At 55.2% G+C, this 57,671-nt stretch carries 51 protein-coding genes and 3 pseudogenes (2 of these 54 running past the window's edge); 27 read left to right on the top strand and 27 right to left on the bottom strand.

The genetic code is table 11. The features are described 5' to 3' along the window. The 6 genes from B9N88_RS03155 to B9N88_RS03180 all read right to left on the bottom strand — a co-directional run. Nucleotides 1-112, bottom strand: partial view of an aldehyde dehydrogenase family protein gene (locus tag B9N88_RS03155; protein ID WP_027603263.1) — the beginning only. The gene continues 1,355 nt to the left of window position 1, outside the view; the window shows 112 of its 1,467 coding nt (coding positions 1-112); it begins with the start codon at nt 110-112; its stop codon lies beyond the left edge, outside the window. A gap of 63 nt (nt 113-175) precedes the next feature. Then, entirely contained in the window at nt 176-1,042 is an 867-nt protein-coding gene (locus B9N88_RS03160) for a SphA family protein (RefSeq protein ID WP_218188740.1), read from the bottom strand. A gap of 373 nt (nt 1,043-1,415) precedes the next feature. Further along, complete coding sequence (locus B9N88_RS03165; protein ID WP_027603265.1) at nt 1,416-2,774, bottom strand: FAD-binding protein; 1,359 nt, start codon at nt 2,772-2,774, stop codon at nt 1,416-1,418. 226 nt (nt 2,775-3,000) lie between these two features. After that, nucleotides 3,001-3,768, bottom strand: coding sequence for a helix-turn-helix transcriptional regulator (locus B9N88_RS03170; protein WP_027603266.1), 768 nt, complete (start codon nt 3,766-3,768; stop codon nt 3,001-3,003). 177 nt (nt 3,769-3,945) lie between these two features. Continuing rightward, complete coding sequence (locus tag B9N88_RS03175) at nt 3,946-5,436, bottom strand: carotenoid oxygenase family protein (protein ID WP_027603267.1); 1,491 nt, start codon at nt 5,434-5,436, stop codon at nt 3,946-3,948. Nucleotides 5,437-6,002: 566 nt separating this feature from the next. Next, on the bottom strand, nt 6,003-6,605 hold the full coding sequence (locus B9N88_RS03180) for a helix-turn-helix domain-containing protein (RefSeq protein WP_027603268.1): 603 nt from the start codon (nt 6,603-6,605) through the stop codon (nt 6,003-6,005). Between the two features lie 168 nt (nt 6,606-6,773). On the opposite strand from B9N88_RS03180, the gene B9N88_RS03185 reads away from it, so the two are divergent. Both B9N88_RS03185 and B9N88_RS32820 read left to right on the top strand, forming a co-directional pair. Next, nucleotides 6,774-7,469, top strand: a complete 696-nt coding sequence (locus B9N88_RS03185) for a B3/B4 domain-containing protein (RefSeq protein WP_027603269.1) — start codon at nt 6,774-6,776, stop codon at nt 7,467-7,469. 27 nt (nt 7,470-7,496) lie between these two features. Beyond that, the gene (locus tag B9N88_RS32820) at nt 7,497-7,886 is read left to right on the top strand and encodes a dihydrodipicolinate synthase family protein (protein WP_256221042.1); all 390 of its coding nucleotides are present in this window, start codon (nt 7,497-7,499) and stop codon (nt 7,884-7,886) included. Nucleotides 7,887-8,239: 353 nt separating this feature from the next. Here the strand turns inward: B9N88_RS32820 and B9N88_RS03195 are convergent, their stop codons facing one another. Then, nucleotides 8,240-8,728 (bottom strand): DinB family protein, encoded by a 489-nt coding sequence (locus B9N88_RS03195; RefSeq protein WP_027603270.1) that lies wholly within the window; start codon nt 8,726-8,728, stop codon nt 8,240-8,242. A 235-nt stretch (nt 8,729-8,963) separates the two neighbouring features. Here B9N88_RS03195 and B9N88_RS03200 point away from each other — a divergent pair, with 235 nt between their 5' ends. From B9N88_RS03200 to B9N88_RS03255, 12 genes are all read left to right on the top strand, one after another. After that, complete coding sequence (locus B9N88_RS03200; protein ID WP_027603271.1) at nt 8,964-10,325, top strand: pyridoxal-phosphate dependent enzyme; 1,362 nt, start codon at nt 8,964-8,966, stop codon at nt 10,323-10,325. A gap of 14 nt (nt 10,326-10,339) precedes the next feature. Further along, nucleotides 10,340-10,777, top strand: a complete 438-nt coding sequence (locus B9N88_RS03205; protein ID WP_027603272.1) for an Lrp/AsnC family transcriptional regulator — start codon at nt 10,340-10,342, stop codon at nt 10,775-10,777. Between the two features lie 128 nt (nt 10,778-10,905). Next, nucleotides 10,906-11,955 carry a homoserine dehydrogenase gene (locus B9N88_RS03210; protein WP_027603273.1) on the top strand — a complete coding sequence of 350 codons (1,050 nt, stop codon included), beginning with the start codon at nt 10,906-10,908 and terminating at the stop codon, nt 11,953-11,955. 2 nt (nt 11,956-11,957) lie between these two features. After that, nucleotides 11,958-13,376, top strand: a complete 1,419-nt coding sequence (locus B9N88_RS03215) for an aldehyde dehydrogenase family protein (protein ID WP_027603274.1) — start codon at nt 11,958-11,960, stop codon at nt 13,374-13,376. Between the two features lie 51 nt (nt 13,377-13,427). Beyond that, on the top strand, nt 13,428-14,630 hold the full coding sequence (locus B9N88_RS03220) for a trans-sulfuration enzyme family protein (protein WP_027603275.1): 1,203 nt from the start codon (nt 13,428-13,430) through the stop codon (nt 14,628-14,630). A gap of 136 nt (nt 14,631-14,766) precedes the next feature. Continuing rightward, a complete protein-coding gene (locus B9N88_RS03225; protein ID WP_027603276.1) occupies nt 14,767-15,084 on the top strand; it encodes a DMT family transporter in 318 nt (105 codons plus the stop codon). A 174-nt stretch (nt 15,085-15,258) separates the two neighbouring features. Then, nucleotides 15,259-16,041, top strand: coding sequence for a transporter substrate-binding domain-containing protein (locus tag B9N88_RS03230; RefSeq protein ID WP_027603277.1), 783 nt, complete (start codon nt 15,259-15,261; stop codon nt 16,039-16,041). Between the two features lie 52 nt (nt 16,042-16,093). Then, nucleotides 16,094-16,822 carry an ABC transporter permease gene (locus B9N88_RS03235; RefSeq protein ID WP_027603278.1) on the top strand — a complete coding sequence of 243 codons (729 nt, stop codon included), beginning with the start codon at nt 16,094-16,096 and terminating at the stop codon, nt 16,820-16,822. After that, complete coding sequence (locus tag B9N88_RS03240) at nt 16,819-17,529, top strand: ABC transporter permease (RefSeq protein WP_007896174.1); 711 nt, start codon at nt 16,819-16,821, stop codon at nt 17,527-17,529. The genes B9N88_RS03235 and B9N88_RS03240 overlap by 4 nt, the downstream gene beginning before the upstream one ends. A 52-nt stretch (nt 17,530-17,581) precedes the next feature. Continuing rightward, nucleotides 17,582-18,343 carry an ABC transporter ATP-binding protein gene (locus tag B9N88_RS03245; protein WP_027603279.1) on the top strand — a complete coding sequence of 254 codons (762 nt, stop codon included), beginning with the start codon at nt 17,582-17,584 and terminating at the stop codon, nt 18,341-18,343. A 13-nt stretch (nt 18,344-18,356) separates the two neighbouring features. After that, nucleotides 18,357-18,860, top strand: a complete 504-nt coding sequence (locus tag B9N88_RS03250; RefSeq protein WP_027603280.1) for an Lrp/AsnC family transcriptional regulator — start codon at nt 18,357-18,359, stop codon at nt 18,858-18,860. A gap of 35 nt (nt 18,861-18,895) precedes the next feature. Continuing rightward, nucleotides 18,896-20,785, top strand: a complete 1,890-nt coding sequence (locus B9N88_RS03255; RefSeq protein ID WP_027603281.1) for a methyl-accepting chemotaxis protein — start codon at nt 18,896-18,898, stop codon at nt 20,783-20,785. Nucleotides 20,786-20,791: 6 nt separating this feature from the next. Here the strand turns inward: B9N88_RS03255 and B9N88_RS33140 are convergent, their stop codons facing one another. The 7 genes from B9N88_RS33140 to B9N88_RS03290 form a co-directional block, all read right to left on the bottom strand. Next, complete coding sequence (locus tag B9N88_RS33140) at nt 20,792-21,226, bottom strand: GlxA family transcriptional regulator (protein WP_371263342.1); 435 nt, start codon at nt 21,224-21,226, stop codon at nt 20,792-20,794. Between the two features lie 85 nt (nt 21,227-21,311). After that, a complete protein-coding gene (locus tag B9N88_RS03265; protein ID WP_027603282.1) occupies nt 21,312-22,799 on the bottom strand; it encodes an aldehyde dehydrogenase family protein in 1,488 nt (495 codons plus the stop codon). Between the two features lie 587 nt (nt 22,800-23,386). Continuing rightward, complete coding sequence (hpaR, locus tag B9N88_RS03270; protein ID WP_027603283.1) at nt 23,387-23,809, bottom strand: homoprotocatechuate degradation operon regulator HpaR; 423 nt, start codon at nt 23,807-23,809, stop codon at nt 23,387-23,389. A gap of 176 nt (nt 23,810-23,985) precedes the next feature. Continuing rightward, complete coding sequence (locus B9N88_RS03275) at nt 23,986-24,807, bottom strand: DODA-type extradiol aromatic ring-opening family dioxygenase (RefSeq protein ID WP_081744350.1); 822 nt, start codon at nt 24,805-24,807, stop codon at nt 23,986-23,988. A 2-nt stretch (nt 24,808-24,809) separates the two neighbouring features. Continuing rightward, nucleotides 24,810-25,112, bottom strand: coding sequence for a hypothetical protein (locus B9N88_RS03280; protein WP_027603284.1), 303 nt, complete (start codon nt 25,110-25,112; stop codon nt 24,810-24,812). Nucleotides 25,113-25,120: 8 nt separating this feature from the next. Then, nucleotides 25,121-25,522, bottom strand: coding sequence for a 5-carboxymethyl-2-hydroxymuconate Delta-isomerase (locus B9N88_RS03285; protein WP_027603285.1), 402 nt, complete (start codon nt 25,520-25,522; stop codon nt 25,121-25,123). A 32-nt stretch (nt 25,523-25,554) separates the two neighbouring features. Further along, a complete protein-coding gene (locus B9N88_RS03290) occupies nt 25,555-26,310 on the bottom strand; it encodes an alpha/beta fold hydrolase (RefSeq protein ID WP_051429277.1) in 756 nt (251 codons plus the stop codon). Nucleotides 26,311-26,995: 685 nt separating this feature from the next. On the opposite strand from B9N88_RS03290, the gene B9N88_RS03295 reads away from it, so the two are divergent. Beyond that, the gene (locus B9N88_RS03295) at nt 26,996-28,048 is read left to right on the top strand and encodes an aldehyde dehydrogenase family protein (RefSeq protein ID WP_081744351.1); all 1,053 of its coding nucleotides are present in this window, start codon (nt 26,996-26,998) and stop codon (nt 28,046-28,048) included. 14 nt (nt 28,049-28,062) lie between these two features. Next, nucleotides 28,063-29,586: a class I adenylate-forming enzyme family protein gene (locus B9N88_RS03300; protein ID WP_027603286.1), complete on the top strand. Its 1,524-nt coding sequence runs from the start codon at nt 28,063-28,065 to the stop codon at nt 29,584-29,586. Nucleotides 29,587-30,637: 1,051 nt separating this feature from the next. Here B9N88_RS03300 and B9N88_RS03305 read toward each other — a convergent pair. The 4 genes from B9N88_RS03305 to B9N88_RS03320 form a co-directional block, all read right to left on the bottom strand. Then, on the bottom strand, nt 30,638-31,606 hold the full coding sequence (locus B9N88_RS03305) for an NAD(P)-dependent oxidoreductase (protein WP_027603287.1): 969 nt from the start codon (nt 31,604-31,606) through the stop codon (nt 30,638-30,640). 10 nt (nt 31,607-31,616) lie between these two features. Beyond that, nucleotides 31,617-33,008: an NAD(P)/FAD-dependent oxidoreductase gene (locus tag B9N88_RS03310; protein WP_027603288.1), complete on the bottom strand. Its 1,392-nt coding sequence runs from the start codon at nt 33,006-33,008 to the stop codon at nt 31,617-31,619. Nucleotides 33,009-33,179: 171 nt separating this feature from the next. Beyond that, a complete protein-coding gene (locus B9N88_RS03315; RefSeq protein WP_027603289.1) occupies nt 33,180-33,521 on the bottom strand; it encodes a RidA family protein in 342 nt (113 codons plus the stop codon). Between the two features lie 10 nt (nt 33,522-33,531). Next, entirely contained in the window at nt 33,532-33,882 is a 351-nt protein-coding gene (locus B9N88_RS03320; RefSeq protein ID WP_027603290.1) for a cupin domain-containing protein, read from the bottom strand. A 238-nt stretch (nt 33,883-34,120) separates the two neighbouring features. Between B9N88_RS03320 and B9N88_RS03325 the strand changes: the two genes are divergently transcribed. The 8 genes and pseudogenes from B9N88_RS03325 to B9N88_RS32555 all read left to right on the top strand — a co-directional run bounded on the left by B9N88_RS03325 (nt 34,121) and on the right by B9N88_RS32555 (nt 42,347). Continuing rightward, nucleotides 34,121-35,038 carry a quaternary amine ABC transporter ATP-binding protein gene (locus tag B9N88_RS03325; protein WP_081744352.1) on the top strand — a complete coding sequence of 306 codons (918 nt, stop codon included), beginning with the start codon at nt 34,121-34,123 and terminating at the stop codon, nt 35,036-35,038. Nucleotides 35,039-35,065: 27 nt separating this feature from the next. Then, a complete protein-coding gene (proW, locus tag B9N88_RS03330) occupies nt 35,066-36,016 on the top strand; it encodes a glycine betaine/L-proline ABC transporter permease ProW (protein WP_027603291.1) in 951 nt (316 codons plus the stop codon). Between the two features lie 55 nt (nt 36,017-36,071). Next, nucleotides 36,072-37,100 (top strand): glycine betaine/L-proline ABC transporter substrate-binding protein ProX, encoded by a 1,029-nt coding sequence (proX, locus tag B9N88_RS03335; RefSeq protein ID WP_027603292.1) that lies wholly within the window; start codon nt 36,072-36,074, stop codon nt 37,098-37,100. 92 nt (nt 37,101-37,192) lie between these two features. After that, complete coding sequence (dddP, locus tag B9N88_RS03340) at nt 37,193-38,533, top strand: dimethylsulfonioproprionate lyase DddP (RefSeq protein ID WP_043293223.1); 1,341 nt, start codon at nt 37,193-37,195, stop codon at nt 38,531-38,533. Nucleotides 38,534-38,562: 29 nt separating this feature from the next. Next, entirely contained in the window at nt 38,563-39,759 is a 1,197-nt protein-coding gene (gene fdhA, locus B9N88_RS03345; RefSeq protein WP_027603294.1) for a formaldehyde dehydrogenase, glutathione-independent, read from the top strand. A gap of 490 nt (nt 39,760-40,249) precedes the next feature. After that, a complete protein-coding gene (locus B9N88_RS03350; protein ID WP_027603295.1) occupies nt 40,250-41,275 on the top strand; it encodes an ABC transporter substrate-binding protein in 1,026 nt (341 codons plus the stop codon). A gap of 104 nt (nt 41,276-41,379) precedes the next feature. Continuing rightward, nucleotides 41,380-41,613, top strand: a pseudogene (locus tag B9N88_RS32225) (hypothetical protein); the annotation flags it as partial. 500 nt (nt 41,614-42,113) lie between these two features. Next, nucleotides 42,114-42,347 (top strand): hypothetical protein, encoded by a 234-nt coding sequence (locus B9N88_RS32555; RefSeq protein ID WP_027603297.1) that lies wholly within the window; start codon nt 42,114-42,116, stop codon nt 42,345-42,347. Between the two features lie 224 nt (nt 42,348-42,571). Here the strand turns inward: B9N88_RS32555 and B9N88_RS03365 are convergent, their stop codons facing one another. The 5 genes from B9N88_RS03365 to B9N88_RS03385 all read right to left on the bottom strand — a co-directional run bounded on the left by B9N88_RS03365 (nt 42,572) and on the right by B9N88_RS03385 (nt 49,290). Then, on the bottom strand, nt 42,572-44,200 hold the full coding sequence (locus B9N88_RS03365) for a BCCT family transporter (RefSeq protein WP_027603298.1): 1,629 nt from the start codon (nt 44,198-44,200) through the stop codon (nt 42,572-42,574). Nucleotides 44,201-44,270: 70 nt separating this feature from the next. Next, nucleotides 44,271-45,398, bottom strand: coding sequence for an FAD-binding oxidoreductase (locus B9N88_RS03370; protein ID WP_027603299.1), 1,128 nt, complete (start codon nt 45,396-45,398; stop codon nt 44,271-44,273). A 5-nt stretch (nt 45,399-45,403) separates the two neighbouring features. Further along, on the bottom strand, nt 45,404-46,660 hold the full coding sequence (locus B9N88_RS03375; RefSeq protein ID WP_027603300.1) for an aromatic ring-hydroxylating oxygenase subunit alpha: 1,257 nt from the start codon (nt 46,658-46,660) through the stop codon (nt 45,404-45,406). A gap of 131 nt (nt 46,661-46,791) precedes the next feature. Continuing rightward, nucleotides 46,792-47,730, bottom strand: a complete 939-nt coding sequence (locus tag B9N88_RS03380; protein WP_027603301.1) for a LysR substrate-binding domain-containing protein — start codon at nt 47,728-47,730, stop codon at nt 46,792-46,794. Nucleotides 47,731-47,838: 108 nt separating this feature from the next. Continuing rightward, entirely contained in the window at nt 47,839-49,290 is a 1,452-nt protein-coding gene (locus B9N88_RS03385) for an aldehyde dehydrogenase family protein (RefSeq protein WP_027603302.1), read from the bottom strand. A 218-nt stretch (nt 49,291-49,508) separates the two neighbouring features. Between B9N88_RS03385 and B9N88_RS03390 the strand changes: the two genes are divergently transcribed. Further along, nucleotides 49,509-50,534, top strand: a complete 1,026-nt coding sequence (locus B9N88_RS03390; protein WP_043293225.1) for a GlxA family transcriptional regulator — start codon at nt 49,509-49,511, stop codon at nt 50,532-50,534. Here the strand turns inward: B9N88_RS03390 and B9N88_RS03395 are convergent. The 3 genes and pseudogenes from B9N88_RS03395 to B9N88_RS33145 form a co-directional block, all read right to left on the bottom strand. Further along, the gene (locus B9N88_RS03395; RefSeq protein WP_027603303.1) at nt 50,531-51,313 is read right to left on the bottom strand and encodes an NAD(P)-binding domain-containing protein; all 783 of its coding nucleotides are present in this window, start codon (nt 51,311-51,313) and stop codon (nt 50,531-50,533) included. The two genes, B9N88_RS03390 and B9N88_RS03395, sit on opposite strands and share 4 nt — an antisense overlap. A 10-nt stretch (nt 51,314-51,323) precedes the next feature. Next, nucleotides 51,324-52,643: an NAD(P)/FAD-dependent oxidoreductase gene (locus B9N88_RS03400; RefSeq protein ID WP_027603304.1), complete on the bottom strand. Its 1,320-nt coding sequence runs from the start codon at nt 52,641-52,643 to the stop codon at nt 51,324-51,326. Between the two features lie 110 nt (nt 52,644-52,753). Continuing rightward, a pseudogene (locus B9N88_RS33145) lies at nt 52,754-53,037 on the bottom strand (hypothetical protein); the annotation flags it as partial. Between the two features lie 186 nt (nt 53,038-53,223). On the opposite strand from B9N88_RS33145, the pseudogene dapE reads away from it, so the two are divergent. Next, nucleotides 53,224-54,073: pseudogene (gene dapE, locus B9N88_RS03410) on the top strand (succinyl-diaminopimelate desuccinylase); the annotation flags it as partial. 42 nt (nt 54,074-54,115) lie between these two features. Here the strand turns inward: dapE and B9N88_RS03415 are convergent. Beyond that, on the bottom strand, nt 54,116-55,018 hold the full coding sequence (locus B9N88_RS03415; protein WP_027603308.1) for a LysR substrate-binding domain-containing protein: 903 nt from the start codon (nt 55,016-55,018) through the stop codon (nt 54,116-54,118). 157 nt (nt 55,019-55,175) lie between these two features. On the opposite strand from B9N88_RS03415, the gene B9N88_RS03420 reads away from it, so the two are divergent. Further along, nucleotides 55,176-57,671, top strand: partial view of a D-2-hydroxyglutarate dehydrogenase YdiJ gene (locus tag B9N88_RS03420; RefSeq protein WP_027603309.1) — the 5' portion only. 534 nt of this gene lie beyond the right edge of the window; only the first 2,496 of its 3,030 coding nucleotides appear in the window; the start codon lies at nt 55,176-55,178; its stop codon lies off the right edge, out of view.

Here is a 57,671-nt window from a genome sequence, read left to right on the forward strand (position 1 = left end):
ACAGCAGTTGCTGGTCGAACGGATCAGTGACACTCAGGATGTTTTTGGCCGAGCCTTCGCGCCATTTACCTGCAATGGGTTGCAGATGGAATTCTGAGTATGCTTGGGGCATGGTACTTTCCTTGCGTGAGTGCAGTGGATAATTTTCAAGTTTCAAACAAGCTGGTCATAGGGTTCAGAATGGCACGCTGAATTTCATCAACGTCTTGTCGCCCCCGAAACGATTTCTAACTTGGTACTCATGGTTCCACTGCAGGCTTACGGAAACTCCCGACTTTGCCTGGTAAGTCACGCTCGGGCCTATAGCGAATACTTGTCCCCTGCGTCCTTCGGAAGTGAATGGGGTGGCGGGCATTGCTGATCCATCGATCTCGTCGTTGTTAATTTGCTTCACCCAATAGCCTGAAATACCGACCCCCATGGGACCGAAGCGCTTTCCAATCAGGTAGTCGATATGAATCTCGTCACCTGATCGGTAGTCGACTGACTGAGTTTCGGGAGCGGGCTTGTAATCGTGATTCGTGGCATTCAAAAAGTAAGCAAATCTGGTGGAAAACTCCCACCCGGTATCACTCAGGTAGGTATAAGCGAGAGACGGCTCTACGCTCCAGTATCCAGTTCCTGCGCTTTCTTGTGGGCGGCCTGCTCTGTAATAACCCGTAGGGAGGTTTATACCCAGCCCGGCTGTCCAACTTGAGTTGTTGTGGTGCCAGCTATTAGCCAGTCCCAGGGTCAAATCAGCGAAGCGGGTTCCAGACACTTTTCCTTCAGGAGATTCAGACGCCATGTGCACCGTAGGTTGAATAATATGCCACGCGAACTTTCCACCGAGAATTTCCACATTTGTAACATGCGCTATTCGGAAGGCATTGAACCAGGCGTGGATGGAGCTTGGAGCCTTTCTTCCGTCACCATCACGCAAATCGGCGGAGTAGTACCCCAGATAATCGATAAAATAAACTCCTGGAGGCGGCATTACACCTGCCATCCACGTTTCTGAACCGTAAGGATACCAATCCGCGCCTTCCTTCGCTTGGACCATTATTGGACACATTGCTATTGCAGTAAGAGCCAATAGGAAGCAAACTTTATTTTTTATTCTACTCATTATTATTGTTCTCTTATTATTAGAAGGTGCGCGCGGTATGTCAGCCCCAACTATCGGTGGTTAGGATTGACAGTTCTCGCTTATTCGTTGAATGTTGGGCTGTTTACAATTACCAACGGAGATCAGAATAGGCATGTGACGGGATTGCATCTGTCATCAGCTCTGATGACATGTCATCACACAAGGGGGCAGGTGACCCCGATTTATTTTGTAAGCCAGGAACAATGCAGATTTCAGCTGTGGAAATCCGGAAGAGCTGCAGGTGCCTATTTGATAACAGTATGCAACTCCTCTCGTGCGTCATCTTTCAGAAGACTCTACGCGCCTTGTCCAGAGTGCCTAGTGGGTCATATTTGTGTTTTGCAGCCTCAAAAGCCGGCCAAACATCTCCGAAATGCGCTACCCATTCGCTCTTGGAGTAATCAACGGCACAAACCGGATCTACAGCTCCGTGAGGGTGAGCGGCGGCTGATTGCTCAAACAACTCGCGGTTCTGCTCGAGTGTTTCAGCAATCTGCACATGATCCGCAGCGTCGACACATAGAAAATTGGCCACGAGGAATAGCCACTCTGTAGCCGGTACCCTCGGCAATGGCGTACGCGAGACCGCAGTCGGCACAGGATAGGTCAAGATCAGATCGAATGGGCCGGACTTTGACGCATCCATACTGTTGACCAGTTGGCCAATGAGAGCGGTACTCAAGTTTTGAGAAGTCATAGTTGACCACCAAGGATGAGCATGCGGCTTTTCGGTTGGTTGGCATGGAAGCGTCTTAAGGTCGCCCAAGCGGGTGGTGAATTCAGCGTAGGTCGAGTCAATCCGGGTGATTGCGTCCACCGCACCATGTAAGCCGCACAGCACAAACGCTTCGTCAGGCTCATCCGTGTCATAGAAAATCGAAATCTCCATCAGGTTTTCCCATTTGCCTCGCGGTGCAACGATCAGCCCCTCTGCAGCATCAACACGTCGTTCTTTCACCAGTTTGAGCAGGTCCTCTTGCATGACTGCAAGTTCGGAGTAGGGGATTTGAAGGCGACGAACCCGCTTGGGCGCTGCGATTAAGCGAAGAGTGACACGCGTCATAACGCCGACAAGTCCCATGCCACCCAAGACAGAATAGAAAAGGTCAGCTTCTTTTTCTGGGGAGCAATGGTGGAGGGCGCCATCTGTAGTTATGACCTCAAGTTCTAGCACGTTGTCGACCTGGAGGCCCTGCCGGAAGGATGTTGCGCCCATGCCGCCCCAAGAAAGCGTTCCTCCAACGCTCAGGTCTACGAAGTCCGTTAGCACGGGAGGGGTCAGCCCATGCGCAATTGTCGCTTCAAGTACAGAGGTCCAAGTCGCGCCCGCATCGACAACGCACCGGTCTTGTTCGACCGTATGGACTTTATTGAATCCCGACATGTCAATTAGCACACCGCCAGGGCCCACGACGGCTTGTCCGTAGACTGATCGTCCCAACCCCCTGATCGTGACCGATAGTCCCAGCTGTCCAGCCGCTGTCAGTACAGTTGCGATGTCTTGTCCAGACTGCGGCCGCAGTACCGCACAGGGGATTTCTGAGAGGATATTGCCAAGGTCTGTGGCCATCTGCTGTCGGGTTTCTAAATCTGTACACAGTCGGCCTTCTAGATCAGGCAAATGTACAGCTATCGTGTCGTTCATAATTGAGACTCTCTGAAAGTGATAGGCAAGGGAGGTGCCTTCAAAGAGTAAGGAGAACGGACGATCATTTATGTAATCAGCTCAGATGGCATGGATCATTCAGCGAGCGCTGTGTATATATTGCCTGACTATTTGAGTTGAGTAGTTCGACTGCGCAATGCGTCGATCACCTAGATCCTACCTGTCAAGCCCGCAAAGTCGGCTGTGTGGAGGGTATCCATTGTCACTAGATGAGATGACCAAGCAGTTGCGCAGCGCTATTGATGCCGAGCCGCTCGTAGGCGCGCCGACGATAGGTCAGAACGGTTGCTGGAGTGATGTTGAAGTGCATGGCGATCTCCCGCGAATTCCTTCCGAGCATTGTGAATGCACACACGCTGCGCTCGCGGGGCGTCAGGGTTGGGAAATGTTCGGCCAGTTTTGTCTCCAAGCGTGCGGCAGAGTTCAGTCCTGGATTTTGTAGTTCCCAATCAGGTAGCTGAAAGTGGCGTCGTGCAACAGGAAAAGCTGCGACGGAGAATCGCATCAGCTCGGAGAGCGTGCGATCGTCAGGCGTCTCACAGGTAAGAAAGAAATTGATCATCGACCACCCATTCGGGTTGGTGCGCACGAATGACACTCGTGAACGAAATCCGGGCTCATCAAAATGGTGCCAACGCAGCCAGGTGTCTTGGATTCGTGAGGCCTGATCAACCCTGACGAGCATCAATCCGGGTGAGTGTTGGGTGCGTAGCTCCTGAATCAGCGGATCTTGTTTATGGTGATGCAGAGCATAGCTTTTGGCGCGCTGTAAGCTATCCGCCCTTCGGCCATAAGAGCCAAACGGATTGAGCGATGTATCGACTAAGTAGCCGGAAATTTCTTCCACCGGAACAAGCACATTCACTGCGCTCAACATCGCAAAATCCATGTTCGGTGTGCCGATGCTGTCGATGAGATGCGCAAGCCATCCCATCTCCACACTGGCTATGTCAGGAACTGTGACCCATACCATCATCGTCTCCCGGCGCCATTTAATTATACTTATTTGGCTTTCTTGCTGAGTCTAGCCTTATCTTGGGCTGTAATGACTGGATTTCTAAGCTAGTGTCACTGACAAAATGACCACCCCGGGTATCGAGGTGGTCATGAGAGAGGGAGTCGCGCCCCAGCGGCCATGGCTAAAAATTGGTCAAGCGTGTGCCGTGCGCTTGGCAACTGCAACGTCGATTTCTTCGGACGTCACCCAGTTTCCGTGAAATGCGGGCCGGAAGTGGAACGGTACGTGAACCGTCGCAATTGGTCCCTGAGCGATGTTCATCGCTTCGAATACCATGTAGGCATTACCTTGTCCCTCGATCCGGAAAACTGGGGCGATGATAAAACCATCCCCCTCGGCGCACCCCGGCTGGCGCGGTACGAACAGCGGCTCACCCAATGCCCAGCGATCGTCCGTCCAATAGGTATCCAACTCGCCCGTCAGTTCATCGCGTCGTTCGATGCCATTGAAGCTCACAACCGACAACAGGTGTGGAACCGAAGGGCGACGGAAATCCTTGCGCAGCCACCAAACATAGCGGTGCCGAACCGTTTCGAAACGAGCGTCAATGCGCGGAAATTCAATGAACAGATCGTCATCGATCAGATTCGTTTCCTCGATCCGGTCGTCAGTATCGCTCATGTCCATCGACCAGTTGACGATCTTAATGGTGCCGTTTTTCCACTCTTTGGGCGGCTCTGCAGCATCGGCTGGAGGGAACATCGGTGGCGATTCCGGGGAGGCCATGGCTGCTTGCAATATGATTCGCCCGTTTTCCTCCCAGGCATTGACGAAATGCATCGCAAAGCGCGCAGGCCCTTTGAACCAACGCGCTTCGCCGCTTCCGTCGCGCGGTAATACGCCTATGTAGCTAGGTTTGGTGCTGTCCCACATATAATACGGTGCACCCTTTTTTACCCTTTCCGGAAATGTCACGGCGGGCGAAACCGGGAAGAGTGCATAATGCTCGGTTGCAAACCAATCATGCATCAGACAAGGGTAGGGGGCTTTGAACCAGGTTTCCCGTGGTACTTGGCCATCGGCATTCACTGGCAGGAAAACCACGTCGTTGCTTCCTATTCCCTTGGCTTGATACCCGAACATCAGCAACTCGCCCGTTCGTGCGTCGGGATGTGGGTGAGCGGTGACCACTGGGCTGGTAATTGTACCTTCGGCATTCCACTTTCCGATGGTCTTTAGCGTCAGTGGATCAATTTCAATTGGAAGCGCGTCTTCCTTGAGTGCCAATAGACGGTTAGCGTGGAACACGACATTGGTATTGGCTGTGCCGCGATCCACACCCGCAACGCTGGGGTCATCGGTGTAAGGGTTACGATAGGCGCCGAACAATGATCGACCGGCTTTTTCCTCAGCTAGGAAGCGGTCAGTGCGTACGTATCGGCTGCGGAAACTGGCACGCCCGTTTTGGATACGTAGCATGGTGATCATTCCGTCACCATGCACGATTGTGTCATCGCCAAGCATCGGTGGAAATCGATTGTCTGGCCCAGCACGGTACAGGGCACCGTTCAACTGCGGAGGTAATTCGCCTTCTATCTCTAGATCGAGGATGTCGGCCTCAACACGCGAAGGGCTCATGACTCCGGAGAAGACAGGCGAGTTCTTTGGGAAACCGTGGCTCATGTCAGCTATTCCTGCAATGGTTTATTTTATTTTGTAGGCTGGCCAGGAACAGCGTACAGGTCGAATGATGTAACCCTCTGTCATCAGCTCCGATGACAGAGGGTGTGCCATTAACCTGTAGGTTTTTGAGCTGCGGGCTGATTCTGAAGCTCAGGAATATCAGCGAGAGTTTGCGTTGGTCGGTGTGGCTACGTTAGCCGGATGCTTCTAATAGTCCATGACGGGACGGTATGTGGCTGATGGATACGGCGCTGTCGCCGATGCCAATCTCGTCAACCTGCGTCGGTCCCGCAGATCAGACGCAAGGGCTTGCGCCTCGATCTATCCTGTTGCATTGACATCGCCCAGGTGGCGTTCTGCTAATGCAGGAACTGTTGCTGGAGATTCTATCGCTAGGGCATTTCCGTGAACTTTACAGTGCGCCTAGCCGCGAGCTGGAAACGTTATGCACCTGGCCTTGTTGAGCCGGGCGAGCCTCCATGGAGGCTGAGGTGCGAGCTTTCCTCGCACTTTGCCAGAGCGCCCATCAATAGAATACTCACCAGTGCTGACGAGTTTGAGCTCGTTTACTGGTGTATTTCAGTGACCGACATGGTGAAGATCAGCTTGGACCTACCCGCATTGGCGTAGGAGTGCGCAACATCTGTTTTTGCCACAGCAGAGCAGCCTGCCGGGATGACTAATTCTGTTTCCCCGACCACACATTTCAGCGTCCCTTTCTCCACATGAAACAATTCAAGCGTGCCCTGAGGATGTCCTTGGGATGAGAAGGACTCACCCGGAAACATTTCCCAGCGCCATAGTTCAATCATATTGGGTCCAGTCGTTCCTGCAAGCAGCCGAGCGGTCCCACCCAGATCGCCGGTCCAGAGCGTAGGGATCTCCTGACTGTCGATAATGTGGGCGGCAGGGGCGTCTGTGACATTGACGATGTCTGCAACAGAAAGCCCCAACGCTGCAGCGATTTTGCACAGGATGCCAATGCTCGGGTTAGCCGTACATTTCTCAATTTCGACGACCATGCCTTTACTCACCCCTGAGCGACGAGATAGCTCATCCAACGTGATTTTTTGATTCTTTCGTGCCTGTTTGAGTGTACGCGCAACGGCTAGGCTCACAGTCTGAGCATCGGCGCCGGGCATGGTCGATATACTGTTGTTTAGGGTCATTATTGATGGTCATGAGAGAAAGTTGAAAGGATTCTCGACGCTTGCTGCTGGTGTCGTCAATCTGCTCGATAGCTCGATAGCTGGATCTGACTGGCAGGGTCGATATATTGACTTTTTTGAGCGCCGATGACTAGCATGAAACGACATGTAGATCACTGGAGATTTTTGATGCTGTCCGTATTGCCGTTAATTGACCAATCTGTTGCAGATTTGGCACCGGGCTTCCGGGCGCTGAGTATCGTTGTGAAGGCCGCCCCCCTCACCAACCTTGGTGTCGCTCAAGCAGCCCTGGACCGCGCTTGCCAGGCAGCGTTGTCAAGCGGACCCACATGGGGAGACGCGCATCTGGCAGCATGGGCAGAGACCTTCCGAAAGTTTGGGGCCAAGCCACAACGCACGCCTTGCTCAGCTGAGGCATTGCGCAAGCGTGTTCTACGAGACGGCAGCGTACCGAGCCTGGATCCCATCGTTGACCTCTACAATGCCATCAGTATTGAGTATGCGATCCCTGTAGGCGGGGAAAATATAGACGCCTATGTGGGCACGCCGCGGCTCGTCGTCGCAGACGGTACCGAGCCTTTTGACACCATGAAAGAAGGCGTTCCAGCTCACGAGTATCCAGACGCCGGCGAAGTGGTATGGCGGGACGATAAAGGCGTGACATGTCGCCGTTGGAATTGGCGGCAAGGTGTCAGAACCCGACTGGGTGCTGATGCAAAACACATGTGGTTCATTCTGGAAAGTTTGCCAGCGATGCCTCTTGAAGCGCTGACAGAAGCAGGCGACAAGCTTATCGAAGGCCTGCAACTGATGATGCCAGGTGTTCAAATTGAAAGCGCACTGATTGGTCCTGGATCTAATTGATCCAAAGACGACACCCTGGAGTCATGAATGATATTTACCGGCCTTGGCGCATTTCCCTTGACGCCTATGAATGAGCAGGGTGTGGATGAAAACGCCTTTACTCGTCTTGTTGAGCAACTGGCAGCCGCCAATGTCGACTCCATCGGTGCACTCGGTTCTACTGGAAGCTATGCGTATCTTTCTCGGGCTGAGCGCACTCGCGTTGCGCAGTTGGCGGTAGAGGCTGCGGGTGATGTGCCTGTTATGGTCAGCATTGGATCGCTACGCACGCGTGACGTGCTATTGCTCGCCGAGGACGCGCAAAAGGTGGGAGCCAAAGCTCTGTTGCTACCACCGGTTTCCTATCAGAGGCTATGTGCGGAAGATGTATTTTCGTTGTATGAAGCGGTCTCGGCTAACGTTTCCGTTCCACTATGAGTCTATGACAATCCCGGCACCACTCATTTTGAGTTTACTGACGAGCTGCACGGGCGTATTCGCGAGCGGCATTGTCAGGTGATGCCCACGAGCCTACACGCCTTTCTGAGCGCTTAAAGCCACTCTGGGCTTTATTCAGGCAATTTTGCGGTAGCTTTCGTGTCGTGGCGACTGCCGCAGAGCTTTGTGGGTTTACCCAGCACCAAGCCTGCCCCTGCAGCTCAGCACGATAAATGGCGAAGGGCGTAAGCAAATTGCCGCTGTGATCGAGGAGCTAGAGCTGAGCTCAGCTGAGCAGCGCGAGCAGTATTCTGCTGCACCTTTCAGGCTGGGTGCGGCAGAAGGAATTATGCCTACAGTTTCAGTTTCAAAAACGTCGTGAAATGGTCCTTGTGCCCCTGCAGGATCTCGCCTGACAAGATCGTTGCGACACTCCCCCGATGTTGCAGACCATGGGAAAGCACATGCGCCAGGATTTGCTCCTTCGTCATGTTGCCTGGTTTTCCGTCCTTGAAAGTAAATGTCACGTGATCAGCCAAATCCGCTGGCGTGACGGCTTCTGTGTATTCGACAAACCATTGATTCGTCTTGGAAAACTGCTCTTCAAGGTGAATCAGATCCTGCGGTTGGTCAGTCACGACGAAGTCAAATTCGTCTGGCTCTCCTTTCAGTCTGGCGATGAACAGTTGGTCAACAATGTTGATGTGGCTGAGCCAATAACAGGCCTTTTCCATTTCCGCAGGGAAGGACTTTGCAATGGGCGCTTTCAAGCACCGGAACAGCTCTTCCTCAGCCCATGCCTTGTACTGGTAAAGCGAGTGCAAAAGGTTCTTGGCACACATGGTGTTCTCCCGGTCTTCTAAATCGACAGGTGCCCTGCGCTGTTTGGCGAGGTGGTGCCAAGGCTTCGTTGCGTATAGCTGGAATCAAGGCAGTGGACAAATGCAATGGTCACTATATTGACTTTTATAGTCAATAGGTAGAGTCTGGATGACAAGCGTAAAGCATGATGTTGGATTTCAGAGGGCTCCGCCAGAGAGGCGGCTGGCTCAGGATTGCTAGAGGGTGTCTCAGGTTATGAAATACGTCAGTACGCGGACACCCGGCAAAACATTCTCGTTCAGCAACGTCCTCATGGGGGCATACGCACCGGACGGCGGATTGTTCGTTCCTGCCAAGGTGCCCCATTTTACGGCCCAGGAGCTCTCCAGACTGGAATGGCTGCCTTTCCACGAGCTCGCTTGTCACGTGATCGGGCCCTTCCTGGGAGACTGGATGCCTCGGGATCACTTAGCCCGGATAGTCGAGCAGACATTTTGCGGTTTCAAGAGCAGGGCGGTCGCGCCGCTTTACCAAACAGCCACCAATGAGTGGGTATTGGAGTTGTTTCACGGGCCTGCCGGTGTCTATCAGGATTTCGGTCTTCAGTTGATGTCCCGCCTGGTCGATTACGCTTTGTCGAAGGAAGGGGCGGAAGCCCTGATTGTGGGTTGCACCGGCGGCGACACTGGGGCAGCAGCCATTAAGGCTTTCAATGGCATGCGAGGCGTGACAGTGATTGTGCTGCATCCCTCCCGGGGCATGACGCAAGCGCATCGGCGTCGTTTGTTGAGCACGGGGCAGGCCAACGTTATAAACATCGAAGTCGATGGGGATTACGCCGATTGTCATCGGTTATGCGAACGGTTTCTCAAGGGGGGGCACCGGACGAGCAAACCGCTCATTTCTTTCAATTCGGTGAATTGGGTGCGGGTACTGGCGCACCTGTCGTTCTTTTTCTATTCGGCGCTTCAACTGGGGGCTCCAAAGAGGGAGGTCGCTTTCAGCGTACCCACGGGCAATTTCGGTGCACTCTATGCCGGGTATGTGGCCAGGGAGATGGGCTTGCCTATCAGGCAATTGATCGTAGCGACGAACGCCAATGCGGGCCTGCATGACTTTCTGCAGAACAACCTGTACTGCAGCGGTGAAATCCGCGCCACCCAAACGCCATGCATGAATGTGTCCGTGGCCTCGAATTTTGAGCGGCTGCAGTGGAGTGTGCTCAATGGATGTGGGACCAAGGTCGCCAGGAATATGGAGCTGTTGGAGGAGGATGGGCGGATCCAACTAGAGCAAAACGAATGGCTGCAGGCGCGCAAGCTATTCGATTCCCTTGCCGTGAATGACGCGCAAGCATTCAACTGTATCCATGAGGTATTCGTTCAGAGCGGCTACCGGGTCAGTGCGACTACTGCCATCGGGTTGCGAGCGGCACGTGTCAGCAGGCGCAGCTTGCTGATCCCCATGATTTGCCTGGGGACGACGCATCCGTCGATTAGCGGTGCAGGGCTCCAATGTTTATCTGATGACCGCTGTATTTCAATTCCCAATGATATTGGCGCATTGGTGCAGGTTATTGAGAGTTTGTCCATAGACACGGAGTCTCGCTTGTTATAAATCCGGAGTCAGCGATGAAACGTGTTTTAGATAAAGTTGATGAGAAAATTTTGGAAGAGCTCACGCGTAACGCGCGGCTTGCTCATAATGATATTGCAATGAAAGTTAATCTGTCTAGAAATGCGGTCAGGCTGCGTATTGAAAGATTGGAGCGTGATGGGTATGTCAGAGGTTATACAATTATTAAGGGGATGCCTGCCGCCGATGCGGGGCCCATTAACGCATTAATTTTCGTTTATCGTAAAGATAGAATGCATGATGCCGAAGTTGTCCGTTCTGTTGTGGCGATGCCTGAAGTTATCACATGCAATGTGATGAGCGGCGATCTGGATATTGTATTGACAGTCGAAGCTATGAACTCAGATCGTATCCATAGGGTCTGGAGTGAAATCTCAGCACTGCCTGGAGTTTTAAATACGATGACGTCCTTTGTTTTATCCTGCACCAAATAGTGTGGATAGAGCAAAGTGAGCTACCGAACGAGCATTTTGCTCGCAATAACGTTCTGTTTGCCATATTCGTGAAAGTGCGTTGACGATTTACTATTTCAGCACCAAAACATAACAATGAGATCTGTGCCGTGACTGAATATAAAATCGCTCTGCTTGGCTTCGGTGGCGTCAACCGCGCGCTTGCTCAACTTATCGCTGATAAGAATTCGCGCTGGGCAGATGAGCTGGGTTTCGAATTGAAGATCGTTGGCGTCAGTGATCTATTCCTGGGCTCAGTCATAAACAAAGACGGTCTGGACGCTTGTGAGCTGGCTGCGGTGCCTGCTGTCAGAGGCAGCCTCAAAGCTTTGCGTGGCGGCAGCGCAGAACCTGCGAATGAATCCGTCATCCGATTTGCTGGTGCAGATATCGTTGCTGAAGCAACTTTTACCAACCCTGTGGACGGTGAGCCAGCCACTACGTTCTGCCGCTGGGCTCTTGAGAAGGGCGTCAGCGTCGTGACTACCAACAAAGGACCTGTGGCGCTACATGCGGAAAGCTTGAAGGCGCTTGCTGAAAGCACCGGTGCTCAGTTTGAGTTCGAAGGTTCTGTCATGAGCGGAACCCCGGTTATCCGTTTGGCCAAGGAGTCATTGGCAGGCTCGGAAATCACCGGTTTCAAGGGAATTCTCAACGGAACGTCGAACTTTGTTCTTTCCAGCATGGAGACAGGGCTGGACTTCTCAAGTGCTATCGCAAAAGCCCAGGAGTTGGGTTATGCCGAAGCCGATCCAACAGCGGATGTGGAAGGACACGACGTGCGCTTGAAGGTCGTCATCCTCGCTAATGAACTGCTGGGTGCAAAACTCAAACCAAGCGATGTCTTGTGTAAAGGGATCTCTGGCATTACGGCCAAGGATATTGCCGAGGCGACGAAAGCCAATGCCCGTTGGAAGCTGATTGGCAGTGCAGAAAAACTAGGCGATGGCTCTATTTCGGCCTCGGTCAGCCCACAGCTATTGCTGTCGAGCGACGCGCTCTCAGCCGTGAGCGGAGCTACCAATGCAATCACGTTCAACACCGCCATTCTCGGTCCGGTCACTGTAGTGGGGGCGGGCGCAGGTCGTTTTGAAACCGCCTTCGCATTGCTCGCCGATATTGTGAGCATTCACAACCGCAAAACCACGTTAGGTAAGTAATCATGAATAGCTTGAGTCTCTCGCTCGCTGCTGATTATAAGGCCATTACGGTGCTCAGCCCGTTTGACGGTAGCAAGGTAGGTGAGGTGGCAGACATACCTGCGTCATCAGCTACGACGATCGTCGACACCGCCATCCTGGGTGCCTCGATTGCCAAGGATCTCGCAAGGTATGAGCGCGCACGCATCCTGGAGACAGCTGCACACTCGGTTGATCGTGATAAGGATGCCTTTGCCAGGCTGATCGTTGCCGAGTCTGGCAAAACCTTGAAGCAGGCGCGAAAGGAGGTGCTGCGCTGCGTCAACACCTTGAAGTTGTCTGCCGAAGAAGCCAAGCGTAATGCCGGTGAAGTCATCCCTTTCGATGCTTATGTCGGCTCTGAATTTCGTCAGGGGTGGTTCACGCGTGAGCCGTTAGGCGTAATCGTCGCCATCACACCCTACAACGACCCGCTTAATCTGGTTGCCCATAAACTGGGACCTGCTATTGCCGGGGGAAATGCGGTTGTTCTCAAACCGTCTGAGCTCACACCGCTATCCGCGATCAAGCTGGTGGAGTGCTTGGTCGACGCGGGCCTGCCTCCGGTTGTCGTCACCGTTGCCACAGGCGGCGCCGCGCTGGGCAAGGCTCTTGTGGCCCACCGTGCTGTGCGCATGGTGTCGTTCACTGGCGGCTTTGTCACCGGTGAGCAGATCGCTCGCACAGCCGGCCTCAAGAAACTGGCAATGGACCTTGGCGGTAATGCACCGGTCATCGTGATGGCTGATTGCGATTTGGATGAAACAGTCGATTCATGCGTGTCGGGAGCTTTCTGGGCGGCCGGACAAAACTGCATCGGTACTCAGCGGATCCTCATCGAGGCCCCACTCTACGAAGTCTTTAAGACGCGCTTTGTCGAACAGACCCGGCGGTTGATCGTGGGCAACCCTACTGATGAGCAGACGGACGTGGGGCCGATGATTACCGAGGCGTCAGCCAAGCGTGCCGAAGAGGTCGTCAATGACGCCATCGCCAAAGGCGCCACCTTGTTGTTTGGCAATACACGCAACGGATCGCTCTATTCACCAACCGTGCTGGAAGGTGTCGACCGCCATTGCAAGTTGTGGTGCGAAGAAGTGTTCAGTCCGGTGGTCATCCTACAGAGCGTCGCATCTCTGGATGAAGCATTGACCCTGGCTAATGAGCCTGAATACAGCCTGCATGCCGGCATTTTCACCAGCAACCTGAATGTCGCAATGGAAGCTGCTAAGCGGCTGGAGGCGGGCGGGGTGATGATCAACGACTCTTCCGATTATCGCTTTGATGCGATGCCCTTCGGCGGTTTCAAGTACGGGAGCATGGGCCGTGAGGGCGTACGTTTCGCTTACGAAGATATGACGCAGCCCAAGGTCATTTGCATTAACGGTGCGAGTGGAAGCTAAGCAGCTGACTCGACTCAAGAATGAAACCTACAACAATAACGAGGACTCGACATGCGCCCCGATAAGCACAATCTTTCGACATTATCTGCAGCGACGCTGGCTGTTCACGGCGGGAATGTCGCGGATGTCACCAGTGGCGCCGTCCGTACGCCATTGGTTATGGCTAACTCCTATCTCCTACCAGAAGATCCGGCGACCATGGACTGGTCCAGCCCGGACGGCCTTGTGTACACGCGAAATCAAGGTCACAACCAAGTCTGTCTGGAGAAGAAACTCGCGGCCCTTGAGGGATGTGAAGACGCGGTGGTATTCGCAACGGGTGTTGCTGCTTTGCACTCGGTGTTTTTTTCGTTCTTGAAAAGTGGTGACCACGTCATTGTCAGCGACATCACCTATCAGGCGGTATGGCGGCTTTTCGCAGAACTCCTGCCTGAACGTTACGGTATTGAAGCAACGTTCGTAGACGTCGGTGACCTGGAGTCGGTGCGGAATGCCATTCGGCCCACTACCAAGCTGATCCATACCGAAACGATCGCTAACCCCACCACCAAAGTCGCGGACATTGCCGCACTGGCTGAGATTGCCCATGCGCATGGCGCGCTTATCTCTGTGGACGCGACATTCACTCCTCCTCCATTTTTCCGTGCCAGTGAGCACGGTGTCGATTTCGTCATTCACTCACTGACCAAGTACATCAATGGTCATGGTGATGCCATGGGCGGGGTGGTGATCGGCTCCAATCAGCTGATCAACAAGATCAAGAATGATGCATTGGTTGACCTCGGTGCGACCATTTCTCCGTTCAATGCGTGGATGATCATGCGTGGTTCAGTCACGTTGCCACTGCGCTTGAAGCAATTATTGAGCTCAGCCGAAAAGTTGGCTCGGTTTCTGGAAGGCGATAATCGGATTGCCTACGTCTACTACCCAGGTTTGCCTTCCCACCCGCAGCACGAGTTGGCGCGTCGGCAATTTGCGGGCAAGGGATACGGGGCGGTGATGGCCTTTGCAGTAGAGGGTGATCCTGATACCCAGAACCGTTTTGTTTCGAATCTGCGCATCATCACATCGGCTGTTTCATTAGGACATGACGAGTCACTGATTGTGCATGTGGGGGCAGAAGGGCGGGGCGGCTTTGACAAGTATCCTGAAGAGTTTCGTCAGTACGGGCATCTGCGTTTTTCCGTTGGGCTGGAGGATCCAGAGGACTTGATCAAGGATATTACGTTCGCGCTGGACGCGACATTCAAGTGATTTAAATAAAGGTGTCATGTATCAGGGTTTGGTCAACCCGTTTTTCCCCCCGTCCTCGCGTGGGTCTTTTTACAAGTGTTCACAAATAGTCTGCCAACTGCTAATCGTTCACTCGTTCGTATTACAGGAGTACCTCGTGGCTTGGATAAGTTTGATCGTTGCAGGAATACTTGAGGTCGTCTGGGCTTTTTCGATGAAACAATCTGAAGGGTTTACACGATTAGTACCGACGGTTGTTACATTTATCACGGTGATTGCCAGTTTTGCGTTGTTGTCGTTCTCGATGAGGAGCCTTCCGCTGGGCACGGCTTATACCATCTGGACCGGCATTGGTGCGGTAGGCGCGTTTGCAGCAGGTATTTTCTTCATGGGGGAGCCCGCTACGCTGTTGCGGATCGTGGCTGCTGTTTTGATTGTCAGCGGTTTACTAATGATGAAACTAGTATCTGCTTGAAAGGCGAGCATTTTGCTCGTGATAACGTTCAATTTGCCATATTCGTAAAGTCGCTGCACTCAGGTAACGTTCAATTCAAGGCGCTGACCTTGGTAAATAATAACAAGCGTCACGTTTTAACGCTGTCAGATGTTTACTGCCCTTAATCCAATTACAATATCTAGGGATGTACTTATGATTTCGCTAAAAAAGCTGTACTTGATTGCGTGCTTGGCGTTGTGCACAAATGCAGTGTCGGCCAAAGAATACTCTACCTTGCGTTTCGGCGTTGATGCCAACTACGTGCCGTTTGAGTCTAAGGCAGCCGATGGTAGCCTCAAGGGATTCGACATTGATTTGGGCAACGCGATTTGCGCCAAACTTTCGGTCAAATGCATATGGGTAGAAAGCGATTTTGATGGTCTGATTCCGGGGCTCAGAGCCGGCAAGTTCGACGGCATTCTGTCATCCATGACTGTGACGGCCACCCGCGAAAAAGCCATCGACTTTTCAAACGAACTGTTTTCCGGGTTCACGTCCTATGTGTTCAAGAAAGGTTCGGGCCTGAGCGCAGATGTGGCATCACTCAAAGGCAAAACCGTTGGCTACTTCCAGGGCAGCATCCAGGAAGCCTACGCCAAGGCCGTGCTGGACAAAGCCGGTGTAAAAATTCAGTCCTATCAGAACCAGGATCAAGTGTATTACGACTTGGTAGCGGGGCGGTTGGATGCATCCCTGCAGGACACGCTTCAAGCGCAAATGGGTTTTATCAATTCCTCCCAGGGCGCTGATTATGAAATGAGTCCGCCTGTAGAGAGCCCCTATCTTCCCTCCAAAACAGCCATCGGCATCGCCAAGGGCAATACAGAGCTTAAGGTCTTGTTGGATAAAGCGATCCAGGCTCTGCACGATGATGGCACCTATGATTCGACCCAGAAGCAGCACTTTGGCGATCTGAATCTTTACAGCGGCAAATAACCACCTGACGCTCATCCGCTGGGTGGGCGTTTATCGCTATAGGTTGTTGATCATGTTCGAAACACTATTAGGCGCATTAGGGCTCTCTGCATTCAGCCTGCAAGGTTTTGGCCCCCTGCTGCTCGAAGGCGCTTGGATGACCGTCAAGCTTTCCTTGTGCTCCCTGATGCTTAGCGTATTGCTCGGGCTGACAGGGGCCAGCGCCAAGCTTTCCAGCCTTAAGCTGCTGCGTGTGCCGGCGCAGCTTTACACCACGCTGATTCGTGGGGTGCCCGACCTGGTACTGATGCTGTTGATTTTCTACAGCCTGCAAACCTGGTTGACGGTCGTCACGGTAGCGTTGGGCTGGGAGTACATCGAAATCAATCCCTTCGTCGCTGGGATCATCACCCTTGGGTTTATCTACGGTGCCTATTTCACTGAAACTTTCCGCGGGGCCATGCTGGCAGTACCTCGTGGCCAGGTCGAAGCTGCTACCGCCTATGGGTTAAGTCGCACTCAGCGTTTTCGTTTTGTTGTGTTCCCGCAAATGATGCGGTTTGCCCTCCCGGGGCTGGGCAATAACTGGATGGTGATTCTCAAAGCCACCGCATTGGTGTCAATCATCGGCCTGGCCGACTTGGTAAAGGCTGCCCAGGACGCGGGGAAAAGTACCTATCAATTGTTCTTTTTCCTGGTGCTGGCTGCGCTGACCTACCTGATCATCACCAGCGTCTCCAATTTCGTCCTGCGCTGCCTCGAAAAGCATTACGCCGCAGGTTCACGGGAGGCAGTGCGATGATCGAACTACTGCAGGAGTACTGGCGGTCATTTGTCTACAGCGATGGCCAGCAAATCACTGGTCTGGCCATGACATTGTGGCTGCTCAGTGCATCGCTTTTCATCGGCTTTATCGTGTCAATCCCATTGTCCATTGCACGGGTCTCGCCGAGGTTTTACGTGCGCTGGCCGGTGCAGTTTTATACCTACCTGTTCAGGGGGACACCGCTCTACATCCAACTGCTGATTTGCTACACCGGAATCTATAGCCTGGCCGCAATACGTGCTCAACCTGTGCTGGATGCATTCTTTCGCGACGCAATGAACTGCACCATTCTTGCCTTCGCGCTGAACACCTGCGCCTACACGACCGAGATATTTGCCGGGGCCATTCGCAACATCGCCCATGGCGAGGTCGAGGCTGCAAAGGCGTATGGCCTCTCTGGATGGAAGCTCTACGCGTTTGTGATTATGCCGTCAGCCTTGCGTCGCTCGCTGCCGTATTACAGCAACGAAGTGATCTTGATGCTGCACTCGACCACGGTGGCATTCACCGCCACGGTACCGGACATTCTCAAAGTCGCCCGTGACGCTAACTCTGCGACCTTCTTAACCTTTCAATCGTTTGGGATTGCGGCACTGATTTATCTGGCGGTGACCTTTGCGCTGGTCGGTTTGTTCCGAATTGCCGAACGTCATTGGCTGGCATTTTTAGGGCCGACCCACTGAGTCCTGTATCTGGCAGGGCTGCTCCCAATCCGCTTAGAGGATGATTGCGAACATGTACAAATTGACGGTTGACGGGCTACGCAAAAGTTACGGTACCCATGAAGTGCTCAAGGGCGTTTCCCTGCAAGCCAAAACGGGCGATGTCATCAGTCTTATCGGCGCCAGTGGCTCGGGAAAGAGCACTTTCTTGCGTTGTATCAATTTCCTGGAAACACCTAATGACGGTGCCATGAGCCTGGATGGCAAACTGATCCGCATGGTTAAGAATCATGCGGGATTGCGCGTAGCGGATGATCGCGAACTGCAACGACTGCGTACCCGCTTGGCCATGGTCTTCCAGCATTTCAACCTGTGGGGGCATATGACGGTGCTGGATAACATCACCATCGCCCCAAGACGAGTGCTGGCCGTCAGCAAAAAAGATGCAGAAGATCGTGCCCGGCGGTACTTGGATAAAGTTGGCTTGCCTGCCCGTGTTGCCGATCAGTTCCCTGCATTTCTTTCCGGCGGGCAACAGCAGCGGGTGGCAATTGCCCGTGCGCTGGCAATGGAGCCTGAGGTCATGCTGTTCGATGAGCCCACCTCCGCACTTGACCCAGAGGTAGTGGGCGAGGTGTTGAAAGTCATACAGGGGCTCGCTGAAGAGGGGCGCACCATGATCATGGTGACCCATGAAATGGGGTTTGCACGCAAGGTATCGAACCAAGTGCTGTTTCTTCATCAAGGACTGGTTGAAGAGCAGGGCGGGCCTGAGATTCTGGATAACCCACGAAGCGAGCGCTTGCAGCAGTTTCTTTCCAACGGACTGAAGTGAAAACGCGTTGGCTATGACGACCGAAAGGAAAAACCACACGGCCTCTGAGTTTTTGGGACGTATCGACGAGGCCATCGTCAACGTCCTGCGCTGCAACGGGCGCATCACCTACAAAAAACTCGCCTCACTGGTGCACTTGAGCGAGAGCCCTTGTCAGCAACGCGTTCGCAAGCTGGAAAGGCTGGGAGTCATCCGTGGTTACGGTGCGTTCATTGACGAGCGCAAACTATCACCCGGTTTGTTTCTGGTGGTTCTGGTGACGCTGGCTGAGGGCCGCGGGTGCAACACGCAAAAGGTATTTGAAGCCGTTGTCAGTACTTGCCCGCAAGTCATTGAGTATCTCTTGGTGAGTGGTGCGCTGGATTACTGCCTGCGAATGCGTTGCCGGGATATGGAGCATTACCGATCAGTCACTGAATGCTGGCTGGAAAGCACTGAACTGCACATCGAGAAACTGTCGGCCTATCCGCAGTTGGCCGTTATCAAGCCTTTATCGACGCACCTTGGTATCGAATAACAACTACAACACCCCAAGCTTATGGATAAACCATGATGATTGCGAACCTGAAGTTCAGTCATAAGGTATTGCTTGCGGCATCATTCGTTGTTGTCGCAGCGTTTTCGCTATTTACGCTTTACAACGACTTGATTCAGCGCAAAACCATCCGCACGAACCTTGAAAACCACCTTGAGGAAATGAGCAAGATCACGGCTGCAAGCGTTCAGTCCTGGCTCTTCGGACGGATACTTCTGGTTGATCACGTTGCCCAGACGGTTGCCAATGATCCAGCTCCGCAAAACATCACGCGGTTGCTGGAGCAGAGGTCGTTGCTGTCGACGTTTACCTTCACTTATCTAGGCAGTCGTGACGGTAGTTTCGTCATCCGGCCGAAGGACGATTTGCCCGCTGATTACGATCCTCGCACCCGGCCTTGGTATACGGACGCCATGACTGCTGGAGGAACCACGCTGACCGAGCCGTACCTGGATGTGACGACGGGGCAGTTGATGATGACCATTGCAACTCCGATCAGTCACGACGGCCAATCGCTTGGCGTGGTGGGCGGGGATCTTACATTAGAGACGCTGGCGAAAATCGTCAGCTCGCTTGATCTGGGAGGCATCGGCTACGCCTTTTTGGTTAACGCTGAGGGCAGGGTGCTGGTTCATCCAGACAAAGATCGGGTGATGAAGCAATTGAGCGATATTTACCCGCAAAAAACACCGTCACTCAGCACCCATATCAGTGAGACTGAGGAGGAAGGAAAACCTCAAATTCTGATGTTCTCGCCGATCAAAGGACTGCCTTCGGTGAACTGGTATGTCGGTTTGTCTATCGACAAAAGCAAAGCTTACGAGGCACTTGGTGATTTTCGTGCATCTGCCATTTTGGCGATGGTTATTGCCGTGGTGATCACGCTGCTTCTGCTGGGCATACTGATTCGCGTATTGATGCAGCCTCTGAGGCTGATGGGTAAAGCCATGCGTGATATCGCTCAGGGTGAGGGCGACCTTACCCGCCGCTTGAGTGTGCATTCAAAGGATGAGTTCGGAGAGCTCGCCGGCGACTTTAACCTTTTCGTGGAGCGTATCCAGCGTTCAATACGTGAGGTTTCCTCTGCTACCGAGCATGTCAATGAAGTGGCTAGGCGCGTGGTGCAGACCTCCAGCTCTTCTATGGCAAACTCGGACGAGCAGGTCATTCGCACCAACAGTATCGCAGCAGCGATTAATGAGCTGGGAGCGGCGGCTCAGGAAATTGCGCGTAACGCAGGTGATGCTTCCCAGCAGGCGTCAGATGCCCGACTTCAGGCGGAAGGTGGCCGCCAGGTAGTGACGCAAACAATAAACGCGATGGACGAGCTATCAAAAAAGATCCGCATGTCATGCAACAACATAGAGGCACTGAATGGCAAGACGGAGAATATCGGTCGGATTCTTGAAGTGATCAAGGGCATTTCTGAACAGACCAATCTGCTGGCACTCAATGCCGCCATCGAAGCTGCACGGGCGGGGGAGGCCGGTCGTGGTTTTGCGGTGGTGGCAGATGAAGTTCGCAGCCTGGCTTACCGCACCCAAAGGTCAGCTCAGGAAATCCATGCGATGATTGACGAACTGCAGTTGGGCGCGCGCGAGGCGGTACTCACCATGAACGAAAGTGAGCGCTACAGTAAGGACGGCGTGATTATCGCCAACCAGGCCGGTGAGCGACTAGGCAGTGTCACTCAGCGCATTGGTGAAATTGACGGTATCAATCAGTCGGTGGCGACTGCCACTGAAGAGCAGACTTCGGTTATTGATTCATTGAACGTGGATATCACCGAAATCAAAACCCTCAACCAGGAAGGGGTGGAAAACCTTCAGGCTATCCTGCAAGCTTGTGACGATCTTGAAAGACAAGCCAAGCGACTCAAGCAGCTGGTGGATGGATTTCGAACCTAGCCCCTACTAGCCGGCGGGCTGCTTCTCATCTTCTGGGATAGGACTGACGGTTTCCGACCGAAATCGAGAGCGGTATTCACCGGGGCTGATAGCCAGCCGCTTGATAAAAACTCGGCGCAAGCCATTGGGATTCTCGAAGCCGCAACGGTGGGAGATTTCTTTAATTGATTGTTCTGTCGTTTCAAGATAACGGCGAGCCGCATCAATACGCGCATCTGTGAGAAATGTCATCGGCGGCATCCCCGCCTCTTTGGTGAACAGTCTCGACAGATTGCGTGGGCTCATGTGTACCCGAGCTGCCAATGAAGTCAGGCTATGGTTCAACTCCAGATTGTTGAGCAGATACTCCTGAATCGCTTCAACCTCGGAGTTGAGGTCTCCCAATAGGTCAAAAAGTGGGCTGAACTGGGATTGCCCACCTGCATGTCGTAGGTAAACCACTAAGTATTTCGCAACATGATGGCCGTTTGTTTGCAGTTAGACCCAGATCTATTGCTCGACGACGTAGCTCTCCGGTCTGTATGTATTAATGTCTAATGATAATGGATTTCAGTTCAGTGTAATCATTGATAAAGGCCGAGCCAAACTCACGACCGATGCCTGACGATTTGATCCCGCCGAATGGGACGGCGGGGTCAAGGAAAGTGTGCATGTTCACCCATACGATTCCGGCTTCAATGCGTGGCACATAGTTCAGCGTTATACCCAGGTCATTGGTCCACAAGCTGGCCGAGAGTCCATAGGGCGTATCATTGAAAAGGTTAAGAAGCTCCTCCTCGTCGTCATAGGCCAGGAAAGTACCAATTGGTCCGAAGGTTTCCTCGTTGAGCAAACTGGCCCTTGCTGTGTCCACCCGGATGACGGTTGGCTTGACGAAGTAGCCGGGACGATCAATCGCTTCGCCGCCGTAGATGATTGCGTTGCCTTCGCTACGTGCTTGTTTGAAGAATCCATTGATCTTGTCGAAATGTACCTTGTTAGAGAGCGGCCCGAACTGCGTGGTCTCGTCGAGCGGGTCGCCGATTTTTAATTCGGCCAGCGCGCTGGCCACCTTCTCCAGAACCTCATCGATACGCGAACGGTGCAGGAAAAAGCGCTCCCCGGCCGCGCAGATCTGGCCTTGGTGTATGAAACCTGCCTCAAGAATGCCGGATACTGTCTTGTCTACACTCACGTCCTTGAGAAAACCGACAGAGTTCTTGCCTCCTAGCTCCAGTGTGCTACGGGTGAGTTTGGATTCGATTGCACTATGGGCTACTGCCAGACCCGTAGGGATCGATCCGGTGAAACTTACCTTGGAAGTATCTGGGTGTGCGATCAACAGACGGCCGGCACTGCCAGTGCCGTTTAGCACATTAAGCGCCCCAGCGGGTGCGCCGGCCTCAGTCGCGAGCTCGGCGACTCGTAGCATTGTTAGTGGTGTAAATTCGCTGGGCTTGATGATGCTGGTGCAACCGGTTACGAGGGCCGACGCAAATTTCCACACAGCGATTACGATGGAAAAGTTCCACGGCACAATACCCGCTACCACTCCAACGGGTTCGCGCCGAGTGAATGCGCTGTAGCACTCACCGTTGAGCGAAGGCAGCGAGGGGCTGATGGTCTCACCATTGATGCGCGTCGCGGCGCCTGCATAGAACCGTAAGAAAACGATAGCTTGGTCTACCTCGAAGCCTCGCGAAAGCTGGATGGTTTTGCCTGACTGCAAGGTCTCGATCTGGGATAGTTCCTCGCGGTGTTTTTGAAACAGTTCTGCAAGGCGCAGCAGGATGTTTCCGCGTTCCGCAGGTGTCGTGCGGGCCCAGGCTCCGCGGAAAGCAGCCCGACTAGATGCAACTGCGGCGTCTACATCTTCGTTGGTCGCATCGGCAATACTCGCAATCTGCTGTCCGCTGGCAGGGTTGATAATGGCGATTCGAGAACCTTGCCCCTCGATCACGCGTCCATCAATGTAGTGGCCATGTTGGCGCGCAAGAAATGCCTGGACTTCAGGCAGCAAAGAGATTGTGGTCATGGCGTAATCCTTTTAGTTACCGAGAAATGGCTGTGCCAATTTTCTACTTCGATAGTTGCGTAAGGGGATTTCGAAGCACTAAAGTTAAAATGTTCCGGCGTTGCAACGATGTTTGGGTCCTTCATCATTCTTAGTGTCCAGTGGTGGTGCACACGTATCTATTACCAGTGGCAGAAGGTGCAGTTTTTAAATTGAATGGGGTTTTTCTGAGCCCATTTTAATTTTCCGTCCTAGCCGATTGTTGCCTTAGCGGAAATGGGGCAGTTCTGCTAATAGAATGCGCGAAAGAGACGTCCGGCGTCTGTCGTCAGGTTTATCGACAACGTGACGGTGGTCGGATGCGGAGCGAGTAACGCCTTCATGAGGCTAATTACAGCCTGTATATGAATTGCAAGCTTCATCGTCTGGCTCCAAGTCGGCCAGATCTTGCTATGTGCCGGTGCCTATCATATCGCCTGACTATAGGGGCATGAAGCTGAGGTATTTAATCAGTTAGGGACTCTCGAAGCTCATGTTGGAGCCCGCCTGCCGGACACGCTCATGCTATCCAACGATTCTTGGTGTGCCTACGCTCAAGTTGTTGTCGCTCAAGGCTTGAGCTGTCTGAATTCGTTGAGCAAGCTCAGCAACATCTGCAGTTTTTTCTCGCCAAACTGCTCGAGAATTAGATTGTAGTTGCGCTCTACATCCTGGTTCATAGAGACGTAGCTCTGCTGACCTTGATCCGTCAAACTCACATAGACACGACGCTGATCCTGCGGCACCTTCCATCGACGCACCATACCATCCCGCTCCATGCGCGAAAGTACCCCGCTCATGCTCGGTTTGAGAATGCAAGCCTGGCGAGCTAATTGATGGATTTCCATCTCATGGGACTGCTGCAGAATACGAATAATCCGCCACTGCTGCTCAGTCAGCCCGTGCTGATTCAGTGAAGGCCGGAAGAATGACATAGCTGCTTCGCGCGCTTGAAGCAGGGTTAGGGTAAGCGATGGGTGAGATGTGGGCATGCGGACAGCTCTTCTACCGGATCAGAAATGAGATGGGGGATGCATAACCAGTTCCAGTCAAGGCGAACCGTGACCGCAGGCAAACGACGGCTTGTTTCCATATCCCGGTTTATCACCCAATCTATCCAGCCGACGTACCGGAAAAACACTCATTTCGAGACCACTACAGTATTGCTTTAATGGATATCCATCGTCGCCACAGTTGCAGCGATCGCGAACATAGGCACCGGATCATAATAATGGACTTTGCCAAGGCCTCCTTTCGTGGCTGCGGCGAGAGTGATGAAAGTTCGAATTTCGATACCTCCATGTCCTGCATCTCGCAATATTTCATTGTCTGTATACCGTGTTAGGGATTTTCTATCGTTCCTGGACCAGTGTCCTAGAAATTCTTTGTCCCACTCGACATTGATGCGTCCCGTTTCAGGTGATGCGGGCCAATGAGATATGCCTCCAGTTGCGAGCACTGCTACTCGTTCGGGAACCTTGTCCAACGCGCGCCTCAAAGACTCACCCAGCGCCCAGCAACGATGTAGAGGCGTAAATGGTGGATGCTGGCAATTTATATTGACTGGAATGATGGGTATGTCATAGCTGGGTGTCAGAAAGTGAAGAGGTACCATTATTCCGTGATCCAATTGCCACTCTTCGCAATACGCTATATCTACATCTTGCAGCAGTTCTGGAACTAGGAGTTCTGCAAGGCTTTTATGTCCCGGTACAGTAGTAGGTTTGATCTTGAGCCAACCCTCATCTTCCACTGGGCCGTTGTAATCCGCAGCTGTTCCTATGGCGAATGCAGGCATATTGTTCATGAAAAAATTGGCAAAGTGTTCTGCTGCTATTATCACTATCGCGTCCGGTCGTGTCTGCAGCATGGCTTTACGAAGACCTTCGAAGGCTTGAGCAAGATTTGAGCGTGTTTCAAGTGACACATGCTCAGCTTGAGCGGTGATAGATGGGCTATGACTGCAGGCACCAGCAAAAACCATCGGCATAATTACTCCTTCAGCTCTAAAGCGTTGTTGACCCGAATGGGTCCATAACGTGTGACTCCTTCAGTCACACCCTCCACAAACTTGGCCCTTGGCAAGCCGAGAATGGCGGTGTAATAAAGTAACAAAGCTTTGCTGACACCCATGATATAAAGTTTTCCGATATCTGGTGTAAGAAGAGCTTCTCGTTCCTCTAAGGTCAGTTTGTACTGAAGTGTAATGTCCATCTTGCTTTCTATAAAACGGGCTCGGAGCGTACGGTCCCTGTTTAGATCGAACATCAGCTTTTGGACTTGGTAGAGGCTCATTTTTTACCTCAGACGGCATGTTGTGACGCGACGGCAGCCAGATCTCTCAAATTACTGTGATTAGTGCGCGTCTTGGAGTCTAATTCACTTATCTCCACAGATAGTGAAATTGGGGTGGTTTTAATGTGTTGAGCAAAGCAGGAGGCAAGTTCGCCATCAATACGCGCCACAGCCGAGCGTTTTGCTTCTTCGGTAAAACCGTTACCAATTCTGATATTGACGTGGACCATGATGTTTCTAGGGTCTCCATCAGCAATTTCAAAGTGGTCGGCGAGGTATAGTCTCGTGCGTACACCTATGGTCGGGAACCAGTCAATGCTGATGGCGGATGCATGCACGCGCTTAACCAAATCGGCGGGGGAAATGATCTGTGTTATTGAGGGTGTCGTTTCAATAATAATATGTGGCATCGCTAACTCCTTAATTTGTTACATGCTCGGATCTAGATGGGGCTGATGTGCGGGGGCGTTTCGGTATATTGTTTAAGCCATTTCATCAATGCAGTGACTACAACTTCTGGTTGCTCTAGCATCAACATGTGCCCACTGTTTTCGATAATTTGTAAAACGCTTCCTGCTATCGATTCATGCATCTCCTGGTGCGGGCCGACCGGCATTGCAACATCTTGGCGTGCGCTCAGAATCAGGGTTGGCACGTTAATTTTCGAAAGAAGATCGGATGCATCCGGTCTAGATAAGCCCATCCGGACATGAGCTTTCAGGCCGTTGCATCCTTGACGGACGGCCATTGCTATTAATTCTTCCACCAGCGGACGATTGTCGAGTTGGTCTGGATGTACCATGCGCTGAACCCATTTTTGGGCTAACATTTCCATACCGTTTGCTTCTGCATCTTCAATCATCGCTTGGCGAGCGATGATCTCCGCGTCTCCAGCAGGCCCGGTTGGCCGTCCTTTGTAGGCGGTACCAAAGAGACCCAAGAGTCGGACGCGATGCGGCGCTTGGCGAACCACCTCAAAGACAACCCGGCCACCAAGTGAGTGACCTGCGATGGCGAATTCACGGGGGGCACTTGCGAGGATGCGCTCGGCCATACTTGACACCGAATCAGTGGTCTCGATATCCGCAGTAACGCACAAGGCGTACTTACTGAGGCCGTCTACTATTCGGTGCCATACAAAGTTATCGCAAAGCATTCCCGAAATCAGGATGAGTGGGACTTTTTTTTTGGCTTCCATAATTCGGTTCCTACGTTGTAAGTATTGTTCTGCTAACTGTTTGATTACTGGTCGGTGGCAGACTGATCACGCAACGCATCGAGCGAAGGGACGTGTTAACTGGTGTATATAAAGGTTGTCTAAAACATTGTTCATGCAGCGATGTTGCACTTGATTTTCGTCAATGGAGACCCGTCTGTCAGCGATACCCGGGCGTGCACAAAATTGTTCAGTGTGGCCAGTTTTTGCGTTGCTCCGTACATAATCGGCACCGGCCTCTGCCGAAGGCGCGCAGGCTGATGAAATACCTGAACTTAGTCAGCTAATTCGACGTCCTTTGGCTGAGCTTGACTGAACTGAGATTTACTTCGTCAGGGAACATGTTCGACCCGCAAACGAGGCATCACCAACGATGTCGGTGTTGCCTCGTTTAGTTCCGCGCACAGGATGTGCGAAAGGAGGAAGGTTGTCTGTCGTCAGCTCTATCGACAGGTAGCCTGATGCGTAATATTCTCCATGCCATATGCTGTTGCATACACTCGAGCCATCTCAGATGATTGGCATCGCCTTCATGTCCGAGTCAAAAAGCGCATCCGTGGTAGCGTTCTGACAATATGGAGAAACAGATTAAAGAGCTTGGTGATCTTAACGCGAAGGGTGCAGCAATGGCTGGGGGAAACGCAACCGATCTCTATGCCAAAGGAGTGTGGTTAGTCGCCGATCTCAAGTCGTCACCCGTTACACCCCAATTGGGGTAGTTGGCGGCATCACACCTTGGAATTTCCCAGTACTTTTGGCCATATGGAAAATTGCTCCGGCTCTCTTGGCCGGAAATACCATGGTGCTTAAACCATCACCATTTACCCCTCTATGTACACTTAGAATTGGGGAACTCGCCAACAAGATTCTCCCACCAGGCGTATTGAACATCCTATCTGGTTGCAATGAGCTGGGGCAATGGATGACGGTGCATCCGGGCATTGGCAAAATTTCCTTTACAGGTTCGACCTCCACCGGCAAGCGTGTCATGCAAGGCGCTTCCGTGAATCTGAAGCGGCTTACTTTGGAGCTTGGTGGGAATGACCCTGCCATTGTTTTGCGCGATGTTAATCCCAAGGTAATTGTTAAAGATCTATTTTGGGCATGTTTCTCGAACAGTGCTCAGTTTTGCGTAGCTTGCAAGCGCCTTTACATTCATGAGGATATCTACGACGACGTCGCCCGGGAGCTTGTAGCTTATGCCAAAACAGTGAAGATGGGTAACGGTGAGGACCCTTCCATCGAACTGGGACCTTTGCAGAATAAGATGCAGTTCGACAAGGTCAACGACCTTCTCCAAGAGTGCAGAGATCGTGGGCTTAATTTTCTACTGGGTGGGGACGTGGATAACGCTCCGGGATACTTCATTCCCGTTACCATCATCGACAATCCGCCTGATGACTCTCGTTGCGTAGTGGAAGAGGCGTTCGGGCCTGTGCTTCCACTTCTTAAATATAAAGACATCGATGAAGTCATCGCACGTGCCAACGATACTGAGTTTGGTTTGGCCGCATCCATTTGGGGTAAGGATTTGGTCCTGGCGGAGCATGTCGCTCGCCGAATTGAAGCCGGTACGGTGTGGATCAATCACGCGCATCAGTTTTCTCCTGCTATCGCATTTGGTGGTCATAAGAGTTCGGGGCTGGGCATCGAAAACTCACTGCATGGTTTGGCTGAGTATAGCAACATGCAAACCGTACTTCGAAAATCACACGCTTGAGACGAGGTGATAATATGCAAACCTCTGTCGGTGCGATGGTTACAAATTCGGCCAAGATATTTGGGGATAAAACCGCCTTAGTTTTTGATTCAAAGACTTGGTCTTTCAATGATATTGATCGCATGTCAACTCGGCTAGCCTTACAGCTAAAGTACATGGGTGTGCGATTTGGAGACGTCGTCTCTCTCTACTCTCCTAACTGTCCTGAGTGGATCATCAGCTACTACGGTATCATGAAAGCTGGAGCAATAGTGAACCCACTTAACCTAATGCTGACCGCTTCTGAAGCTGCGTTCGCCATCAGCGATTGCAACGCTATAGGTGTGATAGGCGCGTCGGATAGATTGGAAAACTTAATGGATTTCCTACCTCAAACTGAACTTCTGTTCAGAGTGTCTTTTGGTATATCCACCGACAGTGAGATCGTCAGATTTTCAGAACTGCTCGAGTCGGCTGTCGACGTTAGTAATTTCTCTATAGACGCTGAGGTGAGCGGGCTGAGCATTTCCACTATTGCTTACACTTCAGGTACAACTGGCCATCCAAAAGGTGCTGTGTTGAGTCATGAGGCCATTCTGTTGAACACTGCGATGACGGCAACAATGCATATGCGCACGGCGTCTGATGTCGTTGTTAGTGCACTACCGCTATCTCATGTTTATGGAAACATTGTTATGAACACAGCCATTGCATATGGCATGACATTAGTGCTCCATAAAAGCTTCGATGCTACGCAAGTGCTCTCCAGTATCGAGGTTAACCGGGCAACAATTTTTGACGGTGTTCCAACAATGTACGCATATTTACTTGACCATCCTGACATCCGCAATTTTGACCTCTCATCACTGACTCGCTGCACCGTCGGTGGGCAGGTCATGCCAGTAGCAAAGATGCGAAAAGTTGAAGAAATATTTGACTGCCAATTGCTTGAGGTTTGGGGTATGACTGAGATCGGTGGATTGGGTTGTACGCATTCGCTGTATGGCGCCAGTCGTTTGGGTTCCATCGGCACCTCTTTGCCACATTTAAGCATTCGGATAACCAGCACTGATGATCCAAGCTGCGTCCTGCCAGTAGGAGAAATTGGTGAGTTACAAGTCAAGGGCGCGATTGTTATGAAAGGATACTTGGGTAAGCAAGAAGCTACCTTAGAGACGCTGTGGGATGATGGGTGGTTGCGCACTGGCGATCTGGCTCGGATGGATGAAGATAACTTTGTCTACATCTTAGATCGTCTGAAAGACATGATCATCACGGCTGGATTCAATATTTACCCGGCCGAACTTGAGCGAGTAATCGCCGAGCATCCAGATGTATCTATGGTAGCTGTCGGGGGCATTAATGATGATCTAAAAGGAGAATTAGCAAAAGCTTACGTTGTAAGGCGTAAGGGAGCTGAACTCAGCGCGGAGGAGCTTGTTGAGTTTTGCCGATCTCGTCTTGCTGCGTATAAAATACCACGTGCAGTTCAGTTCGTGGATGATCTTCCAAAGACAAGTAGCGGAAAAATCATGCGGCGGAAATTAACTGATTTGTAAGTTCGCAGAACCGAACCCTTAATGTATACGTCCGGCCAAGTCATCTACCCAACCCCGCAAAGCTAAGACGTGGTGTGCACTTAAATTTAAGTGCGCACCAGTTCTAGCCTTTTAAACGGGTAATTCACGCAGCCAACACGCCGTTCCTACTTATTTCTCCTTGGCTTCATCCGAAAGTCAAGAGAACTGCTCTTTGCTGGCCGCGACAATGTTGCTGCTAGCGGGCGAGGTCACCCACTTTTTCCCGGGTGGCTGAATATGCATCGCTTACACCTCCAACTAGGCGTTTGGAGTCATCAACCGTTTTGTCCCTGGTACCCTCGAGACTGCCTCTGAGGTCTTGCCGCTCAGCGACTCGAGCTTCCCTTTGAAAAACTCATGCAAGTGTTCTGTTCTGTTGATATCAGTATGATGTTAGGCTCGGAGAGCGCCAGCAAGCTTGCAGCTAACGGGCAGGCGCAGCGTCCATCACAACTTCTTGCCTATGCTTGTTATTCGCGTCGCTGAACACCCATCGTCGAAGCCATCGTTCATGGCGCACTTGGTCTTCGACAGGCGGTCACGGCGTTTGGCGATAGCTATCACCTCCAGCGAGGCGGAGCGGTAGTCGAATTGGAAGCGGTTGGAGTTTTGATAGTGAAGCGCGGCGCTGGGAGTTCCAGGGCTTCATCTCCAACGGCGGAGTTGGCAGTTGCCAACAATCATCCGGAGCTTCACGCGTTTTTACTGAGCCAAGTCGAGCTGTTGGGGTACTTGCGGAAGCACATCGCCATTGTGCAACCAATGGATTCCTATTCATCGTCGCAAAGGTGTAGAGATTGGAAGCGCAAACGTCCGGCTTGCTGCGCAACAGCGGCTGTAGGAAGAGACCTTTCCATCGAATCAGCCGTAGGAGCAGACAGCCGCCTTCTTTGCCCAGATCGAACGGTGCGAGACGGTCGGTCCTTTCGGACGACGATTGATTTGAGGTCATCCATAACAACCTCAAATCAATAAGCGCTAGATTTCTTCGAGCTTGCTGACGCTGAGCGCAACAGCGTCACTGTTGGATTCAAGCCCTTGAGGCTCTTTTAGCTGCCCCCTGCCGAGAGATAAAATCACTGATGTTGTCCACCGCACTGTCCATCAGTTCCTGCATGGCGTCTTCACTGCTCCAGGCAATGTGCGGATTTAACAGAAAATCATCTCGATCAATTAACGTGAAAAGAGGATTGCTGGGGTGCAACGGCTCATGCTCGACCACGTCCAGTGCCACGCCGCCCAATCTGCCGTTATGCAATGCATCGATCAACGCAGCTTCGTTGATGACTCCACCCCGGCCGGTATTCACCACCACTGCGTCTGTCTTCATCAATGCCAATTCTTTGGCCGCAATGAGGTTATGGGTCTCTGGCGTCAATGGGCAGTTGATGGACAACACATCACAGCTCTTCAGCAATTCAGTCAGCGGGCGACAGTCTGGGCCAGGGCGCTTGCCACCCCGGTCCTCGAACAGCACCTGCATACCAAAGGCTCGCGCCACGTGCGCCAGGCGCATGGCGATCGGCCCGCTGCCAATGATCGCCAGTTGTTTGTCGCGCACATCGCGGATGCGATGGTTGAAGTAAATATTCTGGTAGGGCGCCTCGCCGGCGCTCACCTGGCGCATCAGCCGGGTGAACGCGGCTGGGCGGCGGAACAACTCTAGAATCATCGCCAAGCTGTGTTCAGCCACGGTGTTGGCTGCGTACCCAGGTACGCTGGATACCTCGATACCATGTGCGTCGCAGTAATCGACATCTACAATGTCTCGCCCAGTAAGGGCCAGCGAAATCATCTTCAGCTTCGGCAAATGCCGCAGGTGTTCTTCGCGCAGCGGTACGCTGCAAGTCAGCGCAACGGTTGCGTCCTTGAGATGCTCAATGACCTGTTCTGGGCGGGTGTAAGCAAATTGCTGCCAACTGTGCTCGCAATCCGGGCGCTTCAGGTGCGTGGAGGCCGCCAGGCCCTCGTCGTCGAGGAAGACGATATGTTCAGTCATGATCACATCCTTATTTCTTCTGTGCTGGCACGTAGCCGGCTGGGGCCATGGCGACCAGTTGGCGAGTGACGAAGCCGGCGTCCTGGTCGTGATCCTCCAGAGATTCCTTGCGCACTAGCGCATCACGCACCATATGTGCGCCAAAGAAGCGAAACGGCTCGGGTGGCAAGAGCTTCATGCTCTGGTTGACCAGGCCGCAGTTGGCCCATTCGTCATTGGCGTGTTCGACCAGCGACTTGATGATGCGGCTGGCGAATACGGTGGTGGCCACGCCATTGCCGGAGAAACCGATGCCGTAGGCGATATTCTGGTGGTGGTCGAGGTAGCCGAAGTTCGGTAAACCTTTCATCGCCCGGTCAATCGGGCCAGTCCAACTGCTGACGATCGGCACGTCGGACAGTTGTGGGTACAGGCGACGCAGCTCGGCGGCTACCTTGTCGGCCGCTGGCGAAGGTTTCTCGTAGAGTTTGCCGATGCGCCCGGCGTAGGCGAACTGACCCAACGGCTTGCCAAAGACGACGCGGCCGTCCGGGGTGTTGCGCCAGTAGTTGAGCACGGTGCGTGAATCCGTCATGCATTCGCCGCCGCTGAAGCCAATGGCATCCAGCTTGGCCTTTATCGGCGCGGTGGCCACCATGTCGCTGGACATGATTGCGATCATCCGGCGCAGCTCAGGGAAGCGCGCGCCCCAGGCGTTCATCGCCAGTACCACGCGGTCGGCCCGCACGGTGCCACGCTCGGTGTGTACCACTGGGTTGGCGCCTTGTTCCAGGCGGGTGAGCGGGGTTTTCTCGTAAATCTTTACACCCAGTTTCAGCGCGACACGGCGAAGGCCTCGGGCGAGCATCGCCGGCTGTACGGTGGCGGCGTTGGGGTCGTAGATACCGCCCAGCACCAGGGGCGAGCCAACTCGACTTTGAATGGTCTGCCGGTCCAGGTCCTGGAACGGGTTGACGCCCAGGTTCTGCAAGCCTTCAGTCAGCACCCGCCAGGAATTCATCTGGCGTTGGTTGGTGGCCGTCCACAGCCAGCCGTCCTTGCGGTACTGCGCGTCGATGCCGTGCTCCTCACAGAAACTGCCGATCTCGTTGATCGCCGACTCCGCCGCTTCGCAAATACGCCGCGCCTCGACATCACCGCAAATGGTCCGCAACGAAAGGTACTTGCCCCACCAGTTCGTCGCGATACCGCCGTTGCGGCCGCTGGCGCCGGCCCCACAGCGATCGCGTTCGACGATGACGATATTCTTTTCCGGGTTGGCCTGTTTCAAGCGAATGGCTGACCACAAACCCAGGTAGCCACCGCCGACAATGCACACATCGGCTTGAATCGATTCCTGCAGGGCAGGGGCCAGATCGCTGTCCAGGTCCAGCGCCTGGGCATACCAGAGTCCACGGTACATAAGGGGTGCCTTCGAGCTTGTTGTTTTGTGAGCGTATGGTGCGCAGCGGCGCTAATCGGTCGCTATGACACAGGGGACAATTGATAGAAGGACGCTGACGTGCGATCACATAATTAAAAAAGCTGCCGGGGCAGATGGGCCCGCGACAGCTTGAGGACTGCACAGGGGCCGTCAGAGCTGGCCGAACGCCTGGATCTCGATGCGGTACTGCGGCGTAGCGAGCGCGGCCCCGACACAGGCGCGTACCGGCGGCTGGTCGCCCACCCAGGCGTCATACACTTCGTTCATCGCGTCGAACTCGCTCATGTCGGCCAGCCAGATCTGCATGCGGGTCAGGTTTGCCTTGCCCGCGCCGACCTGGGCCAGCCACTGCTCCAACTGTTGCAGTACACAGCGGGTCTGCTCGGCAATCGCTTGCTGAGGCGCCAGGGCAACGATGCCGCTGGTTTCGATTCGGCCGTCCACCAGCACCAGTTGGCTGGCGCGTGGGCCGATGTTGATACGTTCAATCATCACCCGCTCCTTAGAACAGCACGTAAGTCTTGCGCAGCGCTTCGCGGATGTCCCACACGCCTTCACAGTTCTCGGGGAACAGCACCGCATCTCCAGCGCGCAGTTCAACCGGTTCGCCGCCGTCTGGGGTGAAAGTGCACCAGCCGCTGACGATGTGGCTGAACTCGCGGTTCTTGAGGTGCCGGCGGAACACCCCTGGGCTGCTTTCCCACACACCAATACTCGCGCCAACGGCGTCATCATTCTGGGCCTGGCCGGTGGCGGCGAGGGCAATCGGCTCGCCGATCGGGAGGCGCGCCGGCGCGGTTTCGCCCAGAGGCGAAGCAGCGGCGTTGCGAACGACAGTCAAGACTTGGCTCATAAGTGTTTCCTTCAGAAGCTTGTTAGGTTCAAGGATTACGGCGGTGGGACTGTCGTTACTTTTGCACTGGCGTCGGCGAGGTGCATATAACAGAAAGGACCGGTCATTGGGTGCAGCGCCACGAGGCGGATTATTTCGGTGCCGGGATAATACAAATTGACCCTCTCATACAATTCAGCGCGAATCGACCGGGATAGAGTTCAGCTCGTTCGGTTAAAAATATAAAAAAGAGGGTCGTATGAACCATACCGATGACATTCTCTGCGTGAAGAGCATCTACAAGGTTTTTGGTCCCAACTCGGACATGGCCATGAAGATGTTGAACAACGGCGCTGATAAGGACGAGATTTTCAAAAAGACCGGCCATGTGGTCGGTGTGTTCGATGCCAGTTTTTCCGTAAAGCGTGGCGAGATCTTCGTGATCATGGGCCTCTCGGGTTCCGGCAAATCGACCATGGTTCGATTGTTCAATCGCTTGATCGAGCCCACCTCTGGCAGCATTTTTCTCAACGGCCGGGAAATCACCGGGTTGAGCGACAAGGCACTGCTCGATGTACGCCGCAAAGAGATGAGCATGGTCTTCCAGTCCTTTGCGCTGATGCCGCACATGAGCGTGCTTGAAAACACTGCGTTTGGCCTGGAAGTTTCCGGTGTCAGTGAAGACGAACGGCATGTACGGGCCCGCGAAGCCCTGGCCCAGGTTGGCCTCGCCGGCCAGGAATACAGCTACCCCCATCAGCTTTCAGGTGGCATGCAGCAGCGTGTTGGCCTGGCCCGTGCGCTGGCGAACGACCCAACGATCCTGCTGATGGATGAAGCGTTCTCCGCCCTCGACCCATTGATCCGTCACGAAATGCAGGGTGAGCTGATCCGCCTGCAGGCCGAGCAGCAACGCACCATCATTTTCATCTCCCATGACATCGAAGAAGCCGCCCGTATCGGCCATCGCATCGCGATCATGGAGGGCGGGCGCATCGTCCAGATCGGCACGCCGCTGGAGTTGATCAACCACCCCGCCAACGACTACGTGCGTGCGTTTTTCAAAGGCTTCGATGTTTCGCGGTTGCTCAACAGCGATGACGTTCCTGCGGTGGATCCGGCTGCGGTCTGCGGTGTCTGCCAAAAAACGCTGAGCCACGTGCAGAGCCACCACTGAGCGACCTGACAAGAGAGGCAAGCCACGATGTCTGATTTCAGTTTTCTCGATCCCTTCCAGTCCGCCACGATCCCTTTGGGCGTCTGGGTGGAAAGTGTTCTGAACTACATGGTTCATAATTTCCGTGATGTTTTCCGGGCCATCCGCTGGCCGATTGACCAGGTGCTGAATGGCATCGAGTTCACCTTGCAGAGCATCCCTCCGACCATTGGCATCCTTCTGTCGTCACTGTTGGGCTGGCAACTCGCGGGTAAGCGCATGGCATTGCTGTGCTTTGTGACGCTGACGCTGTTGGGCTTGATCGGTGTCTGGTCGGAATCCATGACTACCCTGGCTTTGGTCCTCACTTCGGTGTTTTTCTGCGCCCTGATCGGCATCCCGCTGGGCATCGCCTGTGCGCGTAGCGACGGTCTGGAGAGGGTCATCAGGCCGCTGCTAGACGCGATGCAAACATTGCCCGCGTTCGTATATCTGGTACCGGTGGTGATGTTGTTCGGTATCGGCAACGTGCCGGGTGTGTTGGTGACCATCGTATTTGCTCTGCCGCCGCTGGTACGCTTGACCAACCTGGGCATCCGCCAGGTGCCTGAAGACAAAATCGAAGCGGCCCGCGCCTTCGGCTGCACGCCACGGCAAATGCTGACCCGCGTCCAGTTGCCGCTGGCCAGCTCGACCATCATGGCCGGGCTCAACCAGACCCTGATGCTGTCACTGTCGATGGTGGTGATCGCCTCGATGATTTCCGTCGGTGGGCTGGGTCAAATGGTCTTGCGCGGCATTGGCCGACTCGACATGGGGCTCGCCACCGTTGGCGGTGTCGGGCTGGTATTGCTCGCGATCTTTCTGGATCGCCTGACCCAGGCCATGGGCGCGAGGGCCTCCGACCCGAGTCGGCGCTGGTTTAACACCGGCCCCGTGGGCGTACTGATGCGCTTGATGGGTATCGGCCAACCTAAAGTGCGGCGCGAGACTGCGTAAGACTCTCCATTCTATCTACCGCAATCCAGACAAAAACCATAAAAGGTACGCGAAGATGCACGACTCAAAATTCACTCGTCGATTCCTGCAGTGCGCCTCGGCACTTGCGCTCAGTGTTGTCTGCCTTAGCGCAAGCGCTTCGGCGGACAAGCCAGGGGAGGGTGTGAAGATCACCCCGGCGTTTCCTTCTGTCGATGAAGAGCGCTTCCGTGGCGAAATCGCTTTGGCTGGTTTGCGTGAGCTGGGTTACAAGGTGCAAACACCGAAGGAAACCGAGTACGCCACGATGGTCCTGGCGGTCGGTTTCGGCGATGCCGATTTCACTGTGAATTTCTGGGACAAGCTGCACGCCAGTTTCTACAAAAAGGCCGGTGGCGACGAAAATATGCTGAAGGTCGGCGACATTTTGCCGGGTGTTTTGCAGGGCTACGTGATAGACAAGAAGACCGCCGATAAATACAACATCAAGTACATCACCGACCTGAAAAAGCCGGAGATCGCCAAGCTGTTTGACACCGACGGCGACGGCAAGGCCGACATGACCGGCTGTAATCCTGGCTGGGGCTGTGAGCTGGTGATTGAGTACCAGATGAAAGCCTACGACTTGCAGAAGTCGATTCACGTTAATCAGGGTTCGTACTTCGCATTGATGGCCGACACGATTACCCGGTTCAAGGAAGGCAAGCCGGTGTTCTATTACACCTGGTCGCCGCAATGGGTTGCGGGTGTACTGGTTGACGGGCGTGACGTTGTTTGGCTGGAGGTGCCCAAGACCGATTTGCCGGGCGGCGACAACACGGTTAACACCATATACCAAGGCAAAAATCTGGGCTTTGCGGTGGACAAGGTCCAGGCGCTCATCAACCGTAAATTTGCCGAGAAGAACCCGGCAGCGGTGAAGTATCTGTCGCTGGTCAGTATTCCTGCGGCAGATGAAAGTGCGCAGAACCTGAAAATGCAGCAAGGCGAGAAATCCATGGCGGATATCCAACGGCATGCAAAAGAGTGGATCGCTGCGCATCAGGAACAGTTTGATGGGTGGGTCAAGGCTGCGCGTGCAGCAGCTACCCAGGCGAGTAACTGATCCTCACCGCTTACAGAACGGGCTGCTACTGATTTCCCGGCAGGAGCCTGTTCCACACCTATCCTAAAAGACGTCAGGATGACCGGACTATCATGAAGAGTTCTCCACTCTCCATCGCCGCCGACACCCGCCGAATCGACCCTGCCCGCCGCCGCGCGCTCAAGGCCGACGGCTCACTGGATGACAACGACCGCACCGAAATCGGCCCGACACCACTGGCCTTCGCAGAATGGTCCCGGCTTGGTCTCGAAGCCCCCCAGCTATCTACGATGCGCGAATACCGTCTGCAGCGTATCAAGGCGCAGTTGGTTGCCCGTGACGTCGCTGGCATCCTGCTGTTTGATCCCCTGAACATTCGCTACGCCACCGACACCACCAACATGCAGGTATGGACTACTCATAACCCGGCCCGTGCCTGTTTTGTAGCGGCCAGTGGGTATGTGGTGCTGTGGGACTTCCATGGTTGCGACCATCTTTCGGCGCACCTGCCTTTGGTCAGCGAGCTGAGAAGCGGCGCTTCGTTCTTTTACTTTGAAACCGGAGACCGCACTGGGCAACACGCTGCACGCTTCGCCGCACAAATAGATGATTTGCTGCGAACCCATGGCGGCGGCAACCGCAGGTTGGCCGTGGACCGTATCGAAATCGCCGGCCTGCGCGCGCTGGACGCCCTGGGTGTGGAGGTCCAGAGCGGCCAGGAAATCACCGAGCTTGCGCGAGTGATCAAAGGCCCGGACGAGATCAAGTCCATGCGCTGCGCGGTGGCTTCCTGTGAGGCGTCAATCGCCGAAATGCGCCTGGCGATGCGCAGCGGCGCTACCGAGAACGATGTCTGGGCGGCACTTCATACTGGCAATATTCGTCGCGGAGGCGAGTGGATCGAAACGCGCATTTTGAGCTCCGGCCCACGCACCAATCCCTGGTATCAAGAGTCCGGCCCGCGGGTGCTCAGCGACGGCGACCTGTTGTCGTTCGACACCGACCTGATCGGCGTTTACGGCATGTGCGTGGATATGTCGCGTAGCTGGATTTGTGGGGGTCGAGAACCCAGCGCTGAACAGAAGCGCCTGTACCGCATTGCCCACGAGCACATCAGCTTCAACGCCGGTCTGGTTCGCCCTGGCATTGGCTTCACCGAGCTGACGGCCCTCGGCCACCGGCTGCCTGAGTCCTGTCGCGCCCAGCGATACGGCGTGATGTTCCACGGTGTGGGGCTGTGCGACGAGTATCCGTGCATCCGCTACCCGGAAGATGTCGATTCGTATGGCTATGAGGGCGTGCTGCAACCGGGTATGGCGCTCTGCGTCGAGGCCTACATAGGCGAAGTGGGCGGTCGCGATGGCATCAAGCTGGAGAATCAGTTGCTGGTGACTGAGAGCGGCTGTGAGGTGCTGACCCGCTATCCGTTCGAGAGCAGTTTTCTGCAGGATTAAACACGTAGCTGTCACAGGAGTAGACAAACATGAGTGCATATAACAGAGGTGTGGTTTATCAGGGCGCCGGCAAGGTTGAGGTGCAGAACATCGACTATCCCAAGATGCAGGACCCGCGTGGCAGAAAGATCGAGCACGGGGTGATCTTGAAGGTGGTCGCTACCAATATTTGTGGCTCCGACCAGCACATGGTCCGCGGCCGTACCACCGCCCAGGTTGGCCTGGTGCTGGGGCATGAGATTACCGGTGTTGTCATCGAGAGGGGCAAAGACGTCGAGCACCTGCAGACCGGCGATCTGGTCTCGGTGCCGTTCAACGTCGCCTGCGGCCGTTGCCGTTCCTGCAAGGAAATGCACACCGGTGTGTGCCTGACCGTCAATCCGGCGCGCGCCGGCGGTGCCTACGGTTACGTCGATATGGGTGACTGGACCGGCGGCCAGGCTGAATACGTGCTGGTGCCGTATGCCGACTTCAACCTTCTGAAGCTGCCGGACCGAGACAAAGCCATGGAGAAAATCCGTGACCTGACGTGCCTCTCGGATATTTTACCGACCGGTTATCACGGTGCCGTGACGGCCGGTGTGGGTCCAGGCAGTACCGTTTATATCGCGGGTGCTGGTCCGGTCGGTCTGGCTGCCGCGGCCTCTGCGCGCCTGCTCGGTGCGGCAGTGGTGATTGTGGGTGACTTGAACCCTGCACGTCTGGCCCACGCCAAGGCCCAGGGTTTCGAGATCGCGGACCTTTCCCTGGACACGCCGCTGCACGAGCAGATCGTCAGCCTGCTTGGCGAACCGGAAGTGGACTGCGCGGTCGATGCCGTTGGCTTCGAAGCCCGTGGGCATGGCCATGAAGGCGCCAAGCACGAAGCCCCGGCTACCGTGCTCAATTCTTTGATGGGCGTGGTACGGGTTGCCGGCAAGATCGGTATTCCCGGTCTTTACGTCACTGAAGACCCGGGTGCGGTCGACGCAGCGGCGAAAGTCGGTGCACTCAGCATCCGTTTTGGTCTGGGTTGGGCCAAATCCCACAGCTTTCATACGGGCCAGACGCCGGTGATGAAGTACAACCGCGCACTGATGCAGGCGATCATGTGGGACCGCATTAACATTGCTGAAATAGTCGGTGTGCAGGTCATCAGTCTGGATGACGCACCGAAGGGTTACGGCGAGTTCGATGCCGGCGTGCCGAAGAAATTTGTCATAGACCCACACAAGACATTCTCCTGAAAACTGCCTTGGCCGTCTTATCTGGCGGCCTTGTTGTAGCGAAGCATCCAGAATAAACGCAACATTTGCGATTATCCCATTATCTCAAGAAACAACGGTATCAGCTCCAGCCTCTCCGGTTTTGGCAACTCCACCCAAGCCGGCAGGCGTATCATCGGCCGCCCGCAATGCTTTCAATAACACTCAATTCAAACGGTGTATTGGACTGAGATGAAGTTTGGAACACTTCATCCTGCCCGGCCTTTTAAAGATCTTCCAATCGAACGCGCTAACGCATCGGCTGGATGACATCCAGCTCAAGAATGCTGGCGGGGCGCATCTGGATCTGACGATTTGTCAGTACGCAATACGATGCCCGGCATTGGAAGCTAGTCAACTAGCTGCTTAGCCAGCCGCTTCGTGTCCAATCATGAATACCGATGATGGCTATCGCATCTGACTGACTCCCAACCCTTTCATACATCACTGATAACAACACCAAGAGGTGAACATGAAGCGTTTAGTATTCGCCACCCTGCTTATGGGCCTGGCCTTCAACTCAGTGGCCGCTGATCTCACTGTTGTCTCCTTCGGCGGCGCGAGCAAGGCTGTCCAGAGCAAGGCATTCTTCAAACCGTTCGAGCAGTCCGCAAAAAAACAGCTGGTTATCGGCGAGTGGAATGGTGAAATGGGCATGATCAAGGCCATGGTTGACACCCACAGCGTGGCTTGGGACGTGGTGCAGATCGAAGGTTCAGAGCTGATGCGCGGCTGTGAAGAAGGCATGTTCGAGAAAATCGACCCAGCGGTGTTTAGCGATGCCGTCAACTATGTGCCTGGCACCCTTACCGAGTGTGGTGCCGGGGTGTTAGCTTGGTCGATGGTTATGACTTACGACAGCAATCGTCTTACAGTCGCCCCCAGTGGTTGGGCAGATTTCTGGGACACTCAGAAATATCCCGGCAAACGCGCCCTGCGTAAGGGAGCCAAGTACACTATGGAAATAGCTCTCCTCGCCGATGGTGTAGCTCCTGACCAGCTTTACAAAGTGCTGAGAACTCCAGAGGGAGTGGAGCGGGCATTCCGCAAACTGGATCAGATCAAGTCTTCAATCCAGTGGTGGGAGTCCGGAGCCCAGCCCATGCAGTTTCTGGCGAGCGGCGACGTGGTCATGAGCACTGCATACAACGGTAGAGTATTCGCTGCTCAACAGGAAGGCGCGGCGATGAAGTTGGTATGGAATGGCAGTCTGTACGCGATCGACTCTTGGGCTATTCCTAAGGGGAGCCCCAATAAGCGTCTAGCCGAAGAATTCATGGCCTTCTCGCTTCGACCCGAGCAACAAAAAATCCATACAGAACAATTAGGTTACGGCTCGACCAACCTAAAAACTAACACCTTGCTCTCACCAGGCTTGGTTTCCCAGCTCAATACGGCGCCGCAGAACTTGGCTCAGGCACTACCTATGGATATGGGCTTTTGGGTTGATCACGGTGAAGATTTGGAGGAGCGGTTTATCATGTGGGCCGCTCGGTAGGATAGACTTCTAGTTATGGAGGAAGAGCAGGCAGTCGGATTTTGAGACAACCGGTGACCGACTCACAATGCCTGCCCATAGGTCTCAAGTAACATCCACGCAACAAGTCCGACGCTGAGTTGAAGTTCATCGCCGATCAATGTGTTTTTTTCGGTTTGACCATGTTTACTCTGTTCCTGGACAAAGGCGTGGATGAGACTATCGAGGATTTTGCTGAGGCCATCGAATACATCATGAACATCGTCGAGGGAAATGCTTTTGGCACCTACCTCACTGAGCACACGTTCAGGCCTTCTTTAAGTGCCCGGCCCACAACAAAGGTTGTGCATGGTATCTAACGCGCTTCGATGCATCGGGCATCCGTACTGCCGATAATTCTCAATCTGATCAAGATACTGCTCAGGGGCGGGCATCTCGAGCGGTGAGTATAAAAACTCATGGAGGAGAGCAGGGTACGGATGTTCAGGAACGTGTGGTATTAATGTTGCCATCTGGTGGTGATCAACACGAGTACAGTGGTAGAGCCAATGATCGAACCAAGACGAGTGAAGGGAACGCGTTTTGGCATCATACTTTGCTTGCTATCGATGTTTATCTTCGCGGCCCAGGACGGCATCATCAAAACACTCGTCAAAGATCTGCCAGTGTTGCAGTTAGTGATGGTGCGATACTGGGTGTTCCTGCTGTTCGCGTTATGTTTTGTGCGGATACGAGGCGGCGTTGGCAGTGCGTTGAAAACCGCCCATCCCTGGCAGCAGCTGTTCCGCTCGCTATTAGGTATTTTCGAGATCGTTGTCTTCCGGATTGGCGCTACGCTATTTAGGATTGGCCGAGACGCATGCGATTTACGTTCAACTATTCCCTGCTGGTGTTCGCTTCAGTGCTGGGCGTGGTGTGGTTTGGTGAAGCGCTGGAGACCACCTTGGTGGTAGGCGCGTTGCTGGTGGTGCTTGGGGGGCTCCTATTCGCTACGGCGTTGCCAATGAGAAGGGCGATGTATTTTTACGCCGGCCCTTGGTTGTTCGTCGATGGTGAGGCCTTCTGTGAACGGATCATGTGGTCGAAATCCTAGTTATTCGAGTCGTAGATCCGATGCTTACCTGGGATGTTTGGAACGCTGCGGGTGGCGACGCAGGGGGCAGCATGGGTGTTAACTGTGTTGACGTTCTCTAGAAAAACACAGTTAACTCCGAATGCCCGCGAGTGAAAATGTACTAACGCAGCGAAAGCAAATGTCATTCTGGTAGCGCTTGAGCCCTCAAAATCCTGTTAAGGGGGCGCTGCGATTGGCGTGCGTCAGCTAATTTCGGTGAGCTGTGATTGCTGCGTTGACAGCTCGGCGGGAACCGTAATGGTTGCAAGCTCTGCATTCGTCCGCAAAGCGCGCAGCAGACCCCAGCTCGCCAGCACCATGTAGATGGCAATAGGCAAGCCGATCACGATACTGGCCATCTGAATCGCCACCAGGCCGCCGGCGATGATCAGGCTGGCGGCAATCGCACCCTCCAGCACACACCACAGCACCCTCAGCCAGTTTGGCGGGTGAATGCTGCCCATCGAGTTGAGCATGCACAGCACTTGGGTGCCGGCATCGGCGGCGGTCACAAAATGCACCGCCAGCAGCAGGCAGACGATTACGCTGAGAATGCCTCCCAGAACCTGGCCATTCAAGCGTTCCAGCAGAGTGAACATCGCCGTTGTGGTTTCTTTGCGGGTGGCTTCCAGAATCGGGCCGCCCGCAAACGGACCGGCAACAGCCTGCTCAGCTACCGGCAGGCTGTTGTACGCGTGACGGTTCGTTTGTTCATCCTTCAGTGCGGTGCCTCCAAATACCGCCATCCACAAAATGGTGACCAGCGTCGGTACCAGCAGTGCGCCGACCACCAATTCGCGGATGGTCCGGCCACGGGAAATACGTGCAATGAACAGGCCTACAAACGGCCCCCAGGTCATCCACCAAGGCAGGTAAAAGGCCGTCCAGGAATTTTGCCAGCCGCTGTCGCCCTGGGTGTCGGTCCAAAGGCTCAGGCCAATGATATTTTGCAGGTAGTCGCCTGTCGATTCGAACAGCAGGTTCATGATGTAGTGGGTCGGGCCCAGGGCCAGCACCACCAGCATCAGCCCCAGGGAAATGAACATGTTGAGCGTCGATAAGCGCTTCATGCCACGGGATACACCGGCCACCAATGAAATCGAGGCAATTACTGTGACCACGGCGATGATCCCCAGCTTGAATGACAGACTGATCGGCACGCCAAACACGTGGTTTAGGCCGGTATTGATCTGCTCCACGCCCATCCCCAGCGACTGCGATACACCAAAGGCGGTCACGGCGGCGCCGATGATGTCGACGGTGTGGCCGATAGGCCCGTAGATACGCTTGCCGATCAGCGGGTAGAGCACCGAACGCAGCGCCAGTGGCAGGCCTTCGCGGTAGGCAAAATACGCCAGTCCCAAACCGATGATGGTAAAGATCGCCCAAGGATGCAGACCCCAGTGGAACAGGGTAATGCGCATCGCCATCGAGGCTGCCTGATCGCTCAGGCCCGGGGAAAATGGATTGTTGGCGTAGTGCAGTACGGGTTCGGCTACTGACCAGAAAATTAGGCCCACGCCCATGCCAGCGCTGAACAGCATAGAGATCCACGCTGCGAAGCTGAACTCGGGCTTTTCGTCGGGGCGCCCGAGTTTCAAGGTGCCGTGTTGGCTGAAAGCGATGAACATCAGTAATCCGAGCACGCCGCTGACCAGGGCAATGTAGAACCATTTCAAGTTGTTCAGAATGGCGTCGGAGGCGGTTTTGAACACCCCGGCGGCCTGGTCGCCGTAGGAAGCACAAAGCACCACAAAAGCGGTGACGATAAACAGCGATCCGATGGTCACCACCGGATTCAGGCCCTTCAACGGGCCAATTTTTGCACGCATCGGCTATTACCTTTTTATTCTTGGGATGCCGGAAGGTAGGTATCGAAAAAAGGCGCCCGAAGGCGCCCTCTCATAGATCGATAACCAGATTTGAAGTCGGGCGACTGCAGCACAGCAAGCGCAGACCCTTGTCTATCTCGCGCTGGCGGATGCCGCCGTTGTGTTTCATCTCCACGCTGCCTTCGAGCACGGCGGTCTTGCACGTGCCACATACGCCCTGGCTGCAGGAAGAGGGCACCACCGCACCAGCCTTTTTCGCCGCCGATAGCACGGTCTGGTCGGCGGTCATGGTGAATTCCTTGCCCGAGCGGGCCAGGCGCACGGTGAAGGTATCCAGCGCCTGACCGGGTGCAGTGATCGGCGTCGGTTCAACGACGACGTCGGCGTTTATATCGAAGCTCTCCTGGTGATAACTCGCCATGTTGAAACCGGCACTGCCCAGCAATGCCTTGGCCGCATCCATGTAGCCTTTGGGGCCGCAGGTGAAGACGGCGCGCTCCATGAAGTCGGGGATTCGCTGCTGAAGTTCGTTGATCGACAAGCGCCCGATCGGGCCGGCCCAGTCCGGTTCGTCGCCCAGGCCCTCACAGAAGAACAGGGTGCGCAGGCGCGGCATGGAGCGTTCGAGGCGGGCCAGCTCATCTCGGAAGATGATGTCTTTGGGTGTGCGCGCGCTGTGCACGAAGACAATGTCCAGGTCTGCATGCAGGTCGGCCGCGGCACGGGTCATCGCCATCAGCGGGGTGATGCCCGAACCGGCGGAAAGGTACAGCAGCTTGCGCGCCGGCCCCGCCACCGGGGTAAATATTCCCGCTGGGCCGGAGGCCGCCAGTGCATCACCCGCCTTGAGATTATCGTGTAACCAATTGGAAACCGCGCCACCCGGTACTCGCTTGACGGTGATCGAGAAGGTGAACGGGCGGGTCGGTGTGGAGGACAGCGTGTAGCAGCGCGATATGCTCTGGCCCTCAATGACGGGGGACACGGTCAGGAACTGGCCGGGTTCGTAGGCTAGAGCAGGGTAATCTGGGGAATGGAACACGAACGTCTTCACGTCGTGGGTCTCGGCCACCACGCTCAGGCATTCAATGCGTTTACTCTCGCCGCTGGCCCACTGGGCGCCGTGGGCGGCCCAGTGATCGGCATCGACGAAGCGCTGGTCAGCGCGCAGGCTGGCGATGTTCTCGAGTATGCTCATCACCGTTAAATTCCATGCACTGCAAGGCGGGCGTCGTACCAGCGGACGAATTGGTCAACGTACGGCTCGGTAAACTCGGAATAGGGGCCGGGGATATAAGCTGGATCTTGAGTGCCGCTATGGGTAATTGCAACCAGGTTGGCATCCTGCTGGGTGGTGGCAACCCAAACTTCGGTGAGGCGTTGGAGGTCGTAATCGACACCTTCCACCGCATCTTGGTGCACCAGCCACTTGGTGCGCACCAAGGTTCGATCCGGCGCCAGCGGGATGATCCAACTGATCATCGCGTGGTCGCTCATCACGTGGGCCCAGCCATTGTTGCCCCACAGGTGCGTGTCGCCGAGATCGCGACGGGTGAGGTTGCCCAGCAGCTTAGTGCAAGCGACCTTGGTGTCGAGGGTCTGGGATTCGCCGCTGCCGGCGATGATCATGCGCTGGGTACGGAACTGGGTAGCGCTATCGCCGTCCAGGTACTCCACGGGGGTATAGAGGTGGCCTTCACTTTCCCAGCTGGCTTCAATCCCGGCTTTGCGGATCTGATAGGCATCATAGGAGGCGCGCGCCTCTTCGCTCATTTCTTCGAAACTGACGCCGAGGTCTTCGGCCTGATAAGACACGATCAACTCCGGGTGGGTACCCGCACAGTGATAACACTCGCGGTTGTTTTCCATCACCAGTTTCCAATTACCGTTCTCGATATAGTCAAGCTCGTAGGCGATGCGCGTTTTGGTCAACTCATACGGTGCAAAACGTGCGCCCATGACCTCTTCCTGGATGGCAATATCTGCTGGCGCGTTCTCGCTCAGGCACACAAATACATGCGCACCGATCACTTTGCAGTGCACCGGGATCAGGCTGCGGCATTTTGGATCGAAGCCCTTGCCCATATGCGCCGCGTGTTTGAGGCTACCGTCCAGGTCGTAGGTCCACTGGTGGTAGGGGCAAACCAGCATGCCTACGGTCGACTTGCCAGGTGCTTTGAGACGCGCACCGCGGTGGCGGCAGACGTTGCGGTAGGCGCGAATCTGTTCATCATCATCGCGCAGCACCATGATCGACGATTGGCCGATATCGGTGGTGAAGACATCGCCGGGCTCGGCAATGTCTGCGGTCACAGCAACCAATATCCAATGCTGGGTGAAGAATATGTCGACGTCAGTTTCGAATATATCCTGTCGACTGAAAACTTCGCCTGGAAGACCACAACTAAGTTCCCGAGACTCGATCACTTCACGGTGCGTTTTAATCGGCGCAATGCTCATTATTAATCCTCAGGCATTTTTATTTTAAGTATTACCAATGCGTGTACAAGGATTATCTGAGTGGCTAAAAATACCGTCAATGCGCCTATTTTTACGGCTCGCATTACATCAAGTTATGAGTGTGCTTTCGATTATTTTGACAGGGGTTCACGGTCCTGAAGCCAGCGGATCACTGCCCAGGCTTCAGGTGTCGCGCTGCGTCCATCCGGGATAACCGCGTAGTAAGCATCGGTGGGGCGAACAAAAAAAGGCTCGAGTCGAACCAGTTCGCCACTGGCTATCAGGTGTTCCACCGCACGCCCCCAGCCAAGGCCGATGCCGTGGCCGTGGAGTGCGGCATGGACGACATCGGCGTGCAGGTTACAGCGCAGGGTGTAGTGCAACTTGTGTGTCATCAGCCCCAACTGCTTGAACCAGCCTTTCCAGGTCATCCAGCCTTCGGTGGTAGAGTCGGAGTCCAGCAGGCCCGTACCAGCCAATGCCTCGAGGGTTTCGGGCCTGGGGTTTCGGGCCAACCACCCAGGCGAGCAGACGGGAAAGATTTCTTCGTCGAATAACAGGATCGCTTCGCCGTCATCCCACTGACCGTTGCCATAGCGTACGTAAAGATCGGCTTCCTGGGTGCGCAAGTCACCGGTGAACATCTGCGTGACAAGGCGAAGCTGGATGTCCGGCAGCGTATCGCGCAGACGCGACAGGCGAGGAAGCAGTTGAAACTGCGAGAAGGAAGAGGTGACGCCAAGGATGATTTCCCTCCGCCCACCTTCCTGGTTGATTTGGTCGAATACCGTAGCGATTTTTTGCAGCGACTCGGAAATGGTCGCGAACAGGGCCAGACCCTCATTGGTCAGTTCGATGCTGCGGTGCAAGCGGTGAAACAGTTGTGCCCCGACGTTTTCTTCGAGCACCTTGACCTGCTTGCTGACGGCCGCCTGGGTAACCCCAAGCTCCTTGGCTGCTTGGGTGAAGCTTTTCAGGCGGGCGACGGATTCAAACTGGAGGAGGGCAGTCATCGACGGAATGATCCGCCGGTAACCTTTGTGTCGGGTGCTGGCTTCTTGAGCTTTCAATGTTTTTCTTACTCATAGGTAGGCGAGTCGGTCACGCCACGAGCTCGCTCCACACAGTGTACGCGTCGCTGCTTAATTCTGCGGGCGGGCTCGTCAGCGTCAGGCCGCTCAAGCTAACTGATAAGTCGTCTTGACACGGGTAAAGAACTGCCGCGCATGGGTGCCTTGCTCACGCGACCCCAAGCTCGATGCACCATTGCCACCAAACGGCACATGGTAGTCGACCCCGGCGGTCGGCAGGTTGACCATCACCATCCCCGCCGAACTGTTGCGCTTGAAGTGTTCGGCATGACGCAGCGATGTGGTGACGATGCCCGCAGACAAACCGAATACGGTGTCCTCGGCAGCGGCGAACGCCTCTTCGTAATCGCGTACCTTCAGCACACTCAACACCGGTCCGAAGATCTCCTCGCGGTAAATGCGCATGTCCGGGCGTACGTCGATAAACAGTGCGGGTGTAAACAAATGCGCGCCCGCCGGGTTTTCCACGCGCTCGCCACCGCACACCAGCGTTGCGCCTTGCTCAAGGCCGCTGGCTACGTATGCTAGGTTCTGCTCCAATTGCCGCGCATCCACCACTGGGCCGATATCGGTGGCGACTTGCAGTGCATCTCCGACCGTCAGGGCGCGAGTCCGCTCGGCCAGCCGAGTCACGAAAGCATCATGAATACCCGCGGTGACGATCACCCGTGAACTGGCGGTGCAGCGCTGGCCAGTGCTGTAGAACGAACCGTTGAGCGTCACCTCAACTGCCTGTTCCAGGTCGGCATCATCGAGGACGATCAGCGGGTTTTTGCCGCCCATTTCCAGTTGCACCTTCTTCATGCCTTGCGCCGCGAGCAAGGCGATCTGCCGGCCGGTGTGCTCGGAGCCGGTGAAGCTGATGCCATCGATCTGTGGCGAGCGAATCAGCGTATCGCCGACGCTGCGACCCGGACCGACCAGCAGGTTGAACACACCCGCTGGCAGGCCGGCCCGGGAGATGATTTCGGACAACGCCCAAGCTGAGGACGGCACCAACTCCGCGGGCTTGAACACCACGCAGTTACCGAAGCAGAGCGCCGGGGCGATCTTCCAGGCAGGGATTGCAATCGGAAAGTTCCACGGTGCGATGATGCCGATCACGCCCAACGGCTGGGTGATGACGTCAATGCCCACATCCTGGCGCACAGACTCGTATTTCTCGCCCGAGGCTCGCAGCGCTTCCTGGGCGTAGAACTTGAACGAGCGACCGGCGCGGTCCACTTCCCCCAGCGCCTCGCGCACGACCTTGCCCTCCTCGCGGGCGAGCAGCGTGGCCAGCTCTTCGCGGCGGGCGAGGATTTCGCTGCCGATAAAATCCAGCGCGTCGGCGCGCAGCTGCGGGTTGCTCCGCGCCCACTGTGGCTGAGCACGGCGGGCGGCGGCGATGGCCTGTTCGGTCAGGGCCTGGTCGGCGCGCACAAAACGCTCGATCACTTCCTGCGGGTTGGACGGGTTGCGGTTTTCCAGCAGGTCGCTGCTGTTGTCGAGGGGAACGAAGGCGCCGTTGACGTAGCTGCTTTTAGTGACGGGGTTCATGCGGACCGAATCCTTTATTCTTGGGTTTTCCCGCATGATGCTCAGCGTAAGCCGGTGTCCGCTATTACGGGCATGACAATTGATAGGACACCGGGGTCGGTCAGCGCCTGGCTTGTCCTGAATCTATGATATAGCTGTCTTTGTATGATATTTCGGACTCCTTGCCCGTCTTATAATGAGCTTGCCGAACATCCCCCAGCTGCACTGGAGAGCGAAACATGAACATTCAGCCCGCCAAGGTTAAACCGGACTTGCGTGTCGGTTTCGTGCTGATGAATCAGTTCACGCTGGTACCCGTGGCAGGCCTGGTGGACTCCCTGCGGTTTGCCGCCGATAAGTCGTTCCGCAGTCAGCAAGTGTACTGTCAGTGGGATTGGATGACCTGTAATGACCAGCCGATCTACGCCAGCTGTGGCATGCCGATTTCGCCCACCCGGCCATTGAATCTTTTCGCCCAGTACGACTACATCGTGATCGCTGGAGGTTTGCTGGGAGAGACACGTAACCCGCCCGACTGGCTGCTCGATGCACTGCGAGACGTGCATGCGGCCGACATCCCGATTATCGCGCTGTGTTCGGCCTCCTTCGTACTGGGTAAAGCCAAGCTGCTCGATGGCCGGCGGTGCGCGGTGCATTTCACCATTCGCGAGGAGTTCGAAACGTTGTTTCCCCTGGCAAACTCGGTTATCGACAAGAGTTACGTGGAAGACAGCGGCATCATCACCTGTCCTGGCGGCACCGCCATCGACCTGGCCGCCAGCCTGATCCGCCGTCATTGCGGTGAGGTGCGGGCGCAGAAAGGCCTGGAATACCTGTTGGTGGAGGACCGGGCCGAAGATGAGCAGCAGACCAATCGTGTCTACCAGAACGATAGGGTGGAGCGGGCCATCGCCTTCATGCGTGACAACCTGGATGTGTCACTGTCTCTCAAGGCGGTTGCGGAAGCGGTCGGCACACACCCGCGGCAACTGCACCGCGAATTCGTGGCCAATACTCAGGAACCACCGGCCAACTACTGGCGCAAGCTGCGTTTGGATCACGCCCGTCGCCTACTCGTCAACACCAGCCAAAACGTCACCACCATCGCCTTGGCCAGCGGTTTCTCCGACGCCTCGCACTTCATTCTGTGGTTTCGCAAGCAGTATGGTGAGACACCCTACAGCTTCCGCAAGCGCCGGCATGAAGTGGAACGTTTCAACACTGGCCGACTCGGCGAGAGTCTCAGGGTGGACCCGGAGTTTTAGGGCGATGGGGGCCGTGAGCGATTGAGCAGGGCATCGAATACGACTTCGCAGGCCGCGCCCCACGTCGCGCTGCCTGGCTGGTGATTGAGCACATCCAGACCGGTCGCCGTGAATGTGCCCGGTGTGGCTATCGCCCGGCCCAGCGCCTTGAGGCTGCGCTCCGGATGGGCGCGGGCGTTGAACAGACAATCTTCCAGATTTCCCAGTACCAGCGTTCGCGCCTGTCCGGCAGGCATGCCCTTGTCCACCAGCCAGTGTTGCAGGTCATGGAGCAGGAAATAGAACCAGCCATTCATGCAGGCTGCCACGGTGGCCAGCTCGAAAGCCGGTTCGTTGTCTACGACCACCAGCGAACCCAGAGGGCCAAGGCATTGCTGGGCCGTGTCGTCGGGCGGGTAGACGACCACGGTCGATTGGTTGAACTGGGCGGTGTAGGAGAGCATTACCCGCACGCAGACAGTTATGGGAAAGGTCGCCTGGAGCGTGTGCAAGTGCAGCCCGGCGACCAGGGAAAGCAGGTGCTGGCCGGGTTTGACGGTGATCTCGGCGGCCAGCTCCGCAACGCTGTCCGGCCGTACCCCGAGCAGCAGTATGCCGGCCTTGTCCACCAAGGCTTGATTGCTCGGCATGACCTCACAATTGCATTCATGGGCGAGTGCTTTGGCGCGTTCTGTGTTGCGCGGTGACAGCAGGATGATGCCGTCGAAGCCGCTGCGGCGCAGGCCGCGCACGACTTTTTCGGTGAGTTCGCCAACCCCCAGAACGCCCAGACTCTGCATGATGTCTCCTTCAGGCTTCCAGGCCAGCGCGGCGCTGGCCCCAGTTAAGGTTCAGATTCACCCCCAGGCTCAGCAATGGCTCTGGCGGGTTGCGGTTGGGGCCGGGCGAGCCTAGCAGGAAGGCCGTCAACTCGTCCTGTTCACCTGCCAACCAGTTGGCCAATAGTGTGCCCGTGGCGGTGCCACGCGTAATACCCAGACCGTTGCAGCACAGTGCCGCATAGACGTTCGGTGCCAAGCTGCCGAAGTAGGACAAGTGGTTGCGCGACATGCACATGGAGCCGCCCCAGGTGTAGTCGAACGGCATGTTCGCTAGCATCGGAAAGCGCCGATCAAACGACGTGCGGTGCTGGCGGGCGGCGCGGTCCAGAAAGCGCTGCTGGGCCTGCCCGCTGGCGTTAAAGCTGAAACTGTTACGCACCAGCAGACGCTGGTCGGGTGTGCGCCGCAATGTGGTGCCGAAAGGATCTGCAGGGATGATGCCCCAGGTCTGCTTGCCACCCAGGCGTGTCTGCTCTTCTTCGGTCAGCGGCCGGGTCATGCTCGCATACGTGAAGACCGGCAGCAGGCGGCCGGGTAAGAACCCGAAATGTGAGGCAAAGGCGTTGTTGCAGAGCAGCAGCTCGTCCGCAACAAATTCGCCGTTGGCGTGGAGCATCGTGATCTTGTCGCCCTGTTCGATACGGGTGATGACGGTGTTTTCGTAAAGGCTGACGTTCGACGGCAGGTTGTCGGCGAGCCCTCTGACCAATGCGGCTGGCTGCAACAGCATCGTGCCGGGGGTGTAAAGCGCCTGGCGATAGAACGACGTGCCAAGGTGTTCCGGCAAGTCGTGGGCATCGATCATTTCATAGGGCTGGCCGAGTTTGTCCAGGCCGCTGCGGTAGGCTTGCAGCACCGCCAGACCCTTGTCTTCTACGGCGGCCTGGTATTTGCCGTCCGAGCGCAGTTGGCAGTCTATGGAATAGTCTGCGACCCACGTGCGTATCATTGATTGAGCGAAGTAATTGAGCTTCAGGTTCATCCGCGCCGTGGCCGGATCGCCGATGTAGTCGGGGGCGCCGATGTCATGGGGCAAGTCGATAGCGAAGCCCGAATTACGTCCCGAGGCCCCATAACCGACCTGTTGCCCTTCGATCAGCACGATCTCGTCCTGGGGGAATTTCAGTGCCAGCTGGCGCGCGGCGGCGAGCCCGGTGAAGCCTGCGCCCAATACCACCCAGCGCGCCTTGGTGCGGCCGCTGTGGGCAGGGCGCGGGTGGCGTGACGGGCTGAGGTGGAACCAGCCGCAGCCATTGTCGTCGGCCGGGGTGGATGTATTTCTGTACATTGGTACCAGTCCTTTCTTTTTTGGCACTATCGCACTGGCTGCAGGTTGAGCCCTATAACGATCGGGACAACTTATGGGAGGTAGGGGTTATAAAGTGTCGGTGGCCATCGATCCATCGGCACTTTTGCCCACAGGTAGAAGCTGCCATCGGGCTTTTGACGTCCATCACCGGCGCGAGAATCGCGAGCACGGCGCCGAATTTTTCCCGGTACAGATCGCGGTTTTCTTGCACGTGATCTTCAACTTTCCAGGCGTACATGCTGGCCAGTTGACTATGCATCGGCATGGCGCAACCGTGGTAGGTCCGTTACAGAGGAAAGGCTTTGAGGATGTCCGCGTCGCCCGCGACGAACCGCGAACAGCGCTTCGCGCGTGCCGTTGGCAGGCAGGATGTGGCGCGCAGGGCCCAGCGGGACCTGCGCTACGCAAAGCGCTGCTGGCACTAATCGGCGATGGCCGTGCGCAACTCGGGTATCCCCAGTATCGCAGGGTATATCGCCATCTTGTCGAGATTGGCTGCCAGTGCCGCTTTGACGGAGGCCGGTGAAGGGGTGCTTGGGCTCCTCGATAGACAGCGTGATGCCAGATATTGATGATGGCGCGCCTGGCTCAAGTCGGCTTTTACTGGAGCCGATGAGGATTGAGAGCTTTGACAATTTCTGGGCGTCCCATGGTCGCCATAACGGTCCAGTGCTGTCTTTTGCCGGGGCATACCGACGTGGTGCCCACCGGGCCGTTGCGGGCGTGGAACATTCCGGCATTCGATGCCCTGATCGATGAGCAGGGGATGTTGCATCGCAGAGGTGCCGCCGACATGAATGGTAGCTTGGCGGCTGTGTTGGTAGCCGCTGAGCGTTTCGTGGTGGATTACCCTAATCACCGAGGGGCGGCGGCATTTCTGATCCCCAGCGATGAAGAGGGGCCTGCCCATTACGGACCAAGACGGTTGTCGAGTGCTTGATGGCGCGGCAGCAACGGCTGGATTGGTGCATTGTGGGCGAGCCGTCCAGCACCGCACTGGTAGACGATATCGTGAAGAATGGGTGGCGCGGTTCGCTGGGCGCGCCCCTCACTGTGCGCGGTGTTGAGGGGCATGTTGCATACCCGCATCTCGCCAAGAATCCGATTCATCTGGCGGCGCCGGCGTTGTCGGAACAGGCCAACGAGCATTGGGACAGTGGCAACGCGTTTTCCCTCCGACGAGCTTTCAGGTGTCGAACCTGAACGCAGGCACGGGCGCGACCAACGTGATTTCGGGTGATCTGGTCGCGGTATTCAATTTTCGCTTTTTGACCGAAGCAAGCGTCGAGGATTTGAAGCGCCGTGTCGCAGAGATCCTTGATAAGCATGCGCTGGACCGGCATATCGACTGGGCGTTATTGGGCCTGCCGTTTCTGACAGGACCCGGCGTACTGCTGGATGTGCTGACGGAAATCTACTACGAGACCCTGATCAAGTTTCTGGCCTGAGCCTCAATATTCTGGAAACGGTAGCGATAGGAGCCAGGCACTGAAGGCGCGCAAAGACAGGAGGTTCTGGTAGCGATTTGCGTAGATGAGGTAGTAGCTGCGGCCGCTTTCCACCGGTTCGAACAAGGCCACGAGCTCGCCACTTTTCAGCTCATCCTGCACCAGGATTTCAGGGACCAGGCCGATGCCGATCCCGGCTGATACCGCTTGAATCAGGTGCGCCGTGAGCTCGAAACTCGGGCCGGCACGCATGGCCTTGTGGTCAATGCCCTGGCTGTCAATCCAGTCAGACCAGGCGTTGGGCCTTGATACCACATTTAACAATGACTGCTCGGCGACGTCCCGAGGCGCCATTGAACGGTAGTCGGGCAGTGCCACCGGGCTGGCAATGACCAGCAGTTTTTCAGTCAGCAATGGATGCGAAATGAAGCCCGGCCAGTCTCCAGAGCCCACACAGATGATGGCGGTCATGTCGTGGGCGGAAGACTGAACGTCTTCGCGAATGATCCTGGAATGGATGTGGACCAGAATCTCCGGGTGTTTGGCGTAGAACTCGTGCATCCGCGGCAGCAGCCATTTCGAGCCCAGCGTTGGTAACACTGCCAGGTTCAACGGCCCGCCGTCATTCTTGAATGAAATGGTCTGCAGGGTTGCGCTTCGAATACGGCCCAACGCGGCGGCCAACTCGTGCTGGTAAAGCGCACCGGCAGCGGTCAATTCAATTCTTCTGCCTTCGCGCCTGAATAACTCGATTTCAAGTTGAGCTTCCAGGGTTTGCACCTGGCGGCTGACCGCGCTTTGGGTCAAGGCCAGCTCTTCGGCGGCCTTGGTAAAACTGCAATGCCGTGCGGCAGCTTCAAAGGCAACCAATAACGACATGGAGGGGGTCAGTCTTCTGGGGTTCATTCATAAAACTCATGCAAAACCAACGGGATTTACGTTTGCCATTAAAGCCACTGGCAGCAAAACTTGATAAAACCGTCTACCACTGCCCAGAGCGCTCTGTGCTCAGCATACGTAGTTTGAATGTATAGATCAGCTTTTCGCCTGCAGGAACTCACTCATGATTGCTCGGTTGTCGCCCCCGGAAACCCATAATACGAACTATGAAGCGTTTTTGGGCGCGCTCCATGCAGCCGGCTTTCAAGGTGAGATCGCTCGCCGTTACGGCGACCGGACGGTATTGGCCACTGACAACTCCATTTATCAACGTCTGCCTCAAGCCGCAGTGTTTCCACTCGACGAGCAGGACGTAGCGATTTTGTCACGGTTGGTGGCCGAGCCGGCACATAGTGCGGTGGTGCTCACGCCAAGGGGCGGCGGTACGGGCACCAACGGGCAGTCACTCACCGAGGGTGTAGTGGTAGATCTGTCCCGTCACCTGAACAACATTCTCGAAATAAACGTCGAAGAGCACTGGGTCAGGGTACAGAGCGGTGTCGTCAAGGATCAGCTGAACGCGGCGCTCAAGCCTCATGGATTGTTTTTCGCGCCCGAACTCTCGACCTCGAATCGCGCGACCATTGGCGGCATGATCAACACCGATGCGAGTGGCCAGGGGAGTTGCACCTACGGCAAGACCCGCGATCACGTGCTGGAGCTTTCGACGGTTTTGCTTGGGGGGTATCGCCTCACCAGCGCCTCCGTCGGTGTGGAGCATTTATCGGCACTGACAAAACGTGGTGATCGGATAGGGGAGGTCTACCGGTGTGCTGTGGACATCGCGGATAATCAGGCGGACTTGATCCGGGAGACGTTCCCCGCACTCAATCGCTGCCTGACGGGCTACGATTTGGCGCATCTGCGCGAAACCGACGGGCAGTTCAATCTGAACAGCGTTCTGTGCGGCTCTGAAGGCTCCCTCGGATTCATTGTTGAAGCCAAATTAAACGTCCTGCCTATCCCCAAATACTCCATTCTGGTCAACGTTCGGTACGCCGGATTTATGGATGCCTTGCGCGACGCCAAGGCGCTGATGGAAATGAAGCCCCTGTCGATCGAGACCGTGGATTCCAAAGTGCTGATGCTGGCGATGAAAGACATCGTATGGCATGGCGTTGCTGAATATTTCCCGCAAGATCCGGAGACGCCGACCCTCGGTATCAACCTCATTGAATTCAGTGGCGACGATGAAGCCTCGGTACAGCAGCGTGTTCACGACTTCGTATTGCACCTCAAGCGCGATACCTCAGTGGTTCGGTTGGGGCACACGCTCGCCATCGGCGCTGACGCCTTAAAGCGTGTGTACGCGATGCGCAAGCGCGCTGTCGGGTTGCTAGGTAATGTTAAAGGCGAGGCCAGGCCGCAGCCATTTGTCGAAGACACAGCCGTTCCGCCGGAAAACCTGGCTGATTTCATCCACGAGTTTCGCGCGTTGCTCGACAGCTATGACTTGCAATACGGCATGTTTGGCCATGTCGATGCAGGTGTGTTGCACGTGCGTCCGATCCTCGACATGAAAGACCCTGCGCAGGCGGCTCTGGTCCGGCCGATCTCCGATGCGGTCGCGGCCTTGACGCAAAAATACGGAGGGCTGCTGTGGGGCGAGCATGGCAAGGGCTTGAGGTCCCAGTACGTACCTGATTATTTCGGTGATTTGTACCCTGCGTTGCAAGCGCTCAAGGCGGCCTTCGATCCACGCAACCAACTCAATCCCGGCAAGATCGCCACGCCGAAAACCGTCCCGTCTGCTCGATTGACGCGCGTTGACGAAGTGCAATTGCGCGGCGAACTGGACCGCACCATTGATGAGCGCGTCTGGCGAAGCTACGACGCGGCTCTGCATTGCAATGGCAATGGTGCGTGCTACAACTTCGATCCTGATGACACTATGTGTCCCTCCTGGAAGGCAACGCGTAATCGTGTCCACTCGCCAAAAGGGCGCGCAACGCTGGTCCGTGAATGGCTGAGATTACAGGGGGAGCAGGGCGTCGATGTGCTGGCGGTCAACGAACCCGCGCAACTGAATGTGGCTCGCCGCGCGGTGAACAGCCTCGCGCAGAAGTTGGGGCAGCAGGATTTTTCCCACGAAGTTTATGAGGCAATGAGCGGTTGTCTGGCCTGCAAGTCATGCGCAGGCCAATGCCCGGTTAAAGTGAATGTGCCGGAGTTCCGCTCGCGCTTTCTTGAGCTCTATCACAGCCGCTATTTGCGTCCGCTCAAGGATTATCTGATCGGCTCGCTGGAATACACGGTGCCCTATATCGCCAGGATGCCGCGCTTCTACAATGTTGTGATGAGTGCGCGACCGGTTCGCTGGGTTCTCGAGCGAGCAGCCGGAATGATCGACAGCCCGCTACTCAGCCTAGTGGATTTTGCGGCTGTTTGCCGACGATGGGATGTGACGATAGCAACACCTGAACGGCTTGATGCGCTTTCAGATGAGCAGCGTAGAAAAAGCGTCATTCTCGTTCAGGACGCGTTCACCCGTTTTTTCGAAACGCCGCTGTTGGTTGATTGGATAGAGCTGATATCGAGGCTCGGTTACAATGTGTACTTGGCACCTTATGCGCCCAACGGCAAACCGCTTCAGGTACAGGGGTTCCTGAAAGCGTTTGAG

This window comes from Pseudomonas sp. LAMO17WK12:I1 (assembly GCF_900177315.1).
Lineage (GTDB): Bacteria > Pseudomonadota > Gammaproteobacteria > Pseudomonadales > Pseudomonadaceae > Aquipseudomonas > Aquipseudomonas marginalis.

Bases quoted from the DNA above. Each gene is read 5' to 3' on its own strand.
- B9N88_RS03160 (WP_218188740.1), bottom strand. From the start codon at position 1,042: ATGGTCCAAGCGAAGGAAGGCGCGGATTGGTATCCTTACGGTTCAGAA.
- B9N88_RS03165 (WP_027603265.1), bottom strand. From the start codon at position 2,774: ATGAACGACACGATAGCTGTACATTTGCCTGATCTAGAAGGCCGACTG.
- B9N88_RS03170 (WP_027603266.1), bottom strand. From the start codon at position 3,768: ATGGTATGGGTCACAGTTCCTGACATAGCCAGTGTGGAGATGGGATGG.
- B9N88_RS03175 (WP_027603267.1), bottom strand. From the start codon at position 5,436: ATGAGCCACGGTTTCCCAAAGAACTCGCCTGTCTTCTCCGGAGTCATG.
- B9N88_RS03180 (WP_027603268.1), bottom strand. From the start codon at position 6,605: ATGACCCTAAACAACAGTATATCGACCATGCCCGGCGCCGATGCTCAG.
- B9N88_RS03185 (WP_027603269.1), top strand. From the start codon at position 6,774: ATGCTGTCCGTATTGCCGTTAATTGACCAATCTGTTGCAGATTTGGCA.
- B9N88_RS32820 (WP_256221042.1), top strand. From the start codon at position 7,497: ATGATATTTACCGGCCTTGGCGCATTTCCCTTGACGCCTATGAATGAG.
- B9N88_RS03195 (WP_027603270.1), bottom strand. From the start codon at position 8,728: ATGTGTGCCAAGAACCTTTTGCACTCGCTTTACCAGTACAAGGCATGG.
- B9N88_RS03200 (WP_027603271.1), top strand. From the start codon at position 8,964: ATGAAATACGTCAGTACGCGGACACCCGGCAAAACATTCTCGTTCAGC.
- B9N88_RS03205 (WP_027603272.1), top strand. From the start codon at position 10,340: ATGAAACGTGTTTTAGATAAAGTTGATGAGAAAATTTTGGAAGAGCTC.
- B9N88_RS03215 (WP_027603274.1), top strand. From the start codon at position 11,958: ATGAATAGCTTGAGTCTCTCGCTCGCTGCTGATTATAAGGCCATTACG.
- B9N88_RS03220 (WP_027603275.1), top strand. From the start codon at position 13,428: ATGCGCCCCGATAAGCACAATCTTTCGACATTATCTGCAGCGACGCTG.
- B9N88_RS03230 (WP_027603277.1), top strand. From the start codon at position 15,259: ATGATTTCGCTAAAAAAGCTGTACTTGATTGCGTGCTTGGCGTTGTGC.
- B9N88_RS03235 (WP_027603278.1), top strand. From the start codon at position 16,094: ATGTTCGAAACACTATTAGGCGCATTAGGGCTCTCTGCATTCAGCCTG.
- B9N88_RS03240 (WP_007896174.1), top strand. From the start codon at position 16,819: ATGATCGAACTACTGCAGGAGTACTGGCGGTCATTTGTCTACAGCGAT.
- B9N88_RS03245 (WP_027603279.1), top strand. From the start codon at position 17,582: ATGTACAAATTGACGGTTGACGGGCTACGCAAAAGTTACGGTACCCAT.
- B9N88_RS03250 (WP_027603280.1), top strand. From the start codon at position 18,357: ATGACGACCGAAAGGAAAAACCACACGGCCTCTGAGTTTTTGGGACGT.
- B9N88_RS03255 (WP_027603281.1), top strand. From the start codon at position 18,896: ATGATTGCGAACCTGAAGTTCAGTCATAAGGTATTGCTTGCGGCATCA.
- B9N88_RS03265 (WP_027603282.1), bottom strand. From the start codon at position 22,799: ATGACCACAATCTCTTTGCTGCCTGAAGTCCAGGCATTTCTTGCGCGC.
- hpaR (WP_027603283.1), bottom strand. From the start codon at position 23,809: ATGCCCACATCTCACCCATCGCTTACCCTAACCCTGCTTCAAGCGCGC.
- B9N88_RS03275 (WP_081744350.1), bottom strand. From the start codon at position 24,807: ATGCCGATGGTTTTTGCTGGTGCCTGCAGTCATAGCCCATCTATCACC.
- B9N88_RS03280 (WP_027603284.1), bottom strand. From the start codon at position 25,112: ATGAGCCTCTACCAAGTCCAAAAGCTGATGTTCGATCTAAACAGGGAC.
- B9N88_RS03285 (WP_027603285.1), bottom strand. From the start codon at position 25,522: ATGCCACATATTATTATTGAAACGACACCCTCAATAACACAGATCATT.
- B9N88_RS03290 (WP_051429277.1), bottom strand. From the start codon at position 26,310: ATGGAAGCCAAAAAAAAAGTCCCACTCATCCTGATTTCGGGAATGCTT.
- B9N88_RS03300 (WP_027603286.1), top strand. From the start codon at position 28,063: ATGCAAACCTCTGTCGGTGCGATGGTTACAAATTCGGCCAAGATATTT.
- B9N88_RS03305 (WP_027603287.1), bottom strand. From the start codon at position 31,606: ATGACTGAACATATCGTCTTCCTCGACGACGAGGGCCTGGCGGCCTCC.
- B9N88_RS03310 (WP_027603288.1), bottom strand. From the start codon at position 33,008: ATGTACCGTGGACTCTGGTATGCCCAGGCGCTGGACCTGGACAGCGAT.
- B9N88_RS03315 (WP_027603289.1), bottom strand. From the start codon at position 33,521: ATGATTGAACGTATCAACATCGGCCCACGCGCCAGCCAACTGGTGCTG.
- B9N88_RS03320 (WP_027603290.1), bottom strand. From the start codon at position 33,882: ATGAGCCAAGTCTTGACTGTCGTTCGCAACGCCGCTGCTTCGCCTCTG.
- B9N88_RS03325 (WP_081744352.1), top strand. From the start codon at position 34,121: ATGAACCATACCGATGACATTCTCTGCGTGAAGAGCATCTACAAGGTT.
- proW (WP_027603291.1), top strand. From the start codon at position 35,066: ATGTCTGATTTCAGTTTTCTCGATCCCTTCCAGTCCGCCACGATCCCT.
- proX (WP_027603292.1), top strand. From the start codon at position 36,072: ATGCACGACTCAAAATTCACTCGTCGATTCCTGCAGTGCGCCTCGGCA.
- dddP (WP_043293223.1), top strand. From the start codon at position 37,193: ATGAAGAGTTCTCCACTCTCCATCGCCGCCGACACCCGCCGAATCGAC.
- fdhA (WP_027603294.1), top strand. From the start codon at position 38,563: ATGAGTGCATATAACAGAGGTGTGGTTTATCAGGGCGCCGGCAAGGTT.
- B9N88_RS03350 (WP_027603295.1), top strand. From the start codon at position 40,250: ATGAAGCGTTTAGTATTCGCCACCCTGCTTATGGGCCTGGCCTTCAAC.
- B9N88_RS32555 (WP_027603297.1), top strand. From the start codon at position 42,114: ATGCGATTTACGTTCAACTATTCCCTGCTGGTGTTCGCTTCAGTGCTG.
- B9N88_RS03365 (WP_027603298.1), bottom strand. From the start codon at position 44,200: ATGCGTGCAAAAATTGGCCCGTTGAAGGGCCTGAATCCGGTGGTGACC.
- B9N88_RS03370 (WP_027603299.1), bottom strand. From the start codon at position 45,398: ATGAGCATACTCGAGAACATCGCCAGCCTGCGCGCTGACCAGCGCTTC.
- B9N88_RS03375 (WP_027603300.1), bottom strand. From the start codon at position 46,660: ATGAGCATTGCGCCGATTAAAACGCACCGTGAAGTGATCGAGTCTCGG.
- B9N88_RS03385 (WP_027603302.1), bottom strand. From the start codon at position 49,290: ATGAACCCCGTCACTAAAAGCAGCTACGTCAACGGCGCCTTCGTTCCC.
- B9N88_RS03390 (WP_043293225.1), top strand. From the start codon at position 49,509: ATGAACATTCAGCCCGCCAAGGTTAAACCGGACTTGCGTGTCGGTTTC.
- B9N88_RS03395 (WP_027603303.1), bottom strand. From the start codon at position 51,313: ATGCAGAGTCTGGGCGTTCTGGGGGTTGGCGAACTCACCGAAAAAGTC.
- B9N88_RS03400 (WP_027603304.1), bottom strand. From the start codon at position 52,643: ATGTACAGAAATACATCCACCCCGGCCGACGACAATGGCTGCGGCTGG.
- B9N88_RS03415 (WP_027603308.1), bottom strand. From the start codon at position 55,018: ATGAACCCCAGAAGACTGACCCCCTCCATGTCGTTATTGGTTGCCTTT.